The sequence below is a fragment of the Martinezella rhizogenes genome (genome assembly GCF_000799715.1).
GTDB classification, from domain to species: domain Bacteria; phylum Pseudomonadota; class Alphaproteobacteria; order Rhizobiales; family Rhizobiaceae; genus Rhizobium; species Rhizobium rhizogenes_C.
On record NZ_JUHG01000014.1, the window covers coordinates 56,892 to 111,336 of the forward strand.

The window sequence follows — 54,445 nt, forward strand, 5'->3', positions numbered from 1 at the left end:
CAGGCGTCAAGCACGCGGCCGCCGGTCGTGCCCGTGGCGACGATACGCCAATCGGCAAGGGCATCCTGGTTGCGGCGTGCAAACTCCGCCATCGCATCCTTCTTCTGATCATGTGCGATCAGTGCGATGCATTTGCCGCCGGCCATGAAATTCCACTCCGTCTCGGATTTTTCAATCGATTTATCCGCCTTCTATACCAAGAGGCCGGCCTTTGAAAGACCGGCCTCTTGGTGCTGTCACTGTTGCGGAATGCTGCCGGGTGGCGTGATGCCAGTGCCAGTGCTGGAAACTGGCAGCGTGCCAGTCGCGGTCGCCGGTGCAGCCGCCTTGGTCCCATAGGTGGCGGCGCGGGCCGAGGCAACCGAGGGCGCGTCCAGCACGGCCTGGCAAGCCTTGGGCAGATCGGACACCATGACCTCGCGGGGCTTTACCGGCGGCTTGGTGCTGGGTTTCGGCTTGGCCCAGGGTTCGGGGCCGAGCCACCAGGCGAGCGTCTTGTCGCAGCCGTCGCCGGCGGCAACCGGCGCCTGCGGCGTGCAGCCGACCGAGCCCGCCGGGCAGCTCAAGCGGATATGGAAATGCGAATCGTGACCATATTCCGGACGCAGCTTGCCAAGATTGGTACGGTCGCCGGTCCAGCTGTCGCACATTTTCTTCTTGATGGCCGGATTGACGAAGATGCGCTGCACTTCGGGATAGCTGGCGGCGCGCATCAGGAGGCGGGCATGCGCCGGTGTCCAGACCCTGTCGTTGATGGTCAGGAACTTGTCCTTCGCCAGCATCGAGGTGAAAGGCAGGCTTTCGCGCTCGGCCGCCGTCAGCGTCCGCGATGGCATCGGCGTCAGCCAGACGTCGGCGTCGAGCCCGATCTGATGCGAGGCATGGCCGTTGAACATCGGCCCGCCGCGCGGCTGCGCCATATCGCCGACGAGCAAGCCCGGCCAGCCGTCATTTTTCGCCGCGTCGCGCGACAGGCGTTCCAGCAGCCCGACCATCTCCGGCCGGCCCCAGCGCCGGTTGCGCGACGGGCGCATCGCCTGCCAGGTCGGCCCATCGGCCGGTAGCGCCACGGCGCCGGAGAGGCAACCCTTGGCATAAAAGCCGATCGATTGCGGCGGCCCTCCCGTCGGCAGCGTCACCGCGCCGAAGATCGCCTTGGCGCTTCCGGGCGTCGGACCAGCCTGCTGGGCCAATGCGTCGCCGGCGACGAGGCCCGCGCCGATCGTGGTGGCGAGGGCAAGTTTGCTGACGGTATTGAAGGTTCGAACCAGGAGGGAAATCATATGGTTCCTTGCGAGGCTGCCGGCATTGGCCGAAGTGATTTGCGCGGAAATCTACCTTGAAAAGCGATTTTGGTGAATCCGTGTTTTATCGCTCAAGACCAATGGGCTGTCGCATATTGCCTGCCTGGACTGCTAACTCCATGATCAGCCTGCCAGAATATCCGCGGTCTTGCGGATACGCGACAGCCGTGGCAGCACTTTCGTGCAGGCGAAAACCTGCATCTCCTCGGAGAAAGTCGTCACCGCATCCTCGGCGACGATGACGGCATAATTGGCCGCATAGGCATCGCGAACGGTCGACTCGACACCGAAATTGGTGGCGACACCGGTGATGATCACGGTTTTGATGTCACGGCGGCGTAGTTGCAGGTCAAGTTCGGTGCCGTAAAAGGCGCTCCAGTGGCGCTTGACGATGGCGACATCGGGTGTCAGCGCGGCGATCTCGGCGGGGGGTGCCATTGCCGCCGCCGGCAAACCTCCCTCTGGAAAGCTGAAGGTTTCGTCGACGGGCTGGTTGACAGCGTCGGCATAGTCTGCGGAAAATCCAACCGTCACAAAGACTATGGTTCCGCCGTCGGCTTTCAATTTTCGGGCGATGGCGGCCGTATTCTCGACGATCTGCTGCGCAGAGTGGGGTGCCAGCGGTCGGTTGAGAACCAGACCCTGCAGATCGATGGAGATAAGCGCGGTGGTTTGGGGATCGTAAAGAGGCATCAAGGGGCTCCGGGGAAAATATGAGGGTATCCTCACAATGACAAATATGAGGGAATCCTCGCAAAAATCAAGCGCGGAGCCGCAGACGCGTGTTCCAAAGCGCCGACGGGGTCATGATCGTGTTGCCATACTCTTGGAAGCGGCCGCGAGAATCTTTTCCCGCAAAGGCTACGACGCCGCGACGATGACGGAGATCGCCGCGGAGGCGCGCTCGTCGATCGGTTCGCTCTATCAATTCTTTCCGACCAAGCCACTGCTTGCCGAAGCGCTGCATATCGATCGGCTGGAGCGGTTGAAGGCGGTGTTTCAGGACATTGCAGAAAAGAGCGACGGCCTTTCGGCGGCCGATAGCGGCGAGGCGATCTTCGACAGGCTTGGCGCCTTCATCGAGACGTTTCCGGAGTTTCCGGTGCTTGCCGCCCGCCGCGATGTTCCAAAGGACCGCAAGATGCGGTCACGGACGGAGATGAAAGAGCTGATTTCGTCCATCCTGCGACACGCGGAACCGCCGGTCACGGACGACATCGCCTTGATGTCGGCGATCATTCTCGAATTGCTGCGCATCGCCGTCGTCGTCGCCAACGAGCCGGAAGCGGCCGAGGACCGACGTCTTGTCCGCGAATTGCGCCTGATGCTGCGCAAGCGCCTGGAGGAAGCCACGGCAAAAGCCTGATTCCATGGGATGCCGATCGCGCGAATCGCGAAGAGATGAGCAATTCCGTCCTGTTTTTTGCCCTCATTTGCCTTATGCTTGATTCCATTCAAATCATCGGGAGATCATGAATGGCGTTGTCGCGGTTGAAAGCGGGCTTGGTTGTTTCTCTTTTCTGCCTGCTGGCCTTGCCGGCCCCATCCAGCGCCGATGAGCCGCAATTCCACATCGGCACCGCCATTCTCGGCGACCTGAAATACCCGCCCGGCTTCAAGCATTTCGATTACGTCAATCCGGATGCGCCGAAGGGCGGCGAGTTGAAGCAGTCGAGCAGCGGCACGTTCGATACGCTCAATCCGGTCTTGTTCAAGGGCAATCCCGCCGACGGAATAGAGCTGGTCTACGATACGCTGCTAAAGAAGGCGGATGACGAGGCCAATTCTTCCTACGGTCTGCTTGCCGAGGGCGTTTCCTATCCCGATGACGTTTCGAGCGCCACCTTCCGGCTGCGCGCCGAGGCGAAGTGGGCCGATGGCACGCCGGTAACACCCGAGGACGTCATCTTCAGCTTCGAGAAATTCAAGGAGCTCAATCCGCAGACGGCCAGCTATTACGGGCATGTCGTGAGCGCCGAAAAGACCGGCGAGCGCGACGTCACCTTCCGTTTCGATGAAAAGGGCAACCGTGAGATGCCCTCGATCCTGGGCCAGCTTACCATCGTGCCGAAACATTGGTGGGAAGCAAAAGGCCCCGACGGCAAGCCGCGCGACATTGCACGCACGACGCTTGAGCCGGTCATGGGGTCCGGTCCCTACAGGATTGCGTCCTTCCAGCCGGGTGCTTCGATCCGCTACGAACTGCGCGACGATTATTGGGGCAAGACCCTGCCGGTCAACGTTGGCGAGAACAATTTCGGCGCGATAAACTATGTCTATTTTTCCGATTACGACGTCGCGTTCGAGGCTTTCCGAAGCGGTGTCATTGATTACTGGCAGGATAATTCGACAAGCCATTGGGTGACCGGCTATGATTTCCCAGCCGCCAAGGACGGCCGCATCAAGCGGGACGAATTGCCCAACACGCTGCGCTCGGTCGGTATCATGCAGGCCCTGGTTCCCAACATGCGCCGCGCACAGTTCAAGGACCAGCGCGTGCGTGAGGCACTGAACTATGTTTACGATTTCGAGGAACTGAACCGAACCCTTTCCTTCGGGAAGCTGACGCGTGTCGACAGCTTCTTTTTCGGTACGAAATTCGCCTCCTCGGGCCTTCCGCAAGGGGAGGAACTGAATGTTCTGAATAGCGTCAAGGACAAGGTTCCCGCGGAGGTCTTTACCGCACCCTATGCCAATCCCGTCGGTGGCGATCCGCAGAAGGCGCGCGACAATCTTCGCAAGGCCGTCGCCTTGTTCAAGGAGGCGGGCTGGATTCTCAAGGGCAATCAAATGGTGAACGCGCAGACCGGCCAGCCGTTTTCACTGGAACTCCTGCTGAACAATCCGTCGCTGGAAAGATCGGTGCTGCCCTACATGCAGAGCCTGCGTCGCATCGGCATCGATGCCAGCGTCAGGACGGTCGATCCGTCGCAGTATATCAACCGTATTCGCAGCTTCGACTATGACATGATCTGGGTCGTCTGGGCGCAGACGCTGAACCCCGGCAACGAGCAGGCCGATTTCTGGGGCTCCGCTTCGGCCGGCCGCCAAGGGTCCCGCAACTATGCTGGGATAGCCGATCCGGGCATCGATGCTCTCATCCAGAAGGTGATCTTCGCAAAGGACGTACCGGAAAAGGAAGCGACGGTCAGGGCGCTCGACCGTGTGCTGCTCTCTCACCACTATGTCCTGCCGACCTTCTACGGAACCACCACCAGAATCGCCTATTGGGATAAATTCGACCATCCGTCGGCACTGCCCTATTACTCCATCGGTTTCCCCGATCTCTGGTGGTCGAAAAGCGCCGCAAAATGAGCGGCTCTTGCAATGGCGGGCGGGCTGGGCTCCAAATGCGCCACGCCGATTCGGCGGTTTTGGGTTGAAATGAATGACTGCGCCGGGCTTTACGCGGCGGAAGGGAAAGTGAATTGAACGACGGATGGATGAAGGCCAGGGCAGGCATGTTCCTCGATGAGGGAGTGACGGGCTGATGGGTGCCTATATCCTCAGGCGTCTGCTGCTGATGATCCCGACCATCGTCGGTATCATGGCGATCTCCTTCACCATCGTGCAGTTTGCGCCGGGCGGCCCCGTCGAGCAGATGATCGCACAATTGACCGGCCAGGCCGACAATGCCAACGGCCGTCTCTCCGGCGGTGGAGACATGCTCGGCCAGCAGGGGGGCGATGATAGCAGCTCGAAATATCGCGGCGCCCAGGGGCTCGATCCGGAGCTGATCGCCAAGCTCGACAAGCAATTCGGCTTCGACAAGCCGCCGCTGGAGCGCTTCGGGCAGATGATGTGGAACTATATCCGCTTCGATTTCGGCGAGAGCTTTTTCCGCAATACCTCGGTGATCGATCTCATCGGGCAGAAGCTGCCGGTGTCGATCTCGCTCGGTATCTGGATCCTGATCTTCTCCTACGCCATCTCGATCCCGCTCGGCATCCGCAAGGCGATCCAGGACGGATCGACCTTCGATGTCTGGACCTCCGGCGTCATCATCGTCGGCTATGCGGTCCCAAGCTTCCTGTTCGGCATCATGCTGATCGTGCTCTTCGCCGGCGGCTCCTTCTTCGACTGGTTTCCGCTGCGCGGCCTCGTGTCGGATAATTTCGCCGATCTCAACTGGTGGCAGAAGATCCTCGATTACCTCTGGCATCTCGTCCTGCCGCTGATCTCGCTGTCGCTTGCTGCTTTCGCCACCACGACGCTGCTCACCAAGAATTCCTTCATCGAGGAAATCAAGAAGCAATATGTCATCACCGCTCGCGCCAAGGGCCTGAGCGAGCGGCGGGTGCTCTACGGCCACGTCTTTCGCAACGCCATGCTCATTGTCATCGCCGGCTTTCCCGGCGCCTTCATTTCCGCTTTCTTCACCGGTTCGCTGCTGATCGAGAACATCTTCTCGCTCGATGGCCTCGGCCGCTTAAGCTATCTCTCCGTCGTCCAGCGCGACTATCCGATCGTCTTCGCGACGCTCTTCATTTTCTCGCTGCTCGGCCTGTTCGTCAGCCTGATCTCGGACCTGATCTACACCTGGATCGACCCGCGCATCGATTTCGAGCGGAGGGACGTTTGATGGACGCAGCGAACAACGCTCCGCCTGTAACGGTCAAGCCGCCACGCAAGGGCCTCTTCTCGCCGACGAACATTCGCCGCTGGCAGAATTTCAAGGCGAACCGCCGTGGCTACTGGTCCCTCTGGCTGTTCCTGATCCTGTTCTTCTTCAGCCTAGGGGCGGAATTCATCGCCAACGACCGGCCGATCCTCGTCTCTTACAAGGGCGAAATGCTGGTGCCGGTCCTGGTCGATTATCCCGAGGAGAAGTTCGGCGGCTTTCTGGCCCAGACGGATTATCGCTCCGGGGATATCGAGGACGAGATCAACGCCAATGGCTGGATGATCTGGCCGCCGATCCACTATTCCTACCAGACCGCCAACTCCAATCTGCCGCAGGGCTCATCGGCCCCGACCGCGCCCTTCTGGCTGATGAGCAAGGAACAGCGCTGCTCAGGCTATGCCCAGGGCGTCAATGACCCGAACTGCACCTGGAGCAATCTCAACTGGCTCGGCACGGATGACCAGGCGCGCGATGTCTTCGCGCGCATGATCTACGGCTTCCGTATCTCCGTGCTGTTCGGCCTGGCGCTGACCATCTGCTCGGCGATCGTTGGTGTTGCCGCCGGCGCCGTCCAGGGCTATTTCGGCGGCTGGACGGACCTTCTTCTCCAGCGTTTCATCGAGATCTGGTCGTCGATGCCGGTACTCTATATCCTTTTGATCATTGCCTCGGTGCTGCCGCCCGGATTCTTCATCCTCCTCGGCATATTGCTGCTGTTTTCCTGGGTGGGTCTCGTCGGCGTCGTGCGCGCCGAATTCCTGCGGGCGCGCAATTTCGAGTATGTGCGCGCCGCCCGCGCCCTCGGCGTCAACAATATTACCATCATGTATCGCCACCTGCTGCCCAATGCCATGGTCGCGACCCTGACCTTCGTGCCCTTCATCCTCTCCGGCTCGATCACGACGCTGACCTCGCTGGATTTCCTCGGCTTCGGCATGCCACCCGGCTCGCCGTCGCTGGGTGAAATGATCGCACAGGGCAAGTCCAACCTGCAGGCCCCGTGGCTCGGCCTCTCCGCCTTCTTCACCATGTCGATCATGCTGTCGCTGTTGATCTTCGTCGGCGAAGCCGTGCGCGATGCGTTCGATCCGAGGAAGACGTTCCGATGAGCGATAATTCGACCCCATTGCTGTCCGTCCGCAATCTCTCCGTCGCCTTTCATCAGGGCGGCCGGACCTCGACCGCCGTCGACGGCATCTCGTTTGATATCCATAAGGGCGAAGTGCTGGCGCTGGTCGGCGAGAGCGGTTCCGGCAAGTCGGTCTCGGCCAATTCGATCCTGAAGCTGCTGCCCTATCCGTCCGCGAGCCACCCCTCGGGCGAAATCCTCTTCAAGGGCAAGGACCTGTTGAAGGCATCGGACAATGAGTTGCGCGCCGTGCGCGGCAACGACATCACGATGATCTTCCAGGAGCCGATGACCTCGCTCAATCCGCTTCATTCGATCGAAAAGCAGATCATGGAAATCCTGGCGCTGCACCAGGGCGTGGTCGGCCAGGAGGCTCGTCGCCGCACGCTCGAGCTTCTCAACCAGGTCGGCATTCGCGAGCCGGAAAAACGCCTGAAAGCCTATCCGCATGAACTGTCCGGCGGTCAGCGCCAGCGCGTGATGATCGCCATGGCGCTCGCCAACCGGCCGGAACTCCTGATCGCCGACGAGCCGACCACGGCGCTCGACGTGACGGTGCAGGCGCAGATCCTCGAACTGCTGCGGGATCTCAAGGGCGTGCACGGCATGTCGATGCTGTTCATCACCCATGATCTCGGCATCGTCCGTAAATTCGCCGACCGCGTCTGCGTCATGACCAAGGGCAAGATTGTCGAGACCGGCACGGTCGAGGAGGTCTTCACCAACCCGCAGCACGACTATACCCGCCATCTGCTCGCCGCCGAGCCGCGCGGCGAGCCGCCGGTCAGCGACACCAGCAAGCCCGTGGTCATGGAAGGCTCCGACATCAAGGTCTGGTTCCCGATCAAGGCCGGGCTGATGCGCAAGGTGGTCGACCATGTGAAGGCGGTCGACGGCATCGATCTGAAGCTTCGCGCCGGCCAGACGCTCGGCGTCGTCGGCGAGAGCGGCTCCGGCAAGACGACGCTCGGCCTGGCGCTTGCCCGGCTGATCTCGTCCAAGGGCCGCATCGCCTTCGTCGGCAAGGATATTGCCGATTATTCGTTCAAGGAGATGCGGCCGCTGCGCCGCCAGCTGCAGGTCGTCTTCCAGGACCCCTATGGATCGCTCAGCCCGCGCATGTCGGTCGGTGACATCATCGCCGAGGGGCTGAAGGTGCATGAGCCATCCCTGTCGGCGGAAGAGCGTGACCAGCGCGTCTGCTGGGCGCTGGAGGAGGTCGGCCTCGATCCTCTGACCCGCTGGCGTTTCCCGCATGAATTTTCCGGCGGCCAGCGCCAGCGCATCGCCATTGCCCGCGCCATGGTGCTGAAGCCGCGCTTCGTCATGCTGGACGAGCCGACATCGGCGCTCGACATGAGCGTGCAGGCCCAGGTCGTCGATCTCCTGCGCGACCTGCAGCAGCGTCATGACCTTGCCTATCTCTTTATCAGCCACGACTTGAAGGTGGTGAAGGCGCTCGCCAACGACCTGATCGTCATGCGCTTCGGCAAGGTGGTGGAGCAGGGTCCGTCGGCGGATATTTTCCGCGCGCCGCAAGAGGATTACACCAAGGCGCTTCTCGCCGCCGCTTTCAACATCGAGGCCGTGCCCACCGCCGCCATCCAGCAATAGAGACAAGCGCCATGTCGATCAAAAGTCCCGTTCTCGTCGATCTCAAGTTCAATCCGGAGAGCGTTGCCAAGGTCCTCAAGACCTCGTTTAGCGATCGCGGCAGCATCAATCTTGCCGATCCTGCCACCAAGGGCCTGGATCTGAGCCATGTCGACTATGCACTTCTGTGGAAGCCGGATGCCGATCTCTATCAGCGTGCGCCCAACCTCAAGATCATCTTCTCCGGCGGCGCCGGAGTCGATTCCCTGATCACTGCCGCCACTCCGCGAGATATTCCTATCGTTCGCTTCGTCGATCGCAGCCTGACGGTGCGCATGTCGGAATGGGTCGTGCTGCAATGCCTGATGCATCTGCGCAATGTCTGCGGTCACTTCAGGCACCAGCGTAAACACGTCTGGGGCCGGCCGGCGGGGCTTGAGGCGCGCGATGTCACCATCGGCGTCATGGGTCTCGGCGTTCTCGGCCTCGATGCCGCCGCCAAGCTCAAGGTCATGGGCTTCGACGTCATCGGCTGGTCGCGGCAGAAGAAGCATATCGACGGCATGGAAACCTTCGACGCCAGCGAGCTCGATGCCTTTCTCGCAAAAACCGATATTCTCGTCGGCTTGCTGCCGCTGACGCCGGAAACAACCGGGCTCTACAACGCCTCGCTGTTTTCGAAGCTTCGTCGCAATGGTGCGCTGGGCAAGCCGGTGTTCATCAATGCTGGGCGCGGCAAGAGCCAGGTCCAGGCCGATATCGTCTCGGCAATCGAGGCCGGCATCCTCGGCGGCGCGTCGCTCGATGTCTTCGAGGTTGAGCCGCTGCCGGCCGACGACCCGCTCTGGGACCTGGAGAATGTCGTCATCACCCCGCATGACGCGGCGGTCTCGGAAGAATATTCGCTGATGCGGCATGTCGAGGAGCAGATCGCCCGTTTCGAAAGCGGCGAGCCGCTGCAATATCAGGTGGACCGCAGCCTAGGCTATTGATCGAGGCCGTCGAAATAGCTGAAAACTTAGGCATGCATTGCCGGTAAAGCGCAGCCGCGTGTCCAAATGATTATCAATTTTGCTTCAGTGACTGGACTTTCCCTCAACTTTTTTTGATAAGATTAGAACTGTATCCGCCCGCCGGCCTGTGTGGCCGCGGCGTGAGGTGGGCGCAGGGAGACGGGCAGGAACGACATGACGAAGACCGATATTGCCGCCCGTGTCTATAACCATACCTGGAAGCTCGACCCGATCGTCCGCAGCCTGATCGATACGGATTTCTATAAGCTCCTGATGCTGCAGATGATCTGGAAGCTCTATCCGGATGTCGATGCCACCTTCTCCCTGATCAATCGCACCAAGAGCGTCCGGCTCGCCGAGGTGATCGACGAGAAGGAATTGCGCGAGCAGCTCGACCACGCCCGCACGCTCCGGCTTTCGAAGAAGGAGATGATCTGGCTGGCGGGTAACAGCTTCTACGGTCGCGCCCAGATCTTCGAGCCGGAATTCCTCACCTGGCTGTCGAATTTCCAGCTTCCGGAATACGAGCTGTCGAAGCGTGATGGCCAGTATGTTCTCGACTTCCACGGCTCGTGGAAAGAAACGAGCATGTGGGAAATTCCCGCACTCGCCATCATCAACGAGCTTCGTTCGCGCACGGCGCTGAAGGCGCTCGGTCCTTTCACGCTCGATGTCCTCTATGCACGCGCCAAGGCGAAGATGTGGGAGAAGGTCGAGCGTCTCAGGGAATTGCCCGACCTGCACATTTCCGATTTTGGCACGCGTCGCCGTCATAGCTTCCTTTGGCAGCGCTGGTGCGTTGAGGCGCTGAAGGAAGGTGTGCCCCACGCTTTCACCGGCACGAGCAACGTGCTGCTCGCGATGGATTCCGATCTCGAAGCCGTCGGCACCAATGCGCACGAGCTGCCGATGGTGGCAGCGGCCCTTGCGAAGACCGACGAGGAACTTGGCAAGGCGCCCTACAAGGTGCTGCGCGACTGGAACCGCCTCTATGGCGGCAACCTGCTGGTGGTCCTGCCCGATGCTTTCGGCACGGCCTCCTTTCTGCGCAACGCCCCGGAATGGGTCGCCGACTGGACCGGCTTCCGTCCGGACAGCGCCCCGCCGATCGAAGGCGGCGAGAAGATCATCGACTGGTGGAAGAAGATGGGCCGTGACCCGCGCCAGAAGCTGCTGATCTTTTCCGACGGTCTCGACGTCGACGCGATCATCGCCACCTACAAGCATTTCGAAGGCCGTGTACGCATGGGCTTTGGCTGGGGCACCAACCTCACCAACGACTTTGCCGGCTGCGCCCCAACCGAGATCCACGGCCTCAACCCGATCTCGATCGTCTGCAAGGTTATCGAAGCCAACGGCCGCCCGGCCGTCAAGCTCTCCGACAATCCGCAGAAAGCGACCGGCGAACCGGCCGAGGTCGAACGCTACCTGAAATTCTTCGGCGCCGAGGACCGCGTCGATCACGAGGTGGTGGTTTAGCGGCGGTATCCCAAGAGAACCAATTTATGGTTCTTTGCATGAGGTCCTTCCGCCTACTGCATCGTCCGCCCCTCCTGCTTGAACAGCGATCATCTGCCGTTCTCCCAGCAATATTGATCCGGCGAAATAACATAGGGCCCGTCGCTGAGATCGGTGCAGTGCCGCCGGTCTTCGACAGGAATCTATAGAGACTGCCGCTTCAGCGCCTGAGCAATCTCTTCGACGAAAGCCCGGGTCTTTCCCGGAGCCATTCCTCCGGGCGGCGTCACCGCAAACACACCGATATCTTCTTCCGTTGCCCATTCGGGAAGGATGCGTATGAGCTTGCCGCTTGCGAGGTGAGGCGCCGCCAGCCAGTCAGCGGAAAGGCTTATTCCTGTTCCCGCAATCGAGGCGAGCACGAGCGATTCCGCATTGTTGGCGGTGAGAGGACCGCTTGGGCGGATGGAGACACGCTCATTTCCCATCGTCAGCGTCCAGTCGGGCCAGCCTATATGGCCCGTAAAGCCGAGACACGCGTGAGTGCGCAGATCTTCTGGAATCGATGGGCGGCCGTTGCGGGCCACATAGTCTGGCGAGGCGACGAGTATGTTCTTGAAAGAATAGATCTTCCTCGCGATGAGCATGCTGTCCCGGATGTTACCGACCCGGATCGCTATATCATATCCCTCGGCGACAACATCGATGACACGGTCCAGGAATACCGCATCAAGGGTGATCTTGGGATACTTTGCGATGAATGCCGGGAACATCGGCGATATCATTTCTCGTCCGAACACCACTGGCAGCGATATCTTGAGGGCACCCTGCGGTTCTTTGCTGAATGTCGTAACCTCACGCGCTGCCGTATCGAGTTCCGCCAGTGCCGCTCGCGTCCGCTGGTAGTAGAAAGCGCCAGCTTCCGTCAGCCTCACGCTGCGCGTGGTGCGGGTGAGAAGGCGAACGCCGAGCCGCTGCTCGAGTTGGTTCACGCGGCGGGAAACCACTGATGCGTCGCGGCCGAGGCGCTTGCCCGCAGCAGTGAAGCTGCCTGTCTGTGCTGTTGCAGCGAATGCGTTCAGTTCGTCAAGGCTCGCGCCATCAGGCAATTCATGCACTCCCTGCAAAGGTTATTTGCTAAATGACATGATTAACCACATCCTTGCAAAGATGCACAATGCGGCGACTTAAAATGGAGTTTAGTTATGAAGACCTTTCTGAGCATCGGTTCAGGTCCCGGTATTGGCCTGGCAACAGCAAAGCGGTTCGCCGCCGAGGGTTATCGCATCATCCTGACCTCGCGCAATCAAGACAAGCTGGAAGGCCTGTCAGCCACATTGAAACGCAAGGGCTACACAAGTGAGACCGCCACCCTCGACGTGTCCGACCCGAACGCCATCAAGGCCCTGATCGAAGGCCTAACCGGGAAGTACGGAACGATCGAGGTGATGCACTACAACGCGGCATCGCTGCGTCAGGCAACAATCGCAAGTCAGCCGGCTGAGAGCTTCGCCTCGGATCTAGCGATCAACATCGCGGGCGCCATGGTCGCCGTTCAAGCCGTCGCTGGACCGATGGCCAAAGGCGGCGAAGGGACAATCCTCTTGACCGGCGGCGGCTTCGGCCTGGCGCCCTCTCCCGACTTCATTTCTTTGAGCATCGGCAAAGCTGGCCTTCGCACCCTTGCTCTCGGCCTCTTCGACACACTGAAAGACAAGGGAATTCACATCGGCGTCGTCAATGTTGCGGCAATGGTTGCGCCGGATTCGCAAACCTCGGTCAATATTGCCAGCGAATTCTGGGCCCTTCACAACACTAGCAAGGATAAGTGGCTCGCCGAGGTAACCTACTCCGAATAGCCATCGCGGACGCCAGCACCAAGTTGCACGCTATAAAAACGGTTATGTCAAATCTCGCGTAGCAATGTCGCGTGGTTCAATCACGGCCACGGAACTGCCAACACCGGTAATTGTTCATGCGGGCGATCCGATGATGGATGCTTCAACAGGACGGCTTCCTCGCAAAGCCTAACGTGCCGCCGCCGGCGTGCAATGTCGATCCCAATCGCTTGCAGCAATGGCGTAAGTACCTGCTTGTGTGCGCAAAAAAGGCGTATAGTCTGCAAAATTGGCCGGTCAGGGGAAAGGCAGCGCATATGGATAATTTCGGGGGGCGCGGCCCGTCGGTCGCGGTACTGCTTCTATGTCTGTTTGGGCTTGCCATGCCCACTATGGCCTTTGCGCAAAATGCCGCCACGACGCCGGCGACTGTCGTTGCCGCGCCACCACCGGAGAAGGTCCGGGAACTCATCCAGTTGATGAACGAACCGGACGTCAAGCAATGGCTTGCGGCGCAGGTGAACCCCACGTCGTCAACCACCACCACTGCCGCCAGCGACCCCGGCATGGGCGGTGGCCAGATGTCGGAACTGTCGGATAAGCTCGGCCATACCCGCCGGCACCTGGAAATAGTATCGGGTGCGGTGATGACGCTGCCTTCCGAGGTGATGGCGGCATCCCAGAAGCTGGAGGCCGAGGGCGAGGCGGCTGGCCGGCTACGCATCGGCATCCAGGCGCTGGTGCTGTTTCTTCTCGGCCTTGTTGCCGAATGGGTGGTCGGGCGCTTGATCAACGCCAAGCATACGCAGCGGACAAAAGAGGCTGATGGTGTCGAAACCGAGCTGCAGGCCGCTCGCTTCCAGTTCATGGGCGGTGTTGTGCCGGCGATCGTTCACGGCCTGGCGACGCTGATCCCGCTTCTGATCTTCGACTGGCCGCCGATCATCGAGAGTTTCGCGATTGCCTGCGTCATCGCGTTCGTTTCCATGCGGCTGGCCATCTCGATCGGCAAATTGCTGATGGAACTGATCGCGATGCGCCGGGCGAGCGATGTTCTGGATGAAGACGCCGGTGCCGCGCGCATCGCGGAGCGCCGGCGGGTGGCGACGTATTGGTATCGGCGCTGCACCTTGTTCGCCATCTATTTCGCCTGCGGTTGGGCGGTGATGCAGGCGATCGTGCCGCTCGGCTTTTCCAATGGCGCCCGCTATCTCGTCGGCTACACACTCGGCATCGGCCTGTTCCTGATCGCCGTGGAAGCTGTCTGGTCGCGCCCGTCGCAGCCAGAAAAGCCTGGCAGAACAGCGATATCCTGGCTGCTGACGGTTTATTTCGCGGCACTTTGGTGCCTGTGGGTGACCGGTTTCGAAGGTCTGCTGTGGGTTGGCATCTATGTCATTCTGCTGCCGCGCGCGCTTTCGGTGTCGTCGCGGGCTGTGGAGGCATTGCACGATGCGGCCGGCGGCGTCTTCGGTGCCGGCAGTGTTGCGGCCGTATTTCTAGATCGCGGCGTTCGTGCACTGATCATCGCGTTTGCCGCCTTCTGGCTTGGCCGGATGCTGGGCGTCGAGGCGGATATGATGATGAGGGCGCCCGAATCCGGCATCGACCGCATCGCACGCGGCATTCTCGGTGGCATCGTCGTCCTGCTTGCCGCCGACCTGATCTGGCACCTGGCGAAGACCTATATCGACGGCAGGCTGATGCAGGCATTGCCGCTCGTCAGCGATTCCGAGGAGCTGAGGGCCAGCCGGGCGCGGCTGCAGACGCTGTTGCCGATCTTCCGCAATATCCTCGCGGTCGTCATCGTCATCATCGCGATCATGATGGTGCTATCGGGGCTGGGCATTCAGATCGGGCCGCTGATCGCTGGCGCCGGCGTTGTCGGCGTTGCCGTCGGCTTTGGCGCCCAGACCATCGTCAAGGATGTCATCAGCGGCATGTTCTATCTCTGGGACGATGCCTTTCGTGTCGGTGAATATATCGAAAGCGGCAACCACAAGGGCGTGGTGGAATCCTTCAGCCTGCGTTCGGTGAAACTGCGCCACCAGCGTGGGCCGCTGGCGACAGTGCCTTTCGGCTCGCTCGGCGCGGTCAACAACATGAACCGCGACTGGGCGATCGACAAGATCATCGTCAAGGTCACCTACGATACCGATCTGGTGAAGATGAAGCGGATCATCAAGGATATCGGCCAGCGCTTGTTGGATGATGAGGAGCTTGCCCCCAACATCATCCAGACACTGAAAATGAAGGGTGTCGAGCAGTTCGGCGATTTCGCGATCGAGATCCGGCTGGCATTCACCGCCAAGCCCAACGAACTCTCCGCCATCCGCCGCAGCGCCTTGGCGATGATCAAGCAGGCCTTCGACGAAAACGGCATCCAGTTCGCCTTCCCGACCGTGCAGGTGGCGGGCGACAGGGACGCCGCCGCCGCGGCTGCTCGACAGTTGATCGAGATGCGGACGGCGAATATCGAACAACAGGCTGGCTAAAGCAATTCGAGGAACTCGCGAGCTTTGCCTGCGTTACTTTATGTTTTCGGTGCCGCGGTGCTGCCACGAACCATCAGGGTCACCTCGATTATCTCTCGCTCGATCGGCATGGCGTCGTCGATAACCGCCCGTACAGCGCGTTGGGCGATCTCGGCAAAGGGTTGCGCCATCGTCGTCAGGCCCGGTTCCACCATGCCGCCCTCCGGCACGCCGTCAAAGCCAATAATGGAGACGTCTTCCGGAACGGTAAGACCTCGTGCCGCCAGCCAAGTCATGGCTAACATTGCGATGTTATCGGACATCGCGAGGATGGCGGTCGGCGGCTCCGGCATTGAAAACAGATGCTCGAGACATGTCTCGACGCTCGCCTTGTCGTTGTTGGTTTCGTAGATCGGAACATCCTGACGCTGGATGCCGGAGGCCTCGAGCGCCTGCCAATAGCCGATAGTGCGATCACGCGAAGTCGAATAGATCGCCCGCTCGATCTCGCCAATGCCGACAGGTCCGACACGATCGTTGACAAATTCGGTGGCAAGGACGGCAAAGCGCCGGTGGCCCAGTTCCGCCAGATGCGTGGCCGCTGTCGCAGCCCCCCTGACATTGTCGACGCTGATCGATCTGATCGACGGATCATTGCCATTCAATGCCAAGGCAATGAAGGGCAATTGCCGCTCGTGCGTCAGCTGCACGAGTTGTTCGCCGCCTTCCACGCACAATAGGATGAAGCCGTCCACCAGGGCGTTCTTGATATTCCAGTCCAGCCGATGCCGATCCTTGGCCGAAACGAGTGCAAGCCCGGTGCCGCTGGCATCGCAAACCTGGGCAATGGCCGCCAGCAGCGCCCTTGCCCAAGGATCGTCGAAGAAATAGGCGAGCGGCTCCACGGCCGCGACGCCGATGGCGTTGACCTTTCCCGCTCGCAGCAATCGGCCGGTGAGGCTCGGACCCGGATATCCCAGTTGTCTGGCCGTCTCGAGAACATGCTCGCGCACTTCATCGCGCACGACATCAGGCCGGCTGAAAACATTGGAAGCCGTTCCCTGCGATACCCCCGCCGCCTTGGCGACATCCGCGAGCTTGATGGTGCCCTTGACCAATATCGCCTCCATTTTCACTCCAAGGCACCTTAGCATGAAATTGTATCGGTTCAATTCTGGTTGACGGGAGAATTTTCAAGCGTAGGATTGAACCGATTCAAAGAGATAATCCGAATCGAGTTTGAATCGATTCAAAAATGAGAGCTTCTCCGATGCAGACCAACGATTTCTTCAAGGATCTCTACAATGATCGCTGGGGTGATCCCGCCAACCCGAATGCGGTGGAGCCGCATCTTCCTGGCGATAAGGCTCGCGGCGGCTCACAGGGCATTTTCGGCCGCCTTGCGCGCCGCTTCCGCCGTCGCCGAAAGCGCCCGTCCGCGTGGTCTTTCACCATCTCGAGCGAATCGCCCGACACGGAGAACGGTGCCCATCGCAGCCGATGCGATATCATGCAGCCGAAGTTCCTCAACCTCGCGAAAGCCCTTTCGCGAAATTGCTAGGATCTGGGCTGATTGCCGACCTCAGAAGTTTTCCTTGTAGGGGCGCAGGTCGATTTCCTGGGTCCAGGCGGAGGGGTGCTGGCGGTGGATATGCCAGTAGGTCTCGGCGATGGCGTCGATGTTGAGCAGGCTGTCGGTCTGTACCTCTGGTCGCCTCAACCGCAATCTGTCGCCGTCGATGCCGCCATCGATGATGGTATGGGCGACATGCAGGCCGAGCGGTCCGAATTCCCGCGCCATGCTCTGGCTGATCATGCGCAAGCCTGCCTTGGCGGCGGCGAACTGCGCATAGCCTGCCTTGCCGCGCAAGCTGGCCGAAGCGCCGGTGAAGATCACTGTGCCACGTCCGAGGGGAGCGAGATGGCGGGCGGCCTCACGCCCGACGAGGAAACCGCCGAAGCAGCAGATGCGCCAGAATTCCTCGAACTCGGCGGCGGTGACGTCGCGAAAGCCGATGGGGCGGTTGATGCCGGCGTTGAAGACGATGAAGTCGGGCGGGTCGATCTCATTCCGCGGCGCAAACGCATGATCAAACAGCCGCGTCACGGCCGCTTCGTCGGTCGCATCGGTCTCTATCGCTTCGGCGCTGCCGCCGGAGGCATTGATGCCGTCGGCGACCTTGGCGATCTTGTCCAGGGTCCGGCCGGCGATGAAGACATGGTAGCCCTTGTCGGCCAGTAGCCGGCATAGCGCCGCGCCAAGCCCTTGTTCCGCTCCCACTCCGACGATGATGGCGCTTGGCGTGCTCATTCCGCTGCCTCCCTGGCGTCGAGTGTCGGATAGTCCGTATAGCCCTCGGTGCCGCCGCCGTAGAAGGTCGGGCGATGATAGGGGGTAAGAGGAGCACCTCGTCGAATGCGCTCCGGCAGATCCGGATTGGCGATGAACAGGCGGCCGAAGGCAATGGCGTCGGCATGACCCGCGGCAAGCGCTGCCTCGGCAGTCTCGGGCTTGAAATTGCCGGCGGCGATCAGCGTTCCCGACCAGGCCGGACGGAAGAGTTCGGCGGCCGACGGCACGTTTTTGTGGTCGACTTCGGCCTGGCCGGCGCCGCTGGCGCGCGGCTCGATCAAGTGTAGATAGGCGAGATGCAGCCGGTCGAGCTCGCGGATGACATGGCCGTAGAGCCTGAGCGGATCGTCCTCGCCGCTATCATTGGCAATGCCGAAGGGCGAGAGGCGGACGCCGACGCGATTGGAACCCCAGACCTTGGAAACTGCCTCGACCACATCGAGCAGCAGTCGCGTGCGGTTCTCGATCGAGCCACCATATTGGTCGGTGCGCTGGTTCGAGCGGGCCTGCAGGAATTGTTCGATCAGATAGCCGTTGGCGCCGTGGATTTCGACGCCATCGAAGCCGGCCTGCTTCGCATTGGCCGCCGCCTGGGCGTAGACGTCGATCAACAGCGGCATCAGGTCGATATCGATCGCCTGCGGTGTCTCGAAGGGCACGCGCTCGAACGAGGCCGTGAAGGCCTGACCGGATGCGGCGATCGCCGAGGGTGCGATAGGTAGCGTCCCGCCGGGCTGGTGCGACGAATGAGAGATGCGGCCGACATGCCAGAGTTGCAGGAAGATCCGGCCGCCCTTGGCGTGAACCGCGTCGGTCACGGCCTTCCAGCCGACGATCTGCTCTAGCGTATGGATACCCGGCGTTGCCGGCATGCCCTGTCCGCTCGGCGAGATCTGCGAGCCCTCGGAAATGATCAGCCCGCCCTCGGACGCGCGTTGCGCGTAATATTCGACGTTCATCGGGGAGGGGACGTTGCCCGGCTGGCTCGCCCGCATGCGCGTCAACGGCGCCATGACGACGCGATGCGCCAGTTCGTAAGGACCGACGGACAAGGGCGAAAATAAAATGGCTGTCATGCAAATCACCTACCTGGAGCGAATTTTGCTCGCCGGGGCGGAAGGGCCGGTCACCGGCGAATCGGTCTCGGGAGTGTTGGAATAAGATGATGGTCATCATTTATTCCAACAATCAGACGTGCGCAACCAAATCCCGTTCAGGCCTGATGCGCAGAGTTGCATTTCCTGAAGTCGGCATGCGCGGAAACTTCGAGCTTCCCGGCCGCTACGCCGTAATCTTGCGGAGAAAAGCCAGCATCGCGCCATTGAATCGCGCCGGGCGCTGCAACGGCGCGAAATGGCTGACACCGGGCAGCAGGATCAGCTCGGCGCCGGGAATGCTGCGGGCGAGATGGTCGGCATGCTCGCGCTTGATGAATTCGTCATGCTCGCTGTGCACGATCGTGACGGGTACATCAATCTCGGCGAGATCGGCGACGGAGTAATTCGGCTGCGTCCGCTGCATCAAGCTGACCGCCTCGACAAAGGCATCGAACTGATCTGGCGTCGCCGACAGGGCGGCGTAATCCTTGACGTGCCGGGAAAAGCAGCGGTCGACGACCGGTGTAAGCACGAATTCATTCGTGCCGCTGGGGTCCATGTTGCACGCGAAAAACAAGACGCCGGCGATGCGCGCCGGATGGGTCCTGGCGAGGATCAGCCCGGTACACGCCCCATCGCTCCATCCGACGATAGCGGCTTTCCCGATATCGAGCCGGTCCATCACGGCAAGCACATCGGCCGCCATCAGTTCATACGTGTAAGGCCGCTCATCGCGCGTGCTGCGGCCATGGCCTCGGCTGTCGATGATCACCGCCTGATAGCCGGCCTCGATCAGCGCCGGCACCTGATGGCCCCAATTGCCGCCGTTTCCAAGGCCGCCATGCAGCAGGATCACCGGCTGGCCTTTCCCGTAGGCCGCATACCAGATGCGGACGCCATCATGCTCGACATGGCCTTGGATATCGGTGGCGGGCAGGGGGGCGGCACCGTCGGCCGAGAATATCTCGAGATTATCGTCGTGGAATTCCATGCTCATCTCTCCCCTGTGATGAGTGCCTCTCGGCATTAGCATAGCCGAAATCTAGGTCAGGCGATCTATCCGGGCAAGCCGACCCGGGCAGTTCGTCATGGCTCCGCTTGCTCCCATCACGGCGTTACAAACCGCCGCAATGCATCCGCCAATTCGCTTGTTCCGCGACGGATCTCGCCGACATCGCGCTCGGCATCAATTCGCCCGGCATTATGCGCCTCATAGAGTTCGGTGACGAGCCGGGCATAGCTCTCGGACAGGCCGCCCCGAGTCAGGATCGCTTCCCATTGCAATCGTGGCAGTTCCCGGGCGACGACCGGACGGGCAGCGAGCGCGCCAATGACGGTTGCCACGTCGTTTGGCGTGTATCGCCGCGGACCCTCGGCATGGACGATCCGCAGGTGCGCTCCATCATCTTCAAGAAGCAGATCGGCGGCAATCGTGCCGACGTCGAAGGCGGAGACCGTCGGGAAGAGTTTCGTCAGCGGATGATGAAAACTATGTAGCTGGCCGGTCTCGACCGCTACCCGCGTCACCCGCGCCCAATTCTCCATGTGCTCCGCCGACCGCAGGAAGATAGTGCGCGAGCGCAGTTCGCGTAGGCGCGTTTCCAAGGCGTTGAAGAGCAGCGTGATGCCGGTGCCCGACTTCACTTCCGCACCATAATCGGAGATGGCGAGCACCAATTCCGGATTTGCCCTGTCCAGAGCCTCGCCCATCGTCTCGATCAGCCGCAGCATCTCCGCATGCGCATCAACTGCCCTGCTATCGATAGGGCAGATGACCTGGACAGCGCGTGCGCCGTCGATTGCCTCGGTCAACGCGCCGGCATCGGCGATGTCAGCGATAGCGACCTTGCAGCCCAGATCGGCAAACTCCTGAGATTTTGAGCGATCGCGCAGGATCGCGCGGACCGGCGCGCCTTTATCGCGCAAGGCTACAATGGTCGTGCGGCCAATTTTCCCGGTAGCGCCCAATATAGCGAACATGTTTTTACCTCCTGGCTATCTTTTCAGAAGGCTTATCCGTCTGTGCGGTTCCCTTCGCGCAGGTTCGGATGACGAATTGCGGGATTGGATGAAAATCGAAATTACTGGCGCGTGCGGGCGATCATTCCGGGCGTGATGCCGAGGATGCGCCGCATCCAGTGCGCCATATGGCTCTGGTGGGCAAAACCCGTCTCCAGCGCAACTTGGCTCAACGGCATGTCTTCGGAGAGCAGCATCAATCTGGCGCGCTCCACCCGGCGCGTCAGCACATACTGGTGCATGGGCATGCCGAACGTGGCGCGAAACAACGGCTTCAGATGGGATAGGCTGAGCCCGGCGACCACAGCCAGATCGGTAAGCGACAGGGATTGATCGATATGGTCTTCGATGAAGTCCCCGAGACGCCGCCTTTGCAGAGCGCTGAGCGACCGCACCGTCGCGGGTTTCTCTCCACCCGATTGATTCCCGTTTTCCACCAGGCGGATCGCAAGCGCTAGTGCCAGCGTCTCGGCATAGAGCCTGTCGGAAGGTACGCTTGCCTCGAGTTCCGTCTTGATAGCCCAGGCGATCGACTCGATCCGGGCGTCGCGAAGCTGAAACTTCGGAGCGAGAGAAACGCTCTCCGGGTCGCGTCCCATTGCCGTGGCCGCGGCGCTGAGGAGCTCGGGTCCGATGCTCAATCGCAAAATGGTGCAATCGGCATCATCCTCCCACCACCCATCCAGCCCGGCAGGCACGACGTCGATATCGCCATGCTTCTGGATGCGGCGAGAGTGCCGGCCGTCACACTGGCAATGGGCGTTTACGGCGCGTCCGAAATGAACGCCGAGCCTATGTGATGTCAAACCGGGAACATAGGTGCGACCGGCGGGGATATGCAGCAGTTCCGCATCCAAGCCGGCCCAGCCAAGATGCCTGCTCGAAAGGAGGACGTTCGCCGCGCTGTTCTTCCGGAGGTTGGCGTTGCCGAATTGATCCATGAGTTCGCCCTTTCACGTAGGACGCTGTTGATGTGCTTCGATCATACATCTTTATTGGTTGGCTAGGAGATCAACGTCACAGCCTTTGCCGAAGCGCCGCAAGCACCTCAACGGTCCTGGCAATGTCCGCCGATTGAAAATTGGCGGCAAGCGCTCCGATCCAGTCGCGACGAAGCTGGTCGGCCGCCTCATAGGTGTCGTTGCCCTTGCCGGTCAGGATGACGAGCTGTGCTTTCTTGTGGTGCGGGTTGTCCCGGAATTCCACCAGATCGTCGCGGACGAGCTCGTTGACGATGCGCTGCACGCCTTGACGGGCAACGCCGGCCTCCTTGGCGATCTGCGCGACCGTGCGTCCGGTCCTTGGCCGGGCAATGGCGCCGAGCACCTGCCAGCGCGCGCTCGTCAGGCCGATCGGCCCGACGATTTTGTCGCCCCTCGCGAGAAGCCGCCCATTCAGGCGGAAGACTTCGAGGATCAGGCGGCCGAGTTCATCTGCATCTGCGAGCACGGGTCACTTTCTCTGATTGAGGAAATCAATGTTGACAACATATTGTCATTAATCGATGATCAGATCAATGTGAAATCGAACCTTGGAGTGAGAGGCATGAAGACGGAGTCTATTTTTCGCGTGGACAAGTTTGCGGTGCCGGCGCAATCGCGCGATGCTTTCATGGCCCGGCTACAGGTTACGCATAAGACGCTGGGGGCCGCGGACGGGTGCGTGCAGAACCTGGTTCTCGAACAGGTTTCCGGAGCAGGGGAATTCAATGTCGTCACCATCGTCGAGTGGCGCGACACCGCCGCCTATGAAAATGCCAGGCAGGCCGCGCAGCAAAGGCAGAAGGAGAACGGCTTCGATCCGCAGAGCTACTTCCGCGAAATGGGCATCAAGGCCGATCTTGGGAACTACGCGCCGATGCACGAATGAGACGGGCAGCGGCCTCGCCGGCTGCTTCCATATAGCTCGGATCGCGATGGAGCAGGACGACGGCGAAGGCGCCGTCAAGCAGCAGGATCACCTGGCGCGCGAGCTGTCGGGCCTCCTTCGCGGCTCCCTCTTCCTCGAAAACTGAACACAGCCAATCCTCGACGCGCTTCTTGTGCGCGCGGCCGGCCAGGATGGCCGGGTGTCCGGGCAGGTTGATCAGCTCGACGGAGGTGCGCAGGAAGCCGCAGCCCTTCCATTTGGGATGGCTTGCCGAACGCACGAGGTTGCGGAATATGCCTTCCACCTTGTCGGCCACGTTGCCCTTTGTCTCGGCGAACCAGCGCTGGAACAAGGCAAGGTTCGGCTGATCGCGAGTTTCGAGATAGGCGGCGATAAGGTCGTCCTTGCTGCGGAAATGATAGTAGAGCGTCCGCTTGGTGACGCCAGCTTTCGCCGCGATCGCATCGACGCTGACGGCCCTGATCCCCTCACTGTGGAAGAGCTTGCCGGCAGCCTCGATGATGCGCTCGCGCGTGGGAAGGATTATATCGCTCATGTCTCAGGTATACCGACCAGTGAATATACACAATGCGAACGCTCTTCTATCCTTGCAGGAATGAACGGCACAATGCTTCGCCCATCGACCGAGAACGGCCTTACCGTAGAGATCCCATGCCGGGATGGCGTGCGGCTGGGCGGTCATCTGTGGCGCGCGCCGGATACTGGTTCGCTCGGCAGCATCATCATCAATCCCGCCACTGGGGTTCTCGCACGCTATTATCATCGCTATGCCCGTTTCCTCGCGCGCCACGGCTTCGACGTTCTCACCTACGACTATCGCGGCATCGGCCTTTCGCGGCCCAAGCGCCTGCGTGGCTGCGGTTATCGCTGGCGGGAGTGGGGAGAGTGCGATTTCGACGCGGCGCTTCGTTTCATGCATGACCGCCGGCGCGAGGGGCCGCTGATGGTGGTCGGACACAGTGTCGGCGGCTTCCTGCCGGGGCTGGCCGAAAGTGCGCCGCTGATCGACCGAATGCTGACGGTCGGCGCGCAATATGCCTGGTGGGGCGATTACATGCCGCGCCGGCGGCTTGCCCTCTTCGTCAAATGGCATGTCGTCATGCCGGTCATCACCGCGCTTTGCGGTTACTTCCCCGGCCGCGGGCTCGGCTGGCTGGAGGATCTGCCGGCTGGTGTCGCCAATGAGTGGAGCTTTCGCAAGTCCCGTTTCGAGCGCAGCCATCCGCGTGGCGAGCGTCAGGCCGTCCTTTCGCACATGGCCGCGATGCGGGCGCCGATCCTTGCCGTCGCCGTCTCGGACGACGAGCTCGGCACGATACCCGCCGTCCAGCGCACGCTTGGCTATTACAGTGGTGCGCAGCGGTCGGCGGTGCTGCTACGGCCAGCCGATTACGGCCGCCAATCCATCGGCCATTTCAACCTGTTTCATGACAGCCACGCCGTCGGCTTCTGGATTGACACGCTCTCCTGGCTTCAGGATGGTCGCAATCCTTGGCCGGGGCATGATCTCGACTCATGAATCGGATTACAGGAGTATTCATGCATCGTCTCTATTACTCGCCGGGCGCCTGCTCGCTCGCCGTCCATATTGTGCTCGAGGAGATCGGTGAACCCTATGAGAAGGAGATCCGCTCTTCCCTTGCCAGCAAGGGTACGCTGACGCCCGAATATCTGGCAATCAACCCCAAGGGCCGCGTGCCAGCGCTTTCAGGCGTAAGCGGCGGAGCGGGTGGTGCACCGAACCTGTTGACCGAGGCGCCGGCTATCCTCCTGTTTCTGGCGCGTAGCCATCCAAAGGCTCGGCTTCTGCCCGCCGATCCAGCCGGCGAGGCGCGTTGCCTCGAATGGCTGAACTGGCTAGCGGTCGATCTGCACGGCGTCGCCTATGGGCAGCTCTGGCGGGCGCATCGCTTCGTAGACGATCCCGCGCTCTATCCCGCCGTCGTCGCCAAGGGGCGGGAGAATATCCGCGCCGGCTACGATCACATCGAGCGCATTCTCTCGGACGGGCGGCGCTGGGCCGTGCCGGGGCAGTTCACTGTCGCCGACGCCTATCTGCTGGTGTTCTGGCAGTGGGGCAAGCGGATCGAGCTCGACATGCGGGCGGGATGGCCGCATTGGGCGGCGCTGATGGAGAAGGTGCTTGCGCGCCCGTCCGTGCGGCGGGCGTTCGAACAGGAAGGCCTGTCCTAGCTGGCATCGGTCGACGCCAGATGCTCGAAAAGATCACGCGCGGGCGCCGTCAGTTCCTCTCCGGAGCGGATGCAGACCGATAGCCGTCTCATCGCCCAGTCATCGGCAAGGCGGATAGCCGCGATCTTCGTGGATCGGCCTCGGGATCGTGCCGCCGTCTCGGGCACGATCCCGAGGCCGACGCCGTCAGCCGCCATCTGGCAGATGCCCTCGAAGGTGCGCAGGCGCACCCGTGTCTTCAGCTTGACACCCATCCTCGCCGCCTGAGTGTCGATGTGGTCCTGCAACGCACCGCCCGAAAGCCCGACGAAATGCTGGTGCAGGATATCGGCAAAGGCGATCCGCTTCTTGTCCGCCAGCGCGTGATCGCGGGGCATGACCACCACCAGCCGGTCGATGGCGAAGGGGCGCAGCTCCAGACCGCTGGTGTCGACCGCATCCGAGAGAATGCCGATCTCCGCCAGCCCGGCGGTAACGGCCTTGGCGATCTCGATGCTTTGCCGCTCCTTGAGCTCGATATCGATCTGCGGATGCGCCTTCATCCAAGGGGCGAGCCGTTCGGGCAGGAATTCGGTGATTGTGGCGGTGTTGGCGGCAAGCCGGAGGGTGGCGCGTAGGCCGCTGGCATGCTCGCCGAGTTCGCCATGCATCTGCGCCATTTGCCGCTGGATCAGGCGGGCGTGATGTGCCAGTGCCTCGCCGGCCGGTGTTGGCCAGACGCCACGGCGGCCGCGCTCGAGCAGCTTGACTTCGCCGGTCGCTTCCATGTCGCGCAGGCGCTCGCTGGCGGCGGCCAGGGAAAGCCCGACATCGGCGGCGCCATGGGTGATGCTGCCGGCATCCACCACGGCGAGGAAAAGGCGAAGATCGATCAGGTCGAAGCGCATGCGGGTGAGCATAGCCGAGATCCAGCCTTCGGACCAGCCGAAGTCTGGCTGCGGATCATCCGCATTGCGCCTGGCGCAATATCCCCTATGTCAGCGGCATGATGGATCATTCGACATTGCTCGTCGTCGCGGTCGCCGCGACCTTCTTTGCCGCCGGCATCGTCAAGGGCGTCACCGGCATGGGATTGCCGACGGTCGCCATGGGCGTGCTCGGCGCGCTGATCTCGCCGCTTACCGCCGCCGGCCTGCTGATCGCACCATCCTTCGTGACCAATGTCTGGCAGCTCTTCGCTGGCCCGAAATTCGGCCCGCTTCTGCGCAGGCTGTGGCCGATGATGCTGGCGATTGTCGCCGGCACCGTGGCGGGCTCGTCGCTGCTGACCAGCGGCGACACCATGCTGACGACGGCAGCACTTGGTGCGGCGCTGGTGATCTATGCTGCCTATACGCTCGTCGCCCGCCAACTCCACGTACCAGCGCGGCTGGAGCCGTGGCTGTCGCCGGTCATCGGTCTTGTCACCGGTGCCGTCACCGGCGGCACTGGAGTTTTCGTTATCCCGGCCGTGCCCTATCTTCAGGCGCTTGGTCTGGAAAAGGACGATCTGGTGCAGGCGCTCGGCCTGTCCTTCACCATCTCCACGATTGCGCTCGCCGCCGGGCTTGCCTGGCGCGGCGCTTTCCAGCTCGACAATCTCGCGATGTCGGCGCTGGCGATTGTGCCGGCGCTTGCCGGCATGTGGACGGGGCAGATCGTTCGCAACCGCGTCAGCCCGGCGACATTTAGGCTATGGTTTCTGATCTGCCTGCTTCTTCTTGGCACCGAAATGCTCGCAAGGCCGTTTTTCTGAACGCGGCAATCGGCCCGATATTATGAAAGAGCCCGAGTGGCGTTTGCCGGCATGACCCGCAGAGTCAGTCCCCAGAAAACGAGGGCGACAGCGCTGATGCCGGCGCCAAGCAGGCAGACGCCAAGCCACCCGGCATAGGCATAGGCAAGCGTCGACATGGAGGAGCCGAACGCGCTGCCGATGGAATAGAAGACCATGTAGCCCGCCGTCAGCCGGCTCTGGGCGTCGGGCCGCACGCGATAGATCATCGCCTGGTTGGTCACATGTACGGCCTGAAGGCCAAAGTCGATGACGACAACGCCGACGACCAGCCAGAGGATCGAATGCGGGAGCAGGGAAATCGGCCCCCAGGCCAGCAGCATCAGCGCCAGCGAGATACCCGTGGTGCGCTGGCCCAATCCCCGATCCGTCCACCGTCCAGCCCTGGTCGCGCCCAAAGCTCCGGCCACACCGGCAAGCCCGAACAGGCCGATCGCCGTGTGCGACAGGGAGAAGGGCGGTGCGCTCAGCGGCAGGACGAGCGGTGTCAGCAGCGTCGTGATATTGGCGAAGATCAGCATGCAGATGATGCCGCGGATCAGCAGCGCCGGTTCGGAGACGAGCAATCCGAACAGCGAGCCGATCAGGCGCGGATAGGACATTGTCGCCGGGCGCGTTTCCTGACGGGGCAGGGCCTTCCAGAGCAGCGCGACGATGATAAGTGTCGCTAGCGCCGAAGCGAGATAAACCGTCCGCCAGCCAGAGAGATCGGTGAGCGTGCCGGCGACGGTGCGGGCAAGCAGAATGCCGAGGACGATACCGCTGGTGACGACCCCGACGATATGGCCGCGCTCGGCCGGCGGGGCGAGGCTCGCGGCATAGGCGACGAAGGCTTGCGTCACCACCGCCAGAAGCCCCATGACCGCCATTGCCACCAGCAACATGTTTCCACTGGAGGCGAAGCCGATGGCGACCAGTGCCGCGACGGAGAGCAGCGATTGCGCGATCACCAGCCGGCGCCGGTCGATGAGGTCACCGATCGGAACCAGCAGGATCAGCCCCAATCCATAGCCGATCTGGGTCGCCCCGACGATCAGTCCGGCATGGGCGCGCGACAGGCCGAGATCGTCGGCCATCACATCGAGCATCGGATGCGCGAAATAGGCATTGGCCACCGCCAGCCCGCTCGCCACCGCAAAGAGTAGCATCAGCGCGCGCGACAGCGGCGGTTCTTTGCGCGGCTCGCCATGGTCGGACGTCCTCTGTTCCGTCTCGACCGAGGCTATCTTCCTCTTGGCAAAATCGGTGCCCAACGCCACATCATCATCGGATCGCATTCCGTCTCCTCCATCGATTCGGTTTTATAATAAAACCATTTGATTGATAGTGGATCGGTTTTATAATGCAACCCTTATCTGTCGAGGGAAGACGCATGGTCGGGCGAAAAAGCCTTAGCGGAAATTATTGCCCGAGCGCGCGATCGCTGGATGTGATCGGCGACTGGTGGTCGCTGCTCATCGTCCGCGATGCCTTCGATGGGCTGACACGCTTTGGCGAATTTCAGAAGAGCCTCGGCATCGCCAAGAACATCCTGGCCCAGCGGCTGCGCACGCTCGTCGAGCGCGGCATTCTCGCATCGGTTCCGGCCGCCAATGGTGGCGCGCACCAAGAATATCACCTGACCGACATGGGCCGCGATCTGTTCCCGGTCATGGTGGCGCTGCGGCAATGGGGAGAGCGCTATCTGTTCGAGCCGGGCGAGCCGCATTCAAAGCTCGTTGAACGCGACACCGGCCGACCCATCCGCCTTGATGTCCGAACGGATGATGGCAACGCGATCACCGCCGACAAGGCGCTCATTCTCAAGGTGCCCGTCCCGGACGAGGATTGATCGGTCAAGCCGCCAGCCGACCTCCAGCTTCTATTGCTCGAGAGAATCCGCGAAAAGATGCTCGCTCATGAAGTCGACGAAGACCCTGAGCTTCGGAGAAGGATATCGGCTGGCGGGCCATAGAATCCGCATCGTACCGGCATGGACCACATAGTCGTCGAGCACCGTCTTTAGTTCTCCGGTCCGGAGTTGCCGGCGCACAAGCCAATGCGGCAGACAGGCGATGCCGACACCCTGTTCGGCCATCAGCAGCAGGGGTTCGATCGTATTGGCGGCCACCGCCGGTTGGAGGGGGATGTCCAGGTCCCGGCCGTCGCGCCGCAATGGCCATCGTTCGAACTTGCGGCTGGTTGCGAACCGATGCAGCAGGCAGGCGTGGCCTGTAAGATCTTCCGGCATCCGGGGAATGCCGCGCCGTGACAGATAATCCGGCGAGGCGACGAGCTTCAGGTGAAACTCCCGCAGCGAGCGGCTCATCAGCCGTGAATCCGACACCTCTCCCGCCCGAATAACGGCGTCGAAGCCGTCTTCGATCACGTCGACCAGATGGTCGCTGAATTCGAGGTCGAGCTGGACCTCGGGATAGGCGCGCATGAAGGCGTTGAGAGCAGGCACCGTCAGTGCATTGACGATGGGAAGGCTGATGCGGAGCCGGCCGCGGGGCGCCTCGCGGGTCTGCGCCAGCTCCAATTCCGCCAGCTCGATCTCGCCGAGGATGCGCCGGCATCGTTCCAGGAACATCGCGCCTTCCTCGGTCAGCGTGATGCTGCGCGTCGAGCGGTGGAAGAGGCGAACCCCAAGACGCTCCTCAAGGCGGGTGATCGCCTTGCCCACGGCTGACGATGACAGGCCGAGCTGCTGCCCGGCGATGGTGAAGCTCCTGGCATCGGCGGCGCGCACGAAGGCGCTCATCGTCCCGATATCATCCGTCATCCGCTCGTTCCGATATTGGAATTTTGTTCCGAAATAATCGGAACTTTAGCTCAATTGTTTGAAATCCCGCAAGCGTTCATCCTCCCGGTACGGAATGAGGAGCGAACCCGAAACATGACGCTCCTCCCGAACGAGACAGGAGTTTCAAATGGAAAATACGCTCTACGACTACTCCCCCATCGTCGACCGCCCGAAGATCGCCTGGCCGAACGGCGCGCGCGTGGCCTTCTATGTCGGCCTGAACGTCGAGCATTTCGAGCTCGGCAAGCCATCGACCAGCATCTGGCAGGGGACAGCCCATCTCCAGCCCGACCCGCTGAACCATGGATGGCGCGACTACGGCACACGGGTTGGCATCTGGCGGATGATCGAAAGTTTTGATCGGCACGGCATTCGCCCCTCCGTCCTGCTGAATTCCGACGTGGCGGTGCATTATCCTCATATCATCGAGGCGGGCAGGCGGCGCGATTGGGCCTGGCTCGCTCATGGCAAGACCAACTCGATGCTTCATGCCAACATGGCCCCGGACGAGGAGCGTCGTTTCCTGACCGATGTGATCGATACGATCGAGCGTGCCACGGGTCAACGCCCGAAAGGCTGGATGGGGCCCGGCCTCACCGAGACGTTCGAGACACCCAGAATCCTGAAAGATCTTGGCCTCTCCTATGTTCTGGACTGGACGGCCGATGATCAGCCCTTCGCGCTCAACGTGCCCGGCATGATCTCGGTGCCCTATTCGGTCGAGCTCAACGATCTCCTGCTGTTCGGCGCCAACGGCCTGACCGGCGAGCAATTCTACCAGACGGTCGTCGATCAGTTCGACCAGCTCTATGCCGACAGCGCCAGCTCCGGCCGCGTCATGGCGCTGGCACTTCACCCCTTCGTGGTTGGCCAGGCCTTCCGCGCGAAATATCTCGACAAGGCGCTCGCCTATATCGCCTCCCATCAAGGGGTATGGCTGACGACGAGCGACGAGATTGCCGCGCATTACGCCGGGAGCCGGGGCTAGGCCGGATGTCGCGTGATTGGGCCTGATCAGCTGGATTACTTGCCAATCAGGCAATCGGCGTCGAGGGTTCCCACGCCTTGACCAGAGCGATGAGGCCGGGAAAGCGGACATCGAGATCCTCGGTCCGCACCCGACTGCGCCGTTCCAGTCCATATTGCCTCTGGCGGATCAGGCCCGCTTCCCGCAGCGCCTTGAAATGGTGCGTCAGAGAGGATTTCGGCCGCTCGAAGCCGAACCAGCCGCAGGTGTGGTCATAGGCTTCCGATTCCAGAAGAAGCTTGCGGATGATGATCAGCCGCAGCGGATCGGCAAGCGCCCCCATCACGGCTTCAAGCCGCAGTTGCTCCACCGCCGGCTCGGGTAGTGGCGGCGGCAGATCGTCGGGCAATTGGATATCGACAAGGGCGGTAGACGTGGTCATGAAGGAGTGCATAGCACACCAGTACGGTTTTTGTCGAACTAATCTGTACGAGTTTTATCGAACTGTGCTAAGTACGATTTTATTCGTACTATTCGATGGAGCCTGTCATGACCTCTTCGCTTTCCGCCAATACCGCCGTCCAGCCGACTTGCCTTGTCGCCGATCCGCCGTGGCGCATGTGGGCTGCGGCCTGGATCGTCACCGCCGTCTTCATTCTCTCCAATGCGTCGACACCCCTCTATGTGCGCTGGCAGGCCGAGATCGGATTCTCGTCCGCAACGCTGACGATAATCTTCTCCGCCTATATTCTTGGGTTGTTACTGACGCTTCTGGTTGCCGGCCAGCTCTCAGACCGCTTTGGGCGCAGGCTTGTGCTCTTACCGGGCCTTATGGCAGCGATCCTTGCCTGCCTGCTGTTCCTCAGCGCTCATTCGGTCGCAATGCTGGTTGTTGCTCGCTTCCTCTCCGGTGTTGCTGTGGGTGTCGCCGTTTCGGCCGGTATGGCCTCTGTCGTGGATCTTGGCGGCCCGGAGCGCCGGCGGCAGGCGTCGCTGCTTGCTTCGGTGTCGATGGTGCTGGGAGCCGGTCTCGGCCCGCTGCTGGCAGGTAGCCTTGCTCTCGCACTGGAGTGGCCGATTGCGCCGATTTTCACGATCGAACTCATAATCCTCGCAAGCGCCACTCTGATGGCTATCCTTCTGCCGTTGAAGCGCGGTGCGAGTCATGCCGATCGCTCCTCGCGTCTGACGCTGCCCAATGTGCCGCGCATCAACCATCCGCATATCGCCTCGGGCATTGCCGTCTTCGGGCCGGGCATCACCGCGACCTCCTTTGTCCTTTCACTGGGGCCTTCATTGCTCTCCCGGCTTATTGGTGTCTCGAACCCGTTGATCGCGGGCGGCATGGCCTGCGCCATGTTCCTGGCGGCAACCGGCGTGCAGTTTCTTATCAGGGGTCGTTCCGTGCGGACGATCCTCCTTGCCGGAGCAGCCGCGACCGTCCTCTCCATGGCGGGGGTCGCGCTTGCTGTCATGACATCGAATATCGCCCTGTTGATCGTTGCTGCCCTGTTGGCGGGAAGCGGCCAGGGGCTCGGTCAACTCGGCGGCCTGACGCTCATCGGCCTGCATGTGCCGGCCGATCGTCGCGCCGAAGCCAATGCCGTGCTCAATATCGGCGGCTATATTCCGGCCGGCCTGATGCCGATCGCCACAGGTGTCGTCATCGACAGGGCGGGGCTATCGATTGGAGCGACCGGTTTTGCCGCCATGCTGGCAATCGCCGCGATCATGGGCGGATTTGTCGTGTCGAAGACCGCCGATCGACCGAAGTCCTGAAATGGCAGGGATCGGCAGGCGGCTTGACGCCTCTGCCGATCCTGCACCCTCGATGTCGCATCGATGCCGACTCTTTCGTCAGCTCACGCCCGCAAAACCTCCCGACAGTGTCAGGTCGGGAAAATAGCTCGCCGGTTTGTATCCGACCGTCTTTCCACCCGTCAGACCTCCCTGGATTTCCGACCCGAAGAAGGAATAGGGGAATGTCGGCGGCAGGGCGCTGGCCTCGTCGAGACGGCGGCGCAGTTCGAGCGGAATCTCGAACTCCAGTGCGCCGAGATTGTCCTTGAGCTGGTCCAGCCTGGTGGCGCCGAGGATGACCGAGGCGACGCCCGGCTGTGTCATCACCCAATTCACGGCCACCTGAGCCATGCTGCGGCCAAGCGCGGCCGATATTTTTTCGAGTTCCGCGACGATCGCCCAATTCCGCTCGGTGAATTTCTGGAAGCCGGGATTGCTTGTGCCGCGTACCGTCTCAAGCCGCCCACTGACCTGTTCCCTGGAGTCGGACCGGTATTTTCCGCTGAGAAAACCGCTTGCCAGCGGGCTCCACACCATGACGCCGGTGCCGTAGCGGGTGCCGAACGGAACGAATTCCTGCTCGATATTGCGCTCGGCCAGGGAGTATTCCATCTGTAGCGCCGAGACCGGCTCGTAGCCCCGGTGTTCGGCCACGGCCTGCGCGCGGCTGGCATACCAGGCCGGTACGTCGGAAAGGCCGACATGCAGAACTTTCCCGGAGCGGACGAGATCGTCGAGCGTACGCATGACCTCTTCGGGCGGCGTCAGCCGGTCCCAGCAATGCAGCAAATAGAGGTCGATATGGTCGGTGTTCAGCCGCTTCAGCGAGCCTTCGACCGCGCGCAGAATGTTTTTGCGTCCGTTGCCGGCGGTGTTTGGATTGTTGCCGGAGATGTTCATGCTGAACTTGGTCGCGATCACGGCCTCGTCACGCAGGCCGCGCTCGGTGATGAATTCGCCCAACCACGCTTCCGATGTCCCGCCCGTATAGGCGTCGGCCGTATCAAAGAAATTACCGCCGGCCTCGACATAGGCGTCGAACATGGCGCGGGCGGTGTCCTTGTCCGCGCCCCAGCCCCATTCCGTGCCGAAGGTCATGGTGCCGAGCGCAAGCTGCGGCACCTTCAGGCCGCTATTGCCGAGTGTGTAGTAGGTCATGCCCATGGGTTTGATCCTCGCTTGTCGATCTCGTTGGCGCGGCAGGTTCTCCTGCGTCGCGGTTCGCCAGGCTAGGATGCGTAAAAAGCATCTATTCGATAAGATCGTTTATTCTGCATGCAGTCTGCGATATCATTCATGAATGGATCGCGATCTGCTTGCCCATCTGCCGGTTATCGTTGCCGTGGCGCGACGCGGCGGCTTTGCCGCCGCTGCCGCGGAACTCGGCATGAGCCCGTCGGCGGTCAGCCATGCCGTGCGGCTGGTGGAGGAGCGCCTGGGCCAGCCGCTATTTGCGCGCACGACCCGTAGCGTCGCGCTGACGGATGCGGGCCGAAGCCTCGTCGGCACACTGGCTCCGGCCTTGCAGGATATTCATGAGCGGATGGAGCGCATCCGCGCGGTCAAGGGACGACCCAGCGGCCTGCTCAGGATCAATGCCGCGCGGATATCCCTGCCGCTCGCCGTAACCCCGATCGTCGCTTTGATGGCGGAGCGCTATCCCGATGTCGAGGTCGAGATATTCTCCGATGAGCGCCTGACCGATATCGTCTCCGAAGGTTTCGATGCCGGAATTCGCATTGGCGAGATGATCGCGCAGGACATGGTGGCTGTGCGGCTGACACCGCCGTTCCGGTCCATCGTGGTCGCCTCGCCGGGCTATATCGGTAGCCACGGTCGCCCGATGAATCTCACGGATCTTTCGCAACACAATTGCATCGGCTACCGGCTCATCCGTTCCGGCGGGCTCTATCAGTGGGACTTCGTCCAGGATGGTCGCGATGTGGCGGTGGCGGTACGAGGGTCGGCGATCGTCACGGAATCGCACTCGGCCGTCGAACTGGCGCTGGCCGGTGTCGGCCTCGCCTATGTGTTCGAGCCGCTGGTAAAGGCCGATATTGCCGCCGGCCGGCTCATTCAGGTTCTGGACCCTTACGCCGTCACCGAGGATGGCCTCTTCCTCTATTTCCCCCGTCGTGCCGAACTGGCGCCGAAGCTCAGGGCTTTCATCGACACCGCCCGGAGCGTCGGCCGCGCAGTCCCCCTTGCGGACATCTGACCGGAACCACAACTCCCCAATAACTTCAAACAGCGACGATGGACTAAGCGATTGATGGAGAAGATGCAGGCAAGCCAGGCCGAGGTAGTTGACGCTCTGATCGTGGTCGATGTCCAGAATGCCTTCGTGACGGGGCCGGATGCTGTCCCCGGGCATGCCCGGCTCGTCGCGATGGTGGAGGTTTTGCTCGCCCAAGCCCGATCCGCCGGCGCGCCGGTAATCTTCCTTCAGAACGACGGCCCGCCGGGTGCTATGGACGAGCCGTCCCGGCCCGGATGGGCATTGTACTTTTCTCCCCGCTCGCACGAGACGGTGGTGAGGAAGGCGCGGGACGACGGGTTCGATGGCACGGACCTCGATGGGATTCTCACAGCGCTCGGCGTGCGCAACATCGCGATCTGCGGTGTGCTCTCCGAAATGTGCGTGGCGGCAACCGCGCGGGAAGCCATGCGGCTTGGCTATGGCGTGCTCCTGCCGCATGACGCGCATGCCACATATGACGTTCCCGCCGGACCGGGCTCGGAGAGCGTGCCCGCGGCAATGGCGGCCAGGGCGGCGGAATGGTCGCTCGGCGATGAGATCCGGATCTGCGCGTCAGCTCACGAGGTTCGCTTTGTTGCGCGCAATGATGCCGGGCAATAAGGGCGCCGGCGGGTCTGTCATGCTCTTGATCGCTCTCTAGGTTATGGCTAGCTGACGTAACCCTATAGTCCTCCGACGGCGCGTTTCCCCGCTCGGATAAAGGCCTCCAGAGCGGGAAGATTATTGCCTTTCCGCCAGGCAAGCGCGGTTTCGTAGGGAACTGGAGCGCCGGTGCCGCAGAGCTCCCGAAAAACCACGCCTTCGCGGGGTGTCCCGCTGAATAGGCTGGGAACCAGAGCGACCCCGAGGTCCGCCGCGACGAGGCCGATAATGGTTTCCATCTGGACCGCACGCTGGGTGACCCGTGGCGTAAAGCCGGCCTCAGAGCAGGCTCTGAGAATGGTCTCATGAAGGCCAGGCCCTTCGCCGGCCGGAAAGAGAATCCAGGGCTGGTCGGCAAGTGCGGCCAGAGCAAGCGGAGTATCGGCCGCGTTAGCCAGCGGATGGCCAGCGGGGATGGCTGCAACCAGATGGCTCTCGACCATCGACTGCGTCACGATGCGATGCTCGACGCCGGAAGGAAGGGGCAGAGCGACGATGCCGATATCCATGCGGTCGTCCAGAAGCGCCGCAACCTGTCGAGCCGTAGGAGCCTCCTCAAGTTCCAGCGCAACGGCTGGGTATTGCTCCCGGAACGTGGCGATGAGGATCGGCAATAGCTGCCGCACGGCGCTGGCGACAAATCCGATACGGAGCGATCCGATCTCTCCGGCCCCCGCGCGTTGCGTGAGGATGACCGCCCGTTCGGTCTGGGCAATTGTTCTCTGGGCTTCTTCGCGTAAAACCTCGCCCGCCGCCGTCAGGCAGGTGATCCGGTTCGTGCGCTCGAATAGCCGAACGCCGATCGTCTCCTCCATGTGCCGGATCGCCGCGGTCAATGGCGGCTGCGCCATGTTGAGGCGCTCCGCCGCCCGCCGGAAACTCATGGTTTCGGCAACGGCAAGAAACTGCTGAAACTGGCGCAGGCTAAGCATGCGATACACTTAACATATCACATAGGCAGATCAACGGTATTGGACATATCGCGACCCTGCTCTCATCTTGAAGACTTCGTTCAGTGCATGGGATTCAAGATGATGAAAGATAGAAAGATTGCAGTTGTAACAGGCGGAGCCAGTGGCATCGGTTTTGGTATCGCGGAAGCGCTGGTGCGGGCTGGTTACGATATCGTCCTGATCGGTCGGAACGAGGATCGCCTCCGCAATGCTGCGGAAAAGCTCGGCCCGGCGTGCTCGTGGCGGCGAGCGGACGTGGGACGGCGCAACGAGGTGCAGGCTGCGCTGTCGGGCCTTGATCACGTCGATGTTCTGGTGAATGCAGCGGGATTTGTTCGCAGTGTCAGTCTTGCGACACCGGCTGAGGAAGCCGAGGCAAACTGGGATGCTGTCATTGACGCCAATCTCAAGGGTAGTTTTCTGATGACGCGGGTAGTGGCCCCCTTGCTCGCAAGCCCCGGCGGCCGTGTCATTAACATCAGTTCGATTGGTGCCCAGACCGGCGGTAGCAGGCCGGGCAGCCTCGCTTACGCCGCGGCGAAATCCGGCCTGCACGGTTTGACCTATGCGCTGGCGCGCGAGCTGGCGCCGCGCGGGATCACCACGAACGTCGTTGCGCCAGGCTTCATCGCAGACACGGGTTTCACCGGCGCCTGGCCGGAAGAACGCATAGCGGCGATCGTCGCCGAGACGCCAATGGGACGGCCGGGCGCGCCGGCTGACATTGCCGGAGCCGTGCTCTGGCTCGCGTCGCCGGCCGGCTCCTTCGTCACCGGGGCGGTCGTTCCGGTCAATGGCGGATGGCGAATTGGCTGAGGTCGATGCGTGGCACCGTCCTTTGTTCTCGTGTTCTCGCGAGCCTGCTCGGGCCTTTGAATCAAATTGTGGTTGCCGCTCAAAGACACCTTGGGAGCGGCAGCTATTCTTCATATCAGGGAATGAAAAGCCATAGAGATGGCGGACAAGGTGGGATTCGAACCCACGGTACGCTTTCACGCACACACGCGTTCCAGGCGTGCGCCTTAAACCACTCGGCCACCTGTCCATCTGCACTTTCGCATCCGATGAAGGAGCTATTGTGGGAACGGCGCGATATATACCGATGAATTTTCTGGGATCAACCCAAATCTGACAGTTTTTTGACTTCTGGGCAGAAAACTATGCGCTTCTCCTCCATTGCACTTGTTTCGCGCGCAACTTATCTAAAGAAAAAGACGGAGAAGAATACGATTGGCCAGTGATGAATGGCCGACGTTGGTTGAGTATCGGGAGGAGTTCATGCGTTTCCTGTTGCGTTTTGCGAGCCTCGTTGCGCTGGTCGTTGCCGTGGTTGCCGGCACCATCGATTCCATACAGTCAGTGGCTGCCTCGGCCGTTGTGATGACGCCGATGGGGGATGCCTGGAAGGATGTCAGCCCGTCTTCGCTTGCCACCGTCCAGTCGCTGATCTCCTATTATATTCATCCGCGTCTCTACGATCTGGCCATGCAATGGCTGTTGTTCCAGCCGGCTTTCGCGGTCTTCCTGGTGCTGTCGCTGCTTCTGTGGATGGTTGCCTACAAGAGGTCGCCGGTTGCCGGGCGTTTCAGCGTCTAGGGCTGTTTGCCGCCTCCCTCGAAAATGATGCCGGCTATGCAATTTGGTGGCATCCGGAGGCCCCCGGAGGGGCTGTCATCATCCTCCATTGCCGCTTTGTTGGCTAATAAAATCGCAGTTCGGGAGTGGAATTGTCCAAAAAACAGCCCCTTTGAGCGGGCTTTTGGCAATTCCCACAAATCTTTACCAACTGAAAAATTTCTGGTGAATTTTTCATGCAGCCATGCAAGGATGCGCGCCAGCTTGGCCTCGGGGGAGGCCGGCGGTTCCGCAGACATGTCCGGTCAACGGGCTTGCGGGAGGACCCAACAAGATAGAAACAACAGGGCTGCAACTCATGAAAAAATCCCTTTTGACGCTTTTCGCCTTGGCTGCCATGTCGGCAACGGCGCTTGCGGCCGATATCAAGCCGGCGATCGTCTACGGCACCGGCGGCAAGTTCGACAAGTCCTTCAACGAGGCGGCCTATAGCGGTGCCGAAAAGTTCAAGAAGGAAACCGGCATCGCCTATCGTGACTTCGAGCCGACCGGCGACACCCAGGGCGAACAGGCGCTGCGCAACTTCGCCAGCAAGGGTTTCAACCCTGTTATCGCCGTTTCCTTCGCCTGGACGTCTGCTCTGCAGAAGGTTGCAGCCGAATATCCGAAGACCGAATTCGTCCTGATCGACGACAGTCTTGATCTGCCGAACGTTCGCTCCGTCAAGTTCAAGGAAAATGAGGGCTCGTACCTTGCCGGCGTCATGGCTGCCATGGCGTCGAAGACCGGCAAGATCGGCTTCGTCGGCGGCATGGACATTCCGCTGATCCGCAAGTTCGAATGTGGTTATGAGCAGGGCGCCCGCGCCGCCAATCCGAAGATCGAAGTCTTCCAGAACATGACCGGCACCACCGGTGCTGCCTGGAATGACCCGGTTCGCGGCGGTGAGCTCACCAAGAACCAGATCGATCAGGGCGCGGATGTGATCTACGCGGCTGCCGGCGCCACTGGCCTCGGCGTGCTGCAGACGGCCGCCGACAACAAGAAGCTTTCCGTCGGCGTCGATAGCAACCAGAACTACCTGCACCCGGGTTCGGTTCTGACCTCCGTCGTCAAGCGCGTCGATCTCGCGGTCTATAACGCCTTCACCGACGCCAAGGCCGGCAAGTTCACTCCCGGCACGCTGGAACTCGGCCTCAAGGAAGAGGGCGTCGGCGCTGCCATGGACGACAACAACAAGCCGCTCGTCACGCCGGAAATCAAGGCCGCCGTCGACAAGGCGACCGCCGACATCATTGCCGGCACGGTCAAGGTGCACGACTACACGACCGACAACGCCTGCCCGAAGAGCTGATATGAAATTAGGGCGTATGACGGCATCAAAACGTCATACGCCCTTTTCTTATCCGGAATTCTGATTTCTGGAGCCGTGTAGTGAGCCAATCGCCTGCCATCGAACTTGTGGGCATCGACAAGAAGTTCGGTGCCGTCCATGCCAATAAAGACATTAACCTGACCGTTTCCAAAGGTTCGATCCATGGGATCATCGGCGAGAACGGTGCCGGAAAGTCGACTCTGATGTCGATCATCTACGGCTTCTATCATGCCGATAGCGGCGAGATTCGCGTCAACGGCAATCCCATCGCCATCCGTGACAGCCAGGCGGCCATCGCCGCCGGCATCGGCATGGTGCACCAGCACTTCATGCTGGTCGATAATTTTTCCGTGCTGGAAAACGTCATGCTTGGCGCCGAGGGCGGCGCGCTCCTGGCCAAGGGTGTGGCTGCCGCGCGCACCGAGCTTCGGCGGCTGGAGACGGATTATGGTCTGGACGTCGATCCTGACGCCCTGATCGAGGAGCTTCCCGTCGGCCAGCAACAGCGGGTCGAGATCCTGAAGGCCATGTATCGCGGCGCCGAGATCCTGATCCTCGACGAACCCACAGGCGTGTTGACGCCCGCCGAGGCCGATAACCTGTTCCGGATCCTGCGCGTGCTGCGCGACCAGGGCAAGACGATCCTCCTCATTACCCATAAGCTGCGCGAGATCATGGCGATCACCGATACGGTATCGGTCATGCGCCGCGGCGAGATGGTCGCGACCCGCAAGACTGCTGAAACCACGGTCGAGGAACTGGCCGAGCTGATGGTCGGCCGCCGCGTGCTGCTGCGCGTCGAAAAAGGCACCGCCCATCCCGGCAATGTCCTGCTTTCGGTGCGTAACCTCACCGTCAAGGACGGACGCGGCGTCACCATGGTCGACAATGTCTCCTTCGACGTGCGCGCCGGCGAGATCGTCGGCATAGCCGGTGTTGCCGGCAACGGCCAGTCCGAGCTGCTGGAAGCGATCGCCGGCATCCGCAAGCCTGCCTCGGGCGAGATCTGTCTGCACGGCAAGCCGATCGGCACCGCCGATCCAGCGGCCCTGCGCGCCCTCGGCCTTGCCCATATCCCCGAAGATCGCCATCACATGGGTCTCGTCCTCAAGTTCGAGGAATATGAGAATTCGATGCTCGGCTATCACCGCGATGCCAAATATGGCAGGGCCGGCATGCTCGACCTCGACGCCATGCGCAAGGATGCCATGGAAAAGATCGAGAAATACGATATCCGCCCGCCGAACGCGCGGCTGAAAACCGCCAATTTCTCCGGCGGCAACCAGCAGAAGATCGTCGTCGCCCGTGAGATCGAGCGCGACCCGAAGGCCCTCTTGATCGGCCAGCCGACGCGCGGCGTCGATATCGGCGCCATCGAATTCATCCATCGCCGCATCATCGAGATGCGCGACGCCGGCAAGGCAATCCTGCTGGTCTCGGTGGAGCTGGATGAAATCCGCGCGCTTTCGGACCGCATCCTCGTCATGTTCGCCGGCCATGTCGTCGGCGAAAAAACGGCTGACGCCGGTGAACAGACACTCGGCCTGATGATGGCCGGAATTGCCGCGTGAGGCCTTGATGAGTACCGCATCCGTTCCGCTCCCCAATTGGATCAATTACGGCCTGATCCCCATCCTCAACCTGATCGTCGCCTTCCTGATTTCCGGCCTTGTCGTCTGGCTGATCGGCGAGAGCCCGCTCGATGCGCTGAACCTGCTCCTGCAGGGCGCGCTCGGCAGCGGCGAAGGCATCGGCTTTACGCTGTATTATGCCACGAGCTTCATCTTCACCGGCCTGTCGGTCGCCGTCGCCATCCATGCCGGCCTGTTCAACATCGGCTCGGAAGGCCAGGCCTATGTCGGCGGCCTCGGCTGCGCCCTCGTGGCGCTGGCGCTCGACAGATATGTGCCCTGGTATGTGACGATGCCCTTCGCGGTCATTGGTGCCGCCATCTTCGGCGCGCTCTGGGCCCTCATTCCCGCCTGGCTTCAGGCCAAGCGCGGCAGCCATGTCGTCATCACCACCATCATGTTCAACTTCATCGCCTCAGCGATGATGAACTTTATCCTGGTGCATGTGCTGATCGTGCCCGGCAAGATGGCGCCGGAAACCCGCACCTTCCTCGAGGGCGGCCAGCTTCCGAAGCTCGACTGGCTGATGAACATCTTCGGCTCGACCATTGGCGCTGCGCCGCTGAACGTCTCCTTCCTGATCGCGCTGGTGATGTGCTTCCTCGTCTGGGTGCTCGTCTGGCGTACCAAGCTCGGCTATGAAATGCGCACGCTCGGCCTCAGCCCGACGGCGGCCGTCTATGCCGGCATTCCCTATGCCCGCACCGTCGTCATCGCCATGCTGATTTCCGGCGGTCTTGCCGGCATGATGGCGCTCAATCCGGTCATGGGCTCCTCGGCTCGCTTGCAGGTCGAATTCGTGCTCGGCGCCGGTTTCGTCGGCATCGCCGTGTCGCTGATGGGGCGCAACCATCCCTTCGGCATCATTCTGGCGGCGATCCTGTTCGGCATTCTCTATCAGGGCGGCGATGCGCTGTCCTTCGACATGCCCAATATCACCCGTGACATGATCGTGGTGATCCAGGGTCTGGTCATCCTGTTTGCCGGCGCGCTCGAATATATGTTCCGGCCTGGGCTGGTGCGCATCTATCAAAAATTCGCCAGGACGTGAGGATCGGACGATGCAATATTATGATCTCCTCATCAGCATACTTGGCTCGACCGTTCGCCTGTCGATTCCACTGATCTTCACCGCGCTTGCCGGGCTGTTTTCCGAGCGCGCCGGCATTTTCGACATCGGCCTCGAAGGCAAGATGCTGGCGTCCGCCTTTGCCGCCGCTTGCGTGGCCTCCATCACCGGTTCCGCCTGGGCCGGACTTGGCGCGGGCATTGCCATATCGGTCGTCTTCGGCCTGCTGCACGGCTTCGCCTCCATCACCAATCGCGGCAACCAGATCGTCTCCGGCGTTGCCATCAACTTCCTGACCGCCGGCTTGACCATCGTGCTCGGACAGGCCTGGTTCGGCCAGGGCGGCCGCACGCCGACGCTGCCGGGCTCGGCGCGCTTCGCCTCGATCACGCTGCCCGGCGTCGATGCCATTCGTGGTGTGCCGTTCATCGGGCCGCTCTATGCCAATGTTATCTCCGGCAACAATATCCTCACCTATCTCGCCTTCCTCGCCGTGCCGATTTCCTGGTGGATCCTCTATCGCACTCGGTTCGGCCTGCGGCTGCGCGCTGTCGGTGAAAATCCGGGTGCCGTGGATACGGCCGGCATTTCCGTTGAATGGCTGCGCTATCGCTCGCTGATCGTCGCCGGCATTCTCTGCGGCTTCTCCGGAACCTATCTTGCCATCGCCCAGTCGGCCGCCTTTATCAACAACATGTCGGCGGGCAAGGGCTATATCGCGCTGGCGGCGCTGATTTTCGCCAAGTGGAAGCCGGTGCCGGTCATGTTCACCTGCCTGCTCTTCGGCTTCCTCGATGCCTTCGCCAATTTCATGCAGGGCAAGGCAGTTCCGGGCATCGGCGAGGTGCCGGTGCAGATTTTCCAGGCCTTGCCCTATATCCTCACCTGCATCCTGCTCGCAGGCTTCATCGGCGTCGCCAAGCCGCCAAAGGCGGGCGGCGTGCCCTATACCAAGGAGCGCTAGTCCATGTCGCATGATCTGTTCGAGGCCGCTCGCGGAGCGATGGCCTTTGCCCATGCCCCCTATTCGAAATTTCCCGTTGGCGCGGCGATCCGCGCCGAGGACGGCAAGATCTATGCCGGCGCCAATATCGAGAACCTGTCCTTCCCGCAGGGTTGGTGTGCCGAGCCGACCGCGATCAGCCAGATGATCATGGGCGGTGCCAAGAAGATCGTCGAAATGGCCGTCATCGCCGAGAAGCTGCCGCTCTGCCCGCCCTGCGGCGGTTGCCGGCAGAAAATCGCCGAATTTGCCACCAAGGAAACGCGCATCTATCTTTGCGACGAAACTGGCGTGAGGAAGACGATGACCATGGACGAGATGTTGCCCTTCAGCTTCGAAACTGAGTTACTGGGATGACCGCCGCCGTCGACATTCTGGCCGCAAAGCTCGGCGATCTCCAGCCTCGCTACGGCATCGTCCTCGGCTCCGGCCTGGGCTCGCTTGTGGATCAGGTGAAGGACGCCGTGCGCATTCCCTATGCGGACATCCCGGGCTTTCCGGTCAGCGCCGTTTCCGGCCATGCCGGCGCGCTGGTTGCCGGCCGTCTCGGCGATATCCCGATCATCATGCTGTCCGGCCGCGTGCATTACTATGAAAAGGGCGACGCCAACGCCATGCGCGTGCCGATCGAGACGCTGAAAGCTCTCGGCGTCGACACGCTGATCCTGACCAACTCGGCCGGATCGCTGCGCGAGGAGATGCCGCCGGGATCGGTGATGCAGATCACCGACCACATCAATTATTCCGGCATGAACCCGCTGATCGGCGAGGAAAGCGACAAGCGTTTCGTCGGCATGACCAGCGCATATGACAGCGATCTCATCATGCGCATGCGCAAGGCGGCGGAAAAGGCCGAAATCAAGCTGTCGCATGGCGTCTATATGTGGTTCTCCGGCCCGAGCTTCGAAACGCCGGCGGAAATCCGCATGGCGCGCATCCTCGGCGCCGATGCCGTTGGTATGTCGACGGTGCCGGAAGTCATTCTGGCGCGTCTTTTCGGTCTAAGGGTTGCCGCAGCCTCCGTCATCACTAACTATGGGGCTGGCATGACCGGCGCCGAGCTGACGCACGAGGAGACCAAGGACATGGCTCCGGTTGGCGGCGCCCGTCTAGCGGCCATCCTGACAGAAATGATTGCGGACGGAGGAAACTGACGATGACGAGCCATTCCCTGAGAGAAACGGCGGCCGTTGCGCTTTCCCTTCTCGATCTCACCAATCTCAAGGATGATTGCACGCCGGCCCAGATCGAGACGCTCTGCGACCGGGCGCAATCGCCCTTTGGCAACACCGCCGCTGTCTGCATCTGGCCGCGTTTCGTCGCCCAGGCGCGCGGTATCCTTGGCACAGACCATGCGGTGAAGATCGCGACCGTGGTGAATTTCCCGGCCGGCGACATGGAGGTGGCCGACGTTGCCGCCGAAGCGCGCGAGGCGATTGCCGACGGCGCCGACGAGATTGATCTCGTCATTCCCTATCGCGCGCTGCTTGATGGCAACGAGCTGGCCGTCACCGACATGGTCACGGCCGTCAAGGCGGAATGCACGGGGCCGGTGATCTTGAAGACCATTCTCGAAACTGGCGAACTCAAGGACGTGGCGCTGATCCAGCGCGCATCCGAACTGGCGATCGCTGCCGGCTCCGATTTCATCAAGACCTCCACCGGCAAGGTCGCCGTCAATGCGACGCTTGAAGCGGCCGACATCATGTTGCGGGCGATCCGCGACAGTGGCAGGAAAGTCGGCTTCAAGCCTGCCGGCGGTATCGGCTCCGTCGCCGACGCGGCTCTCTATTTGAGCCTTGCCGAGACCATCATGGCGCCGGACTGGGCCATGCCCTCGACTTTCCGTTTCGGTGCTTCGAGCCTGCTCGACGATATCCTCGGCGTGCTGGCCGGCGGACAATCCAAGACAGCGTCTTCAGGCTATTGAGGTCATGATCCCGCAGGAGATCATCCGGCTGAAGCGAAACGGCGGCATTCTTTCAGCCGCCGATATCGACAGCTTCATCGGAGCCCTGGCGCGTGGCGAACTGGCGGAAAGCCAGATCGGCGCCTTTGCCATGGCCGTCTGGTTTCGCGGCATGACGCGCGAGGAGACCGTGGCGCTGACGCTGGCCATGGCCGGCTCCGGCGACACGCTCTCCTGGTCCGGCATCGGCCGGCCGATCGCCGACAAGCATTCGACCGGTGGTGTCGGCGACAATGTTTCGCTGATGCTGGCCCCGATCGCCGCTGCCTGCGGCCTTGCCGTGCCGATGATTTCCGGTCGCGGCCTTGGCCATACCGGCGGTACGCTCGACAAATTGGAATCGATACCCGGCTACGGTATCACCCCGGATGCGGCGCGCTTCCGCAAGGTGGTGGACGACGTGGGCTGCGCCATCATCGGCCAGACCGGAGCCCTGGCGCCTGCCGACGGCAAGCTCTATGCCGTGCGCGATGTCACCGCCACCGTCGATTCCGTGCCGTTGATTACGGCTTCGATCCTGTCGAAGAAGCTGGCGGCCGGGCTCGAAACGCTGGTGCTGGACGTCAAGATCGGCAGCGGCGCCTTCATGACGTCGGCGGAGGAGGCCGAGACGCTGGCCCGCTCTTTGGTCGAGGTGGCGAACGGGGCGGGAGTGAAGACCTCGGCGCTGATCACCGATATGAACCAGCCGCTCGCCGATGCTGCCGGTAATGTCGTCGAACTCTACAATTGCCTGGATTTCCTGAAGGGCGGCAAGGCAGGCACGCGGCTGGAAACGGTCGTACTGGCCTTCGCTGCCGAGATGCTGACGCAGGCGGGGATCGCGAAGACACTTGCCGAGGCAGAAGCCAGTGCGCGTAACGTGCTGTCCTCCGGCAAAGCGGCAGTCCTGTTCGGCCGCATGGTTTACGGCCTCGGTGGTCCGGCTGATCTTATGGAGAATCCGGCTAAATATTTGCTTGGGGCGCCGGTGCAAACGCCGGTTCTTGCCGGTTCGGATGGCTGGCTTGCTGCCTGCGATGCCCGCGCCATCGGTCTGGGTGTCATCGATCTCGGCGGCGGCCGTCGTCGTCCGCAGGACAAGATCGACCATCGTGTCGGCTTCAGCGATATCTTGCCGCTTGGAGTGAAGGTGAGCAAAGGCGACCGTATCGCCACCGTTCACGCGGCCGATGACGCAAGTGCCGAAAAGGCCGCAGCCGACCTCGCCGCAAACTATCGCATCGCGGATACCGCTCCCGTTCTGCCGCCGGTGATCGTTTCGCGGATCTGACGGGGTTACTGCGTCAGGCGTAGCGAGCCGTTTTCGACGCCGTAAGAATTCAGCTTTTTGAGAAAACTCATGCCGATCAGCGTCGTGTTCAATGCGCCATCCTTCGAGACCACGGCATCGACATCACGAACCCTGATCGTGCCGATCTCAAGACGATCGAGCTTGACGAGCGCCACCTTGGACGGGCCGTTGGCGGTCTGGGTGGTGTAGCGATAATCGAGGTCGCTGCCGCTGATACCGAGACGGCGCGCCGTGCTCTCGTTGATCGCCACATAGGTCGCGCCGGTATCGATCATGCCTTGCACCGGTCGGCCATTGATCTTGAAGTCGCCCTGATAGTGACCGCCCGCGCCGGCAGGCAGCAGGACACTGCCATGCGACAAGCTCACTACCGAGACCTGTTGTCCGGAAGAAGGTGTAGTGACGGCAGGCGCCGGGTTTTCGTCGGTGGCGGTTTGCATGGTCAGCAATGCCGGCACCTGCGTGGCCGCCACGGCGATGATACCGGCAAAAACAAGGACGCGAACGAGCATCGGCGGAAATCCTTCCCATGGACTCGCCATGCCGAGCCCATCGATCCCCACCGTTTAAATCAGCTTTGCTGACAGGCCGCTAAACAGATCAATAAAAAGCCCGGCAGTTGGACACTGCCGGGCTAAAAACAAAGAGAGAGGCTGGATTTACTTCGTGCCGTACATACGGTCTCCAGCATCACCGAGGCCGGGGACGATATAGCCCAGTTCATTCAGATGGCTGTCGATCGCCGCGGTGAAGACCGGTACGTCCGGATGCGCCGCGCGGAAATTGGCAATGCCTTCGGGGGCTGCGAGCAGGCAGAGGAAGCGGATATTATGGGCGCCGCGCTCCTTCAGCTTGTCGATAGCGGCGATCGAGGAGTTGCCGGTCGCCAGCATCGGGTCGACGACGATGATCAGGCGCTCGGAAATATCCTCCGGCGCCTTGAAGTAATATTCGACCGGCTGCAGCGTCTCATGATCGCGGTAGACACCGATATGCGACACGCGGGCGGAGGGAACCAGATCCAGCATGCCTTCGAGCAAGCCGTTGCCGGCGCGCAGGATCGAGGCGAAGACCAGCTTCTTGCCTTCAAGGATCGGCGATTCCATGGGCTGCAGCGGCGTTTCGATGGTCTCCATCGTCATTTCCAGATCGCGCGTCACCTCGTAACAGAGCAGCGTCGAAATCTCGCGCAGCAGCCGGCGGAAACTTCCCGTCGACGTCTCCTTCTTGCGCATGATTGTGAGCTTGTGCTGCACAAGCGGATGATCGATGACAGTGACGCCGTCCATGGTTTCAGCCTTCCAGTAGTTCCGTGATGTGAGATGTTTCTTTCACGGAAATTGTCTCTGGTGCAAGGAAATAGGGCCAATGGGCCTGTTTCATCCCCAAACTCATGCCGCCGACAGCGGGCGGGCGCGTTCGACCCGCTCGCGTTCGTGGGGAGAATGCATCACGTCCCACAGGTCATTACGCCGTTGCACGTTCAGCCAGAACTCCGGGCTGTTGCCGAACACGCGGGCAAGGATTAGCGCCGTCGCCGCAGTCACGCTGCGGCGATTGTTGCACAGTTCGTTCACATGCTTTCGCTGCACGCCCATGGCCTCGGCCAATGCGCTTTGCGTCAGTTCCATGGGCTCCATGAATTCCTCGACCAGTATTTCGCCGACGCTTGCCGGCTTACGCTTTGTCATCAACATGGTTCACCTCATCGATAGCTATGGTCGTCCAGATAGATGTCGGCCGCTTCGCCATGGCTGCTGTCCCAACGGAAGATAAGCCGCCACTGCTTGTTAACGCGGATAGAGCAAAAGCCTTCGAGATTGCCCCGCAATTTTTCGAAATGATTGCTGGGCGGGATTCGCAAATCCTGATCCGTCGTTGCATCGTCGATCATTTGGAGCTTGCGAAATAGCCGGTTATCCAGACTGGCTGGTATTTTCTTCGAGTACACATCATCGACGAAGAAATTACGCAGCCAATCATCCCGAAAGCTTACGATCATTCTCCATCCTCAATTTTGAGGTAGTGTACCGCTCTATGGGACAGATTTCAATCCTGATCTCTTAGTTAACCCAATTTTGCCAGTAACGCCGCCCGCGTCGCCTCGTCCACGAAAGCCGCCTCGATCGCCGTGCGGGTCATGGCATCGATCTCGTCGTCGCTGAAGCCGAAAGCTGATGATGCCAGTTCGTATTCGCGCTTCAGCGAGGTGTGGAAGAAGGGCGGGTCGTCCGAACTGATGGTGACGCGGACGCCGGCGTCGCGCAGCTTGCGCAGCGGGTGCGAGGGGAAATCCGGGAAGACGTTGAGGGCGATGTTCGAGCCGGGGCAGACCTCCAGCACCGTGCCGAGATCTGCAAGGCGCTTGACCAGATCGACATCCTCGATGGCGCGGACGCCATGGCCGATACGATCGGGGCGGACGAGATCGACCGCATCGACGACGCTGAAGGCGCCGCAGACTTCGCCGGCATGGATGGTCAGCCCGAGGCCGGCCTCGCGAGCGATGTCGAAGGCGCGGGCATAATCGGCAACCCGGCCCATGCGTTCCTCGCCGGCCATATTGAAGCCCGTGATCAGCGGATTATCGCTTCTGGCGGCATATTCGGCCGCCTTGATGACACGCTCCGGTCCGAAGTGGCGTTCGCCGGTGACGATCAGCCGTGCCTCGATGCCGCTCTTTTCCCTGGCGGCGCGGATGCCCGCCGAGACGCCTGCCATATAGGCATCGGCGCCAAGCCCGATGCGGTCGCCATGATCGGGCGAGACGATCAGCTCGCTATAGATCGTGCCGATACCGGCAAGCTCTTCCAGATAGGTCTCGGTCAACAGCGCATAGTCTTCCTCGGTACGATAGACCTCGGAGACCTTGTCGTAGCAGACCAGAAATTCGGCGAAATCCTTCCAGAGATAGACACCGTCGCGCAGGAAGGCGCTGGTATCGACATTGTATTTTCGCGCCTGCGCAAGCGTCAGCGCCGGGGGAGCCGCACCCTCCAGATGGCAGTGCAGCTCGACCTTCTTCAAATGCGATGTCACAGAAAACTCCTCCCATGCGGCCCCGCCGCAATGCCCAGATGGCGTGCAATGGTTTCGCCGATATCGGCATAGGTCTCTCGAATGCCGATCGAGCGCGGTCGGATGCCGAGTTCGTAAGCGATAATGGGCACCCGCTCGCGCGTATGATCGCTGCCGCGCCAGGTCGGATCGCAGCCATGATCGGCAGTCAGGATGAGGAGATCGCCGGGTTTCAGCTTCCTGTGCACCTCGACCAGCCGCGCATCGAAGGCTTCAAGCGCCGCCGCATAGCCGGCCACGTCGCGGCGATGGCCATAGACCATGTCGAAATCGACAAAATTGGTGAAGACGAGATCGCCGTCGGCTGCCTCGTCCATGGTTTTCAGCGTCGCGTCCATCAGCTTCATGTTGCCGTTGGCCTTGATGACCCTGGAGATGCCCTGATGGGCGAAGATGTCGCCGATCTTGCCAACCGCATGCACGTTGCGTTCGGCCGCAACCAGCCGGTCGAGCAGGGTCGGCTCCGGCGGCTGCACGGAGAAATCGCGACGATTGCCGGTACGCTCGAAACTCGCCGGCGTCTCGCCGATAAAGGGGCGAGCGATGACGCGGCCGATATTATACCGGTCGAGCAGGGTGCGGACGATCTGACAGAGGGAGATCAGCCGCTCCAGGCCGAAATGCTGTTCATGCGCGGCGATCTGGAAGACGGAGTCGGAGGAGGTGTAGCAGATCGGCTTGCCGCTGCGGATATGTTCCTCGCCATACCTGGCGATGATCTCGGTTCCCGACGCATGACAATTGCCGAGAATGCCGGGGAGATCGGCAGCCTTGCAGATCGCCTCCACCAGCTCCGGTGGGAAGGCATCGCCTTCGGTGGGGAAATAGCCCCAGTCGAACGTGACGGGCGTGCCGGCGATTTCCCAATGGCCCGATGGCGTGTCTTTGCCGCGCGAGACCTCGTTGGCGCAGCCATAGAGGCCGTAAAGCTTCTCCGGCGGCGACATGCCCTCCGGATAGCGGCCCGTCGCCGCCTTGGCGATCTCCAGCAGCCCGAGGCCCGACATAATCGGCAGCGACAGCGGGCCGGCGCGCAGGCCCTCGCGGTCGGCGGCACCCGCCGCGCAGAATTCGGCGATATGCCCGAGCGTATCGGCGCCCTCGTCGCCATAGGTTGCCGCATCCGGGCCGCCGCCGACGCCGAAGGAGTCCAGAACGAAGAGAAATGCGCGCGCCATGGGTCACCCGATAAGATTGCTCGGCGCCCCGGCATTCTCCGTCAGGCGCATTGGAGGTCACCCATATAACGCAGGCGTGAACTTGGCAATTTTCTCACTAAATGGGGACTATTGTACCCGATGGAAAGCCGTTCCGCTCAACAATCGCTGCAGGTGATCGGATCTACCCCGCGTGGGCGATAAAAATAGGTGCGGCCAATGGTGATCTGGTTGCTGCCGGCGGGCAGGAAATCCGAGCCGAAGCTGAGGATCTGATAGGGAATGGCGAGTTCTGTGCGGACCAGAAACGAGCTTGGCAGTTTGATGTCGCTGGGCACCGTGACGACGCTCCCGACCGTATAGGGCTTGCTGCCGTCCTGCGCCCAGGACCAGGCCACGGTGGCGCTGCTGCCGGCGTCGATCTGGATCCCGGTGACCTTCAGCGTCAGGCCGGTGGTACTGTAGGGGGTAAAAATGGCGCTGGCGACCGAGGGCATGGCGGCAAGCTGTGTCTTGGTCACGCTCTTTTGCTGGGTCAGGATATCGGCAATCGATCCAGCCGCCCGGCTGGTGCGTTTTTCGACGCTGAGGCCGACGGTGATTTCGAAGGCGCCGAGATAGAGCATCAGCAGCACCGGAAAGAGAATGGCGAACTCGATCGCGCCAATGCCGCGCTCGTCGCGGGTAAAATGCCGCAGGCGCGAGTAAAGCCCTGCCGCCAACGTTCTTCCGGAGACCTCCCGCCGCCTCATCAATAACTCTCGTTCTGGAAGGCACCCGTCGCGACGATGAGATAGGTGCTCGGCATCGAGCTGTCGGATGGGTGGATGTTGGTCAGGTAGGGCCGCAGCAGATCGATGATGATCTGCCAGCGGTAGTAGGCGCGCACCATGTTGATGGTCCCTGTGCCGCCGGGAGCGAATGAAAAGCCTGCCGTATTGAGGTCGGAATAGGGATCGGATGTGGCACGCGGGATCGTCGTTGGCATGTCGGTGAAGGTCGAATAGCTTTTGACGTCGAGATAGAGGTTCGCCGGTGTCGCCAGTTCAGCCGCCGAGCAGGCGATGAGCACCGAGATTTCGTTGCAAAACGCCTGGCGGAATTGCTGAGCGGTCGTATTGGATGCGGTGATCTGCCCGGTCCTGATCTGGCGCGACAGCGTATCGACGGCGTTGGAGACCACCTGTTCGGCCATGAAGGCGACGAAGGTTTCCAGGATCGCGAAGATGATTATGAAATAGGGGATTGCCAGCAGCGCGAACTCGATGGCGGCGGCGCCGTCGCGAGCGTGTACGAACGCGCGTAGGCCTCCCTTCGCACGTCGCCGTGCGAAGGTCTTGCCCCCAAGAAGATCGTCGGCTGGCGTCATAGCGGATTCCACGGCGATTTGAATGGGGCGAGACTAGGGCCGCTTCCTTGACAATCCGTTTCTCTTCTCTGTCCATATTTAGAGGAAGCGCGGATTATTCAGTAAAGTCTTGGCTTATACAGTATTTCCAAATGTAATCGGGTAAGATGCCAGCATCAGGGGTTGGTAGCCGCGGCATTGTTGTTCTGCTGGGCATGCTGCTCGCAATTGGGCGTGCAGGACAGCACCGAACGGTCGGTCTGGCGGAAGACGCGCACCGTATTACCCTCGTCGATCGAGACCAGGATACGCTCGTCGACGATTGCGTTGCCGTCGGCGTCGAGCAGGACGATGTTCGTCGTGCCGAAACTGCGGCCGGTGAGCACGATCGTCTTCGGATCCGCTACGGTTGCGTCGGCGACCTGCGCATTGCCGACGATGACCTTGCTGACGGGCCGATCGAGCTTCAGCACGCGCGCGTGATCCATATAGACACGCAGCATGCCGTCGTCAGCGGCGCGCGAAGGCTGCGGCATCAGGCCTGCCATGGCGGCGACGCCGGCAAGAAATGCGGTTCTGCCGCGGATTGGCATGGTCTGGCCTCGTGAAATTAATGGCGGAAGCTATTCCTGAATAGAATGAGAAAGAAGGGTGAATGAACGATTAAGAGTGTAGTCATTGATGCTATTACGGAGCAGGCATGTTCATTTTGTTACTCGTTTCGGGATTTTGGCGTCGATGGCGCAATATTCTGGCACATCTAACGTGTTTTTCTAATATATTAAATTCTAAACTTTGCGTTGAAGCTGAAGATTTTCTTTAAAAATGCTCGGAACGGCCTGAAATTATATTAACTAGTCTATTTGTGCTTCGGAATTGGCGATCTGTTAACCCATTTCCTTAAAGCGATGGAAACGGCGACCCGCTACGGTGCAACCCATCCGATCAACGGCACAGTTGGCGGACGTGCTGTCAACAAAGTGTGTGGAGTTAAATTATGACCAAGCTTTTTTCGCGTTTCCTGAAAGACGAATCCGGTGCGACCGCCATTGAATACGGCCTGATCGCCGCCCTGATCTCGGTTGCCATCATCACCGGCGCTACGACGCTGGGCGGCGCGCTTAATACCACTTTCGTAAGCATTTCCGGTCAGATGACCAAGGCTGATACCGCGGCCACAAACGCCGGAAAATAATCCGATATTTTGGGTTGGGCCAATATTCAGCGAAAACCGCTCAGTATCATGGGCGGTTTTCGGTATTTATAGTTTCGTCGTCAGGAAGGTGCATCTTCAATGCTTGAAGCCGCGACATTGCTGATCTTTCCGCTCTGCCTGTCGGTTGCGGCTATCTCCGACCTTTTGACCATGACCATCCCGAACCGAGTGTCGCTCATCCTGCTCGGTGCGTTCATCGTGCTTGCGCCGCTCGTCGGACTGACGCTGCCGGAGATCAGCATGCACGTTGCCGGCGCCGCCATTGTCTTCTGCGCCTGCTTCGCGCTCTTTGCCCTGAATGTCATGGGCGGCGGCGATGCCAAGCTACTGGCGGCATCGGCGCTCTGGTTCGGCTTCGGCTTGCCGCTTCTGGCCTTCCTCGTCTATGTCGCCTTTATCGGCGGGGCGCTGACCATCGTCATCCTGATGATACGCTCGCAGTCGAATACCATCATGGCCATGGGCCTGCCGGTGCCGAATTCTCTGCTGATCGCCAAGAAGATCCCCTATGGCATTGCCATCGCCATTGGCGGCTTTCTAGCCTTTCCGTCGTCGCCGTTGGTCACTGCCATAACGTCGCGCATTATCTAAATTAGCAAATACTAAGTATTGGATAGGCGTGACGCACCATTGTATATTGTATTGCTTAAATAATAATAGTTAAAGTGTAGTAGACGTAATAGAGCATTAACCATAATTACACCAATTACAGAGCATTCTGCGGGGCGAAGAATCGTATTCCCCAAGGAATGATCAATGAAACCCACTCGCATAATGATACTCGCAGTGGCAGTCGTCGCGGCAGGGCTTGCCGGACTGCTGGCGATGCATCTGGCAGGCTCGCGCAATATCGTGCAGCAGGTCGCGACGGTGGTGGAGAAGGAGGCGACGGTCAATGTACTGGTTGCCGACGCCAATCTTCCTGTGGGATCGCGCCTCAACGAGAAATCGATCCACTGGATGGCCTGGCCGCAAAGCGGCGTCGTCAAGGGGCTGATCACCCAGGCTGAGCGTCCCGATGCGCTGAAGGACCTGAACGGCGCGGTCGTCCGCCTGCCGATCTTCGAGGGAGAGCCGATCCGCGAAGAAAAGGTCGCCGACGCCAGCAGCCGCATTCTGTCCTCGCTGTTGCCCTCCGGCAAGCGCGCCGTCGCCACCGAAATCTCGGTCGCCACCGGCGCCGGCGGTTTCATTCTCCCCAATGACCGCGTCGATGTGATCATGGTGCGCAAGGGCGACACCCAGAAATTCGTGACCGAGACCGTGCTCAGCAATGTCCGTGTCCTCGCCGTCGACCAGCAGATCGAGGAAAAGCAGGACGGCAGCAAGGCGGTGGTCGGCACCACCGCAACGCTGGAGCTGACGCCGGACCAGACGAAGGTGCTTGCGGTCGCCCAGCAGATGGCAGACCGGCTGACGCTGGCGCTGCGCTCCGTCGCCGACGCGCAGCAGTCGGATACCACGGCCGCCGACTATCTGCTGACCGGCGACAATGGCGGCGCCGTCGTCCAGGTTATCAAGTCGGGCGCCATCATCGCCAACGGCACGGCCGCGGCCAAGACAC

60 protein-coding genes and 1 tRNA gene (2 of these 61 only partly in view) are annotated in these 54,445 nt (G+C 61.2%); 32 read left to right on the forward strand and 29 right to left on the reverse strand.

The features are described from left to right. The 3 genes from EX00_RS17730 to EX00_RS17740 all read right to left on the reverse strand — a co-directional run. A protein-coding gene (locus EX00_RS17730; RefSeq protein ID WP_047460627.1) for a methylglyoxal synthase crosses the window boundary here: on the reverse strand, positions 1-146 show its 5' end (the start). It extends 235 nt beyond the left edge of the window; only the first 146 of its 381 coding nucleotides appear in the window; it begins with the start codon at positions 144-146; the stop codon falls past the left edge of the window. A 90-nt stretch (positions 147-236) separates the two neighbouring features. After that, positions 237-1,283, reverse strand: a complete 1,047-nt coding sequence (gene mepA, locus EX00_RS17735; RefSeq protein ID WP_047460629.1) for a penicillin-insensitive murein endopeptidase — start codon at positions 1,281-1,283, stop codon at positions 237-239. Positions 1,284-1,427: 144 nt separating this feature from the next. Then, positions 1,428-1,997: an isochorismatase family protein gene (locus EX00_RS17740; RefSeq protein WP_047460631.1), complete on the reverse strand. Its 570-nt coding sequence runs from the start codon at positions 1,995-1,997 to the stop codon at positions 1,428-1,430. Positions 1,998-2,034: 37 nt separating this feature from the next. Here EX00_RS17740 and EX00_RS17745 point away from each other — a divergent pair, with 37 nt between their 5' ends. The 7 genes from EX00_RS17745 (at position 2,035) to pncB (ending at position 11,142) form a co-directional block, all read left to right on the forward strand. Then, the gene (locus EX00_RS17745; protein WP_047460634.1) at positions 2,035-2,670 is read left to right on the forward strand and encodes a TetR/AcrR family transcriptional regulator; all 636 of its coding nucleotides are present in this window, start codon (positions 2,035-2,037) and stop codon (positions 2,668-2,670) included. Between the two features lie 110 nt (positions 2,671-2,780). After that, positions 2,781-4,619 carry an extracellular solute-binding protein gene (locus EX00_RS17750; protein WP_047460637.1) on the forward strand — a complete coding sequence of 613 codons (1,839 nt, stop codon included), beginning with the start codon at positions 2,781-2,783 and terminating at the stop codon, positions 4,617-4,619. A 175-nt stretch (positions 4,620-4,794) separates the two neighbouring features. Continuing rightward, on the forward strand, positions 4,795-5,886 hold the full coding sequence (locus tag EX00_RS17755) for a microcin C ABC transporter permease YejB (protein ID WP_047460640.1): 1,092 nt from the start codon (positions 4,795-4,797) through the stop codon (positions 5,884-5,886). Then, positions 5,886-7,037: an ABC transporter permease gene (locus EX00_RS17760; protein WP_047460646.1), complete on the forward strand. Its 1,152-nt coding sequence runs from the start codon at positions 5,886-5,888 to the stop codon at positions 7,035-7,037. Before EX00_RS17755 ends, EX00_RS17760 begins: the two co-directional genes overlap by 1 nt. Further along, positions 7,034-8,671, forward strand: coding sequence for an ABC transporter ATP-binding protein (locus EX00_RS17765; RefSeq protein ID WP_047460648.1), 1,638 nt, complete (start codon positions 7,034-7,036; stop codon positions 8,669-8,671). Before EX00_RS17760 ends, EX00_RS17765 begins: the two co-directional genes overlap by 4 nt. 11 nt (positions 8,672-8,682) lie before the next feature. Then, positions 8,683-9,642 carry a 2-hydroxyacid dehydrogenase gene (locus EX00_RS17770; RefSeq protein ID WP_047460650.1) on the forward strand — a complete coding sequence of 320 codons (960 nt, stop codon included), beginning with the start codon at positions 8,683-8,685 and terminating at the stop codon, positions 9,640-9,642. A gap of 195 nt (positions 9,643-9,837) precedes the next feature. After that, positions 9,838-11,142, forward strand: coding sequence for a nicotinate phosphoribosyltransferase (gene pncB / locus EX00_RS17775; RefSeq protein WP_047460651.1), 1,305 nt, complete (start codon positions 9,838-9,840; stop codon positions 11,140-11,142). Between the two features lie 182 nt (positions 11,143-11,324). Here the strand turns inward: pncB and EX00_RS17780 are convergent, their stop codons facing one another. After that, positions 11,325-12,239, reverse strand: coding sequence for a LysR family transcriptional regulator (locus EX00_RS17780; RefSeq protein ID WP_234709049.1), 915 nt, complete (start codon positions 12,237-12,239; stop codon positions 11,325-11,327). An 87-nt stretch (positions 12,240-12,326) separates the two neighbouring features. On the opposite strand from EX00_RS17780, the gene EX00_RS17785 reads away from it, so the two are divergent. After that, positions 12,327-12,980 (forward strand): SDR family NAD(P)-dependent oxidoreductase, encoded by a 654-nt coding sequence (locus EX00_RS17785; RefSeq protein WP_047460655.1) that lies wholly within the window; start codon positions 12,327-12,329, stop codon positions 12,978-12,980. Positions 12,981-13,276: 296 nt separating this feature from the next. Then, complete coding sequence (locus EX00_RS17790) at positions 13,277-15,454, forward strand: mechanosensitive ion channel family protein (protein ID WP_047460658.1); 2,178 nt, start codon at positions 13,277-13,279, stop codon at positions 15,452-15,454. Positions 15,455-15,492: 38 nt separating this feature from the next. On the opposite strand, the gene EX00_RS17795 is transcribed toward EX00_RS17790, so the two are convergent. Continuing rightward, positions 15,493-16,563 (reverse strand): LacI family DNA-binding transcriptional regulator, encoded by a 1,071-nt coding sequence (locus tag EX00_RS17795; RefSeq protein ID WP_047460661.1) that lies wholly within the window; start codon positions 16,561-16,563, stop codon positions 15,493-15,495. A 140-nt stretch (positions 16,564-16,703) separates the two neighbouring features. Here EX00_RS17795 and EX00_RS17800 point away from each other — a divergent pair, with 140 nt between their 5' ends. Then, on the forward strand, positions 16,704-16,994 hold the full coding sequence (locus tag EX00_RS17800; RefSeq protein ID WP_047460664.1) for a hypothetical protein: 291 nt from the start codon (positions 16,704-16,706) through the stop codon (positions 16,992-16,994). A gap of 21 nt (positions 16,995-17,015) precedes the next feature. Here the strand turns inward: EX00_RS17800 and EX00_RS17805 are convergent, their stop codons facing one another. The 6 genes from EX00_RS17805 to EX00_RS17830 all read right to left on the reverse strand — a co-directional run bounded on the left by EX00_RS17805 (position 17,016) and on the right by EX00_RS17830 (position 22,351). Beyond that, positions 17,016-17,744 carry an SDR family NAD(P)-dependent oxidoreductase gene (locus EX00_RS17805; RefSeq protein WP_047460667.1) on the reverse strand — a complete coding sequence of 243 codons (729 nt, stop codon included), beginning with the start codon at positions 17,742-17,744 and terminating at the stop codon, positions 17,016-17,018. Beyond that, a complete protein-coding gene (locus tag EX00_RS17810) occupies positions 17,741-18,862 on the reverse strand; it encodes an alkene reductase (RefSeq protein ID WP_047460669.1) in 1,122 nt (373 codons plus the stop codon). Before EX00_RS17810 ends, EX00_RS17805 begins: the two co-directional genes overlap by 4 nt. Before the next feature lie 205 nt (positions 18,863-19,067). Beyond that, the gene (locus EX00_RS17815; RefSeq protein ID WP_047460672.1) at positions 19,068-19,874 is read right to left on the reverse strand and encodes an alpha/beta fold hydrolase; all 807 of its coding nucleotides are present in this window, start codon (positions 19,872-19,874) and stop codon (positions 19,068-19,070) included. Positions 19,875-19,990: 116 nt separating this feature from the next. Continuing rightward, the gene (locus EX00_RS17820; RefSeq protein WP_047460675.1) at positions 19,991-20,863 is read right to left on the reverse strand and encodes an NmrA family NAD(P)-binding protein; all 873 of its coding nucleotides are present in this window, start codon (positions 20,861-20,863) and stop codon (positions 19,991-19,993) included. Positions 20,864-20,964: 101 nt separating this feature from the next. After that, complete coding sequence (locus EX00_RS17825) at positions 20,965-21,843, reverse strand: AraC family transcriptional regulator (protein ID WP_047460678.1); 879 nt, start codon at positions 21,841-21,843, stop codon at positions 20,965-20,967. 76 nt (positions 21,844-21,919) lie between these two features. Then, a complete protein-coding gene (locus tag EX00_RS17830) occupies positions 21,920-22,351 on the reverse strand; it encodes a MarR family winged helix-turn-helix transcriptional regulator (protein WP_047460681.1) in 432 nt (143 codons plus the stop codon). 96 nt (positions 22,352-22,447) lie between these two features. Between EX00_RS17830 and EX00_RS17835 the strand changes: the two genes are divergently transcribed. Beyond that, positions 22,448-22,771, forward strand: a complete 324-nt coding sequence (locus tag EX00_RS17835; RefSeq protein ID WP_047460682.1) for an antibiotic biosynthesis monooxygenase — start codon at positions 22,448-22,450, stop codon at positions 22,769-22,771. Here EX00_RS17835 and EX00_RS17840 read toward each other — a convergent pair. Then, a complete protein-coding gene (locus EX00_RS17840) occupies positions 22,731-23,327 on the reverse strand; it encodes a TetR/AcrR family transcriptional regulator (RefSeq protein WP_047460685.1) in 597 nt (198 codons plus the stop codon). The two genes, EX00_RS17835 and EX00_RS17840, sit on opposite strands and share 41 nt — an antisense overlap. A gap of 72 nt (positions 23,328-23,399) precedes the next feature. Between EX00_RS17840 and EX00_RS17845 the strand changes: the two genes are divergently transcribed. Together EX00_RS17845 and EX00_RS17850 are read left to right on the forward strand one after the other, a co-directional pair. Continuing rightward, positions 23,400-24,311 carry an alpha/beta hydrolase family protein gene (locus tag EX00_RS17845; protein ID WP_047460688.1) on the forward strand — a complete coding sequence of 304 codons (912 nt, stop codon included), beginning with the start codon at positions 23,400-23,402 and terminating at the stop codon, positions 24,309-24,311. 20 nt (positions 24,312-24,331) lie between these two features. After that, entirely contained in the window at positions 24,332-24,985 is a 654-nt protein-coding gene (locus tag EX00_RS17850; protein WP_047460691.1) for a glutathione S-transferase family protein, read from the forward strand. Here the strand turns inward: EX00_RS17850 and EX00_RS17855 are convergent. After that, the gene (locus EX00_RS17855) at positions 24,982-25,872 is read right to left on the reverse strand and encodes a LysR family transcriptional regulator (protein WP_047461819.1); all 891 of its coding nucleotides are present in this window, start codon (positions 25,870-25,872) and stop codon (positions 24,982-24,984) included. The two genes, EX00_RS17850 and EX00_RS17855, sit on opposite strands and share 4 nt — an antisense overlap. 98 nt (positions 25,873-25,970) lie before the next feature. On the opposite strand from EX00_RS17855, the gene EX00_RS17860 reads away from it, so the two are divergent. Further along, positions 25,971-26,720, forward strand: coding sequence for a sulfite exporter TauE/SafE family protein (locus EX00_RS17860; protein ID WP_047460692.1), 750 nt, complete (start codon positions 25,971-25,973; stop codon positions 26,718-26,720). A gap of 20 nt (positions 26,721-26,740) precedes the next feature. Here the strand turns inward: EX00_RS17860 and EX00_RS17865 are convergent, their stop codons facing one another. After that, on the reverse strand, positions 26,741-28,036 hold the full coding sequence (locus tag EX00_RS17865; RefSeq protein WP_155294087.1) for an MFS transporter: 1,296 nt from the start codon (positions 28,034-28,036) through the stop codon (positions 26,741-26,743). Positions 28,037-28,131: 95 nt separating this feature from the next. Here EX00_RS17865 and EX00_RS17870 point away from each other — a divergent pair, with 95 nt between their 5' ends. Next, positions 28,132-28,590, forward strand: a complete 459-nt coding sequence (locus EX00_RS17870; RefSeq protein ID WP_047460693.1) for a winged helix-turn-helix transcriptional regulator — start codon at positions 28,132-28,134, stop codon at positions 28,588-28,590. A 30-nt stretch (positions 28,591-28,620) separates the two neighbouring features. Here EX00_RS17870 and EX00_RS17875 read toward each other — a convergent pair whose 3' ends face one another. Continuing rightward, positions 28,621-29,523, reverse strand: a complete 903-nt coding sequence (locus tag EX00_RS17875) for a LysR family transcriptional regulator (protein WP_047460694.1) — start codon at positions 29,521-29,523, stop codon at positions 28,621-28,623. A 148-nt stretch (positions 29,524-29,671) separates the two neighbouring features. On the opposite strand from EX00_RS17875, the gene EX00_RS17880 reads away from it, so the two are divergent. Further along, a complete protein-coding gene (locus EX00_RS17880) occupies positions 29,672-30,532 on the forward strand; it encodes a polysaccharide deacetylase family protein (protein WP_047460697.1) in 861 nt (286 codons plus the stop codon). Positions 30,533-30,578: 46 nt separating this feature from the next. Here the strand turns inward: EX00_RS17880 and EX00_RS17885 are convergent, their stop codons facing one another. Next, positions 30,579-30,953: an ArsR/SmtB family transcription factor gene (locus tag EX00_RS17885; protein ID WP_052210793.1), complete on the reverse strand. Its 375-nt coding sequence runs from the start codon at positions 30,951-30,953 to the stop codon at positions 30,579-30,581. Positions 30,954-31,060: 107 nt separating this feature from the next. Between EX00_RS17885 and EX00_RS17890 the strand changes: the two genes are divergently transcribed. Then, positions 31,061-32,290 carry an MFS transporter gene (locus tag EX00_RS17890; RefSeq protein WP_080761278.1) on the forward strand — a complete coding sequence of 410 codons (1,230 nt, stop codon included), beginning with the start codon at positions 31,061-31,063 and terminating at the stop codon, positions 32,288-32,290. A gap of 78 nt (positions 32,291-32,368) precedes the next feature. On the opposite strand, the gene EX00_RS17895 is transcribed toward EX00_RS17890, so the two are convergent. Continuing rightward, on the reverse strand, positions 32,369-33,475 hold the full coding sequence (locus EX00_RS17895) for an aldo/keto reductase (RefSeq protein ID WP_047460699.1): 1,107 nt from the start codon (positions 33,473-33,475) through the stop codon (positions 32,369-32,371). Between the two features lie 136 nt (positions 33,476-33,611). On the opposite strand from EX00_RS17895, the gene EX00_RS17900 reads away from it, so the two are divergent. Together EX00_RS17900 and EX00_RS17905 are read left to right on the forward strand one after the other, a co-directional pair. Beyond that, positions 33,612-34,529, forward strand: a complete 918-nt coding sequence (locus tag EX00_RS17900) for a LysR family transcriptional regulator (RefSeq protein ID WP_047460701.1) — start codon at positions 33,612-33,614, stop codon at positions 34,527-34,529. 54 nt (positions 34,530-34,583) lie between these two features. After that, complete coding sequence (locus EX00_RS17905; protein ID WP_047460706.1) at positions 34,584-35,171, forward strand: isochorismatase family protein; 588 nt, start codon at positions 34,584-34,586, stop codon at positions 35,169-35,171. A 62-nt stretch (positions 35,172-35,233) separates the two neighbouring features. Here the strand turns inward: EX00_RS17905 and EX00_RS17910 are convergent, their stop codons facing one another. Continuing rightward, entirely contained in the window at positions 35,234-36,145 is a 912-nt protein-coding gene (locus tag EX00_RS17910) for a LysR family transcriptional regulator (protein WP_047461830.1), read from the reverse strand. Positions 36,146-36,244: 99 nt separating this feature from the next. Between EX00_RS17910 and EX00_RS17915 the strand changes: the two genes are divergently transcribed. Further along, the gene (locus EX00_RS17915) at positions 36,245-36,982 is read left to right on the forward strand and encodes an SDR family NAD(P)-dependent oxidoreductase (protein ID WP_047461833.1); all 738 of its coding nucleotides are present in this window, start codon (positions 36,245-36,247) and stop codon (positions 36,980-36,982) included. Between the two features lie 139 nt (positions 36,983-37,121). On the opposite strand, the gene EX00_RS17920 is transcribed toward EX00_RS17915, so the two are convergent. After that, positions 37,122-37,211, reverse strand: a tRNA-Ser gene (locus tag EX00_RS17920). A gap of 233 nt (positions 37,212-37,444) precedes the next feature. On the opposite strand from EX00_RS17920, the gene EX00_RS17925 reads away from it, so the two are divergent. Next, positions 37,445-37,762, forward strand: a complete 318-nt coding sequence (locus tag EX00_RS17925; protein WP_047460708.1) for a hypothetical protein — start codon at positions 37,445-37,447, stop codon at positions 37,760-37,762. Here EX00_RS17925 and EX00_RS17930 read toward each other — a convergent pair. Then, positions 37,759-38,040: a hypothetical protein gene (locus EX00_RS17930; protein WP_047460710.1), complete on the reverse strand. Its 282-nt coding sequence runs from the start codon at positions 38,038-38,040 to the stop codon at positions 37,759-37,761. The two genes, EX00_RS17925 and EX00_RS17930, sit on opposite strands and share 4 nt — an antisense overlap. A gap of 59 nt (positions 38,041-38,099) precedes the next feature. On the opposite strand from EX00_RS17930, the gene EX00_RS17935 reads away from it, so the two are divergent. The 8 genes from EX00_RS17935 (at position 38,100) to deoA (ending at position 46,061) form a co-directional block, all read left to right on the forward strand. Continuing rightward, a complete protein-coding gene (locus EX00_RS17935) occupies positions 38,100-39,095 on the forward strand; it encodes a BMP family lipoprotein (RefSeq protein ID WP_047460713.1) in 996 nt (331 codons plus the stop codon). An 80-nt stretch (positions 39,096-39,175) separates the two neighbouring features. Beyond that, positions 39,176-40,687, forward strand: a complete 1,512-nt coding sequence (locus EX00_RS17940; RefSeq protein ID WP_047460716.1) for an ABC transporter ATP-binding protein — start codon at positions 39,176-39,178, stop codon at positions 40,685-40,687. Positions 40,688-40,694: 7 nt separating this feature from the next. Continuing rightward, on the forward strand, positions 40,695-41,798 hold the full coding sequence (locus EX00_RS17945; RefSeq protein ID WP_047461835.1) for an ABC transporter permease: 1,104 nt from the start codon (positions 40,695-40,697) through the stop codon (positions 41,796-41,798). Between the two features lie 10 nt (positions 41,799-41,808). Then, positions 41,809-42,780 carry an ABC transporter permease gene (locus EX00_RS17950; RefSeq protein ID WP_047460720.1) on the forward strand — a complete coding sequence of 324 codons (972 nt, stop codon included), beginning with the start codon at positions 41,809-41,811 and terminating at the stop codon, positions 42,778-42,780. A 3-nt stretch (positions 42,781-42,783) separates the two neighbouring features. Beyond that, entirely contained in the window at positions 42,784-43,176 is a 393-nt protein-coding gene (locus EX00_RS17955; protein ID WP_047460722.1) for a cytidine deaminase, read from the forward strand. Further along, complete coding sequence (locus tag EX00_RS17960) at positions 43,173-43,973, forward strand: purine-nucleoside phosphorylase (RefSeq protein WP_047460725.1); 801 nt, start codon at positions 43,173-43,175, stop codon at positions 43,971-43,973. Before EX00_RS17955 ends, EX00_RS17960 begins: the two co-directional genes overlap by 4 nt. A 2-nt stretch (positions 43,974-43,975) precedes the next feature. After that, complete coding sequence (deoC, locus tag EX00_RS17965; protein WP_047460728.1) at positions 43,976-44,749, forward strand: deoxyribose-phosphate aldolase; 774 nt, start codon at positions 43,976-43,978, stop codon at positions 44,747-44,749. A 4-nt stretch (positions 44,750-44,753) separates the two neighbouring features. Further along, positions 44,754-46,061: a thymidine phosphorylase gene (gene deoA / locus EX00_RS17970; RefSeq protein ID WP_047460731.1), complete on the forward strand. Its 1,308-nt coding sequence runs from the start codon at positions 44,754-44,756 to the stop codon at positions 46,059-46,061. A 5-nt stretch (positions 46,062-46,066) separates the two neighbouring features. On the opposite strand, the gene EX00_RS17975 is transcribed toward deoA, so the two are convergent. The 9 genes from EX00_RS17975 to EX00_RS18015 all read right to left on the reverse strand — a co-directional run bounded on the left by EX00_RS17975 (position 46,067) and on the right by EX00_RS18015 (position 52,258). Then, positions 46,067-46,594: a TIGR02281 family clan AA aspartic protease gene (locus tag EX00_RS17975; RefSeq protein WP_047460734.1), complete on the reverse strand. Its 528-nt coding sequence runs from the start codon at positions 46,592-46,594 to the stop codon at positions 46,067-46,069. Positions 46,595-46,741: 147 nt separating this feature from the next. Next, the gene (gene upp / locus EX00_RS17980; RefSeq protein ID WP_012650768.1) at positions 46,742-47,371 is read right to left on the reverse strand and encodes a uracil phosphoribosyltransferase; all 630 of its coding nucleotides are present in this window, start codon (positions 47,369-47,371) and stop codon (positions 46,742-46,744) included. A 102-nt stretch (positions 47,372-47,473) separates the two neighbouring features. Then, positions 47,474-47,779, reverse strand: a complete 306-nt coding sequence (locus tag EX00_RS17985; RefSeq protein WP_047460739.1) for a HigA family addiction module antitoxin — start codon at positions 47,777-47,779, stop codon at positions 47,474-47,476. 8 nt (positions 47,780-47,787) lie between these two features. Continuing rightward, positions 47,788-48,084 carry a type II toxin-antitoxin system RelE/ParE family toxin gene (locus tag EX00_RS17990; RefSeq protein WP_047460742.1) on the reverse strand — a complete coding sequence of 99 codons (297 nt, stop codon included), beginning with the start codon at positions 48,082-48,084 and terminating at the stop codon, positions 47,788-47,790. Between the two features lie 65 nt (positions 48,085-48,149). After that, entirely contained in the window at positions 48,150-49,121 is a 972-nt protein-coding gene (locus EX00_RS17995) for an adenosine deaminase (protein WP_047460745.1), read from the reverse strand. Beyond that, a complete protein-coding gene (locus tag EX00_RS18000; protein ID WP_047460748.1) occupies positions 49,118-50,338 on the reverse strand; it encodes a phosphopentomutase in 1,221 nt (406 codons plus the stop codon). Before EX00_RS18000 ends, EX00_RS17995 begins: the two co-directional genes overlap by 4 nt. A gap of 137 nt (positions 50,339-50,475) precedes the next feature. Beyond that, complete coding sequence (locus EX00_RS18005; RefSeq protein WP_047460751.1) at positions 50,476-51,069, reverse strand: TadE/TadG family type IV pilus assembly protein; 594 nt, start codon at positions 51,067-51,069, stop codon at positions 50,476-50,478. Beyond that, the gene (locus EX00_RS18010; RefSeq protein WP_047460754.1) at positions 51,069-51,686 is read right to left on the reverse strand and encodes a TadE/TadG family type IV pilus assembly protein; all 618 of its coding nucleotides are present in this window, start codon (positions 51,684-51,686) and stop codon (positions 51,069-51,071) included. Before EX00_RS18010 ends, EX00_RS18005 begins: the two co-directional genes overlap by 1 nt. A 155-nt stretch (positions 51,687-51,841) precedes the next feature. Continuing rightward, positions 51,842-52,258 carry a pilus assembly protein N-terminal domain-containing protein gene (locus EX00_RS18015; RefSeq protein WP_047460756.1) on the reverse strand — a complete coding sequence of 139 codons (417 nt, stop codon included), beginning with the start codon at positions 52,256-52,258 and terminating at the stop codon, positions 51,842-51,844. A gap of 404 nt (positions 52,259-52,662) precedes the next feature. Between EX00_RS18015 and EX00_RS18020 the strand changes: the two genes are divergently transcribed. From EX00_RS18020 to cpaB, 3 genes are all read left to right on the forward strand, one after another. Further along, positions 52,663-52,860: a Flp family type IVb pilin gene (locus tag EX00_RS18020; RefSeq protein WP_047460759.1), complete on the forward strand. Its 198-nt coding sequence runs from the start codon at positions 52,663-52,665 to the stop codon at positions 52,858-52,860. Between the two features lie 99 nt (positions 52,861-52,959). Then, positions 52,960-53,472, forward strand: a complete 513-nt coding sequence (locus EX00_RS18025; protein ID WP_047460760.1) for an A24 family peptidase — start codon at positions 52,960-52,962, stop codon at positions 53,470-53,472. A gap of 165 nt (positions 53,473-53,637) precedes the next feature. Continuing rightward, positions 53,638-54,445 carry the 5' portion of a Flp pilus assembly protein CpaB gene (gene cpaB / locus EX00_RS18030; RefSeq protein ID WP_047460761.1) on the forward strand. 5 nt of this gene lie beyond the right edge of the window, so only the first 808 of its 813 coding nucleotides appear in the window; its start codon is at positions 53,638-53,640; its stop codon lies off the right edge, out of view.

Bases quoted from the DNA above. Each gene is read 5' to 3' on its own strand.
- mepA (WP_047460629.1), bottom strand. From the start codon at position 1,283: ATGATTTCCCTCCTGGTTCGAACCTTCAATACCGTCAGCAAACTTGCC.
- EX00_RS17740 (WP_047460631.1), bottom strand. From the start codon at position 1,997: ATGCCTCTTTACGATCCCCAAACCACCGCGCTTATCTCCATCGATCTG.
- EX00_RS17745 (WP_047460634.1), top strand. From the start codon at position 2,035: ATGACAAATATGAGGGAATCCTCGCAAAAATCAAGCGCGGAGCCGCAG.
- EX00_RS17750 (WP_047460637.1), top strand. From the start codon at position 2,781: ATGGCGTTGTCGCGGTTGAAAGCGGGCTTGGTTGTTTCTCTTTTCTGC.
- EX00_RS17755 (WP_047460640.1), top strand. From the start codon at position 4,795: ATGGGTGCCTATATCCTCAGGCGTCTGCTGCTGATGATCCCGACCATC.
- EX00_RS17760 (WP_047460646.1), top strand. From the start codon at position 5,886: ATGGACGCAGCGAACAACGCTCCGCCTGTAACGGTCAAGCCGCCACGC.
- EX00_RS17765 (WP_047460648.1), top strand. From the start codon at position 7,034: ATGAGCGATAATTCGACCCCATTGCTGTCCGTCCGCAATCTCTCCGTC.
- EX00_RS17770 (WP_047460650.1), top strand. From the start codon at position 8,683: ATGTCGATCAAAAGTCCCGTTCTCGTCGATCTCAAGTTCAATCCGGAG.
- pncB (WP_047460651.1), top strand. From the start codon at position 9,838: ATGACGAAGACCGATATTGCCGCCCGTGTCTATAACCATACCTGGAAG.
- EX00_RS17785 (WP_047460655.1), top strand. From the start codon at position 12,327: ATGAAGACCTTTCTGAGCATCGGTTCAGGTCCCGGTATTGGCCTGGCA.
- EX00_RS17790 (WP_047460658.1), top strand. From the start codon at position 13,277: ATGGATAATTTCGGGGGGCGCGGCCCGTCGGTCGCGGTACTGCTTCTA.
- EX00_RS17795 (WP_047460661.1), bottom strand. From the start codon at position 16,563: ATGGAGGCGATATTGGTCAAGGGCACCATCAAGCTCGCGGATGTCGCC.
- EX00_RS17800 (WP_047460664.1), top strand. From the start codon at position 16,704: ATGCAGACCAACGATTTCTTCAAGGATCTCTACAATGATCGCTGGGGT.
- EX00_RS17805 (WP_047460667.1), bottom strand. From the start codon at position 17,744: ATGAGCACGCCAAGCGCCATCATCGTCGGAGTGGGAGCGGAACAAGGG.
- EX00_RS17810 (WP_047460669.1), bottom strand. From the start codon at position 18,862: ATGACAGCCATTTTATTTTCGCCCTTGTCCGTCGGTCCTTACGAACTG.
- EX00_RS17815 (WP_047460672.1), bottom strand. From the start codon at position 19,874: ATGGAATTCCACGACGATAATCTCGAGATATTCTCGGCCGACGGTGCC.
- EX00_RS17820 (WP_047460675.1), bottom strand. From the start codon at position 20,863: ATGTTCGCTATATTGGGCGCTACCGGGAAAATTGGCCGCACGACCATT.
- EX00_RS17825 (WP_047460678.1), bottom strand. From the start codon at position 21,843: ATGGATCAATTCGGCAACGCCAACCTCCGGAAGAACAGCGCGGCGAAC.
- EX00_RS17835 (WP_047460682.1), top strand. From the start codon at position 22,448: ATGAAGACGGAGTCTATTTTTCGCGTGGACAAGTTTGCGGTGCCGGCG.
- EX00_RS17840 (WP_047460685.1), bottom strand. From the start codon at position 23,327: ATGAGCGATATAATCCTTCCCACGCGCGAGCGCATCATCGAGGCTGCC.
- EX00_RS17845 (WP_047460688.1), top strand. From the start codon at position 23,400: ATGCTTCGCCCATCGACCGAGAACGGCCTTACCGTAGAGATCCCATGC.
- EX00_RS17850 (WP_047460691.1), top strand. From the start codon at position 24,332: ATGCATCGTCTCTATTACTCGCCGGGCGCCTGCTCGCTCGCCGTCCAT.
- EX00_RS17855 (WP_047461819.1), bottom strand. From the start codon at position 25,872: ATGCGCTTCGACCTGATCGATCTTCGCCTTTTCCTCGCCGTGGTGGAT.
- EX00_RS17860 (WP_047460692.1), top strand. From the start codon at position 25,971: ATGATGGATCATTCGACATTGCTCGTCGTCGCGGTCGCCGCGACCTTC.
- EX00_RS17865 (WP_155294087.1), bottom strand. From the start codon at position 28,036: ATGCGATCCGATGATGATGTGGCGTTGGGCACCGATTTTGCCAAGAGG.
- EX00_RS17870 (WP_047460693.1), top strand. From the start codon at position 28,132: ATGGTCGGGCGAAAAAGCCTTAGCGGAAATTATTGCCCGAGCGCGCGA.
- EX00_RS17875 (WP_047460694.1), bottom strand. From the start codon at position 29,523: ATGACGGATGATATCGGGACGATGAGCGCCTTCGTGCGCGCCGCCGAT.
- EX00_RS17880 (WP_047460697.1), top strand. From the start codon at position 29,672: ATGGAAAATACGCTCTACGACTACTCCCCCATCGTCGACCGCCCGAAG.
- EX00_RS17885 (WP_052210793.1), bottom strand. From the start codon at position 30,953: ATGACCACGTCTACCGCCCTTGTCGATATCCAATTGCCCGACGATCTG.
- EX00_RS17890 (WP_080761278.1), top strand. From the start codon at position 31,061: ATGACCTCTTCGCTTTCCGCCAATACCGCCGTCCAGCCGACTTGCCTT.
- EX00_RS17895 (WP_047460699.1), bottom strand. From the start codon at position 33,475: ATGGGCATGACCTACTACACACTCGGCAATAGCGGCCTGAAGGTGCCG.
- EX00_RS17900 (WP_047460701.1), top strand. From the start codon at position 33,612: ATGGATCGCGATCTGCTTGCCCATCTGCCGGTTATCGTTGCCGTGGCG.
- EX00_RS17905 (WP_047460706.1), top strand. From the start codon at position 34,584: ATGGAGAAGATGCAGGCAAGCCAGGCCGAGGTAGTTGACGCTCTGATC.
- EX00_RS17910 (WP_047461830.1), bottom strand. From the start codon at position 36,145: ATGCTTAGCCTGCGCCAGTTTCAGCAGTTTCTTGCCGTTGCCGAAACC.
- EX00_RS17915 (WP_047461833.1), top strand. From the start codon at position 36,245: ATGATGAAAGATAGAAAGATTGCAGTTGTAACAGGCGGAGCCAGTGGC.
- EX00_RS17925 (WP_047460708.1), top strand. From the start codon at position 37,445: ATGCGTTTCCTGTTGCGTTTTGCGAGCCTCGTTGCGCTGGTCGTTGCC.
- EX00_RS17930 (WP_047460710.1), bottom strand. From the start codon at position 38,040: ATGTCTGCGGAACCGCCGGCCTCCCCCGAGGCCAAGCTGGCGCGCATC.
- EX00_RS17935 (WP_047460713.1), top strand. From the start codon at position 38,100: ATGAAAAAATCCCTTTTGACGCTTTTCGCCTTGGCTGCCATGTCGGCA.
- EX00_RS17945 (WP_047461835.1), top strand. From the start codon at position 40,695: ATGAGTACCGCATCCGTTCCGCTCCCCAATTGGATCAATTACGGCCTG.
- EX00_RS17950 (WP_047460720.1), top strand. From the start codon at position 41,809: ATGCAATATTATGATCTCCTCATCAGCATACTTGGCTCGACCGTTCGC.
- EX00_RS17955 (WP_047460722.1), top strand. From the start codon at position 42,784: ATGTCGCATGATCTGTTCGAGGCCGCTCGCGGAGCGATGGCCTTTGCC.
- EX00_RS17960 (WP_047460725.1), top strand. From the start codon at position 43,173: ATGACCGCCGCCGTCGACATTCTGGCCGCAAAGCTCGGCGATCTCCAG.
- deoC (WP_047460728.1), top strand. From the start codon at position 43,976: ATGACGAGCCATTCCCTGAGAGAAACGGCGGCCGTTGCGCTTTCCCTT.
- deoA (WP_047460731.1), top strand. From the start codon at position 44,754: ATGATCCCGCAGGAGATCATCCGGCTGAAGCGAAACGGCGGCATTCTT.
- EX00_RS17975 (WP_047460734.1), bottom strand. From the start codon at position 46,594: ATGCTCGTTCGCGTCCTTGTTTTTGCCGGTATCATCGCCGTGGCGGCC.
- upp (WP_012650768.1), bottom strand. From the start codon at position 47,371: ATGGACGGCGTCACTGTCATCGATCATCCGCTTGTGCAGCACAAGCTC.
- EX00_RS17985 (WP_047460739.1), bottom strand. From the start codon at position 47,779: ATGTTGATGACAAAGCGTAAGCCGGCAAGCGTCGGCGAAATACTGGTC.
- EX00_RS17990 (WP_047460742.1), bottom strand. From the start codon at position 48,084: ATGATCGTAAGCTTTCGGGATGATTGGCTGCGTAATTTCTTCGTCGAT.
- EX00_RS18000 (WP_047460748.1), bottom strand. From the start codon at position 50,338: ATGGCGCGCGCATTTCTCTTCGTTCTGGACTCCTTCGGCGTCGGCGGC.
- EX00_RS18005 (WP_047460751.1), bottom strand. From the start codon at position 51,069: ATGAGGCGGCGGGAGGTCTCCGGAAGAACGTTGGCGGCAGGGCTTTAC.
- EX00_RS18010 (WP_047460754.1), bottom strand. From the start codon at position 51,686: ATGACGCCAGCCGACGATCTTCTTGGGGGCAAGACCTTCGCACGGCGA.
- EX00_RS18015 (WP_047460756.1), bottom strand. From the start codon at position 52,258: ATGCCAATCCGCGGCAGAACCGCATTTCTTGCCGGCGTCGCCGCCATG.
- EX00_RS18020 (WP_047460759.1), top strand. From the start codon at position 52,663: ATGACCAAGCTTTTTTCGCGTTTCCTGAAAGACGAATCCGGTGCGACC.
- EX00_RS18025 (WP_047460760.1), top strand. From the start codon at position 52,960: ATGCTTGAAGCCGCGACATTGCTGATCTTTCCGCTCTGCCTGTCGGTT.